The following is a 57,671-nucleotide window of genomic DNA, read 5'->3' on the forward strand; positions in this document are numbered from 1 at the left end:
TTTTTCATTGCCGACAGGCAAGTAAATCAATTCATCTCACTCCCTATAGAGGAAGGAGAATTCTTGATGTTTTTGTTAAAGACCTCTCTTTCGCTGTGAATCGAGGTGAAACATTCGCTCTTGTGGGGGCTTCCGGCAGCGGAAAGACCACAATCGCCAGTCTTCTGGCACGATTTTGGGATATATCCAAGGGAGAAATCACCATCAATGGTATGGACATCCGTCGGCTTCCCATGGACACCTTAATGGCACAAATCAGTATGGTCTTTCAGAAAGTCTATCTATTTGAAGACACGATTTATAATAACATTGCCATGGGCAGAAAAGATGCTGAGGCAGAAGAAATTTATGAGGCAGCTAAAAAAGCTTGCTGTTATGATTTCATCATGAATCTGCCTTATGGTTTTGATACTTATGTAGGGGCCGGTGGTGCAACACTCTCCGGTGGTGAGGCACAACGGATTTCCATTGCCAGATGTCTGTTAAAGGATGCTCCTATTGTTATATTGGATGAGGCTACTGCAAGCATTGATGCCGATAACGAAAGCCAGATTCAAGCTGCTTTAAGTAATCTATGCCAAAACAAAACCACAATCGTGATTGCTCACCGACTCAATACCATCCGGAATGCAGATCGTATTCTCCTTTTAGACAAGGGATACGTCAAGGAATCCGGAACCCACGAGGAACTGCTTCTGGAAGGTGGCCTTTATTCTAAGATGGTTGGTGCAGGAGGTGATGCTGCATGAGTAATACCTTCTATAAAATGCTCGGTCTTTTTTGCTTGATCTTAAGCATTTTCTTCCTTCTAGGCGCCCTCTTCCTTGGTCCTGCAGTTGTACCTGCCTTTGTTCCAATACTTTGTTGGGTTGTTGGACTTTTATTATTGATGGCTGGAATTTTCTTTTATCAGATTTTCAAGAAATAAATCATCGACTTAAAAATTTAGGGTGACAGGTATTTCCCTGTCACCCTACTATATATCTGCTTCTATTTAATCAATTTAGATATTTGTTTGAAGGTATCTCCCTTCGCTTCTCTAAGCAGCTCGAAAAGAATACTTTCTGTCGTTGTTAATACTGCCCCTTCCTTTTCCATTCTGCGGAATGCGGTTTCAGAGCTTTCCCATTTCCTTGAAGTAACACAGTCTGCTGCAATCATTACGTTATAACCTGCTGCTAAAAGATCAATTGCTGTCTGCTGTACACAAATATGGGTTTCCATTCCAAAAAGAATGACATTCTTTTTTTGCAAAGCATCTATTCGTTCAACCACCTCTTCGCTGTCATAGGCACTAAACGTTGTCTTATCACTTGGCTCATAATCACCCAGCGCCTCTGCTATTTCCGGAACGTAATCTCCCAAACCCTTGGGGTATTGACGAAGGGGAATAATCGGAACATCCAGCATCTTAAGACCTTGAATCAAACGAACCGACTCTTTGATTGTCTCTTCCTTGTATTCCATTACCGGAGCTAATCGTTCCTGCACATCAATTAATATTGCCATTGTATCCTCTTTTAAAAATCTCATCTTTATAAATCCTCCTTTAATGCCCACCAAAGGGCAGAATATATCTGTATTAATTATATCTCTTTGCAGAATATTTACAATAATATTTTTGTTTATCCCCATACATCATCTGATCCGCTTGTTTTATCGTACATTCCAAATCTGTACTTTCATCATTCAGAGCCATACCTAAAGACATCGAAAGTTCAAAAGCGTATTGCTCCTGATTTCTCTCTAAAAATGAACGTATATCCTGCACAATATCCTTACAGTGCTTCTCTGTTGTCTCTGGAACAACAACCATAAACTCATCTCCACCCATACGACACTGTATAGAATCTGGAGGGGAACCACATATGATGGCCTCTCCCATGATTCTTAGAAGCACATCTCCCATCTCATGCCCCAACTCATCATTTACCCTTTTCAGACCATTTACATCACCAATAATTATACCTATTGGAAATCGCCCTTTTGCCCTCATTTCCTCTATTCTCAAGTCACACGACCGACGATTTGTAAGTCCTGTCAAAGCATCCATACCAGATACCTTATCCAGCTCTTCCACTAATCTTCGGTTTGTTGTTTTATTCGTCACATAGACACAACATCCAATTGGGGATCCTTCCTTATCCAAAATGTCTCTGTGCCGCAAATTATAAACCTCTCCATCTATAAGAGAGTAATCCGTACCCTCATCTTCATTGTCACAGCACTCTATATGTGTGGCTTTTTGAACCAATTCCTTTTCAATTTCTCCAAAAGAGCTATGTGTCCCACATATATCCTGAGATTCAAGCCACTTTAATGCAGCACCATTCATCGTCACCACCTGCTGTTTGTTATCTAAGAAAAACATAATCCGGTCAATGCAGTTAAATGCATTCTTCTGTGAAAGAAGATAGGCTTCCAGTTCCTTATGCCGATTCATTGCCACATATAAAAATACTACCGTGATTGTTCTTCCTATTATCATAATATCCAACCGTGGTGCAAGTACTAATACCATCCCATTTGTTATAATATTTACTATAGCACCAATAAGAAGTAAAGCAGAAGGTACTCGATATCTCTGATCCATTTTTTGAAATTGAATTAAAGCAATTATAAATACACTGACAGGAAGAATGTTGCAGTAAAAAACGTGTGCTCCAAACCAAGGAACCTGTACCTCTTTTGTAAATGCCAAGAATGGCGTGAATGCTACAAAGGCGGTAACCAGAGGCGGAACTAAAAGAGCGTAGACAACCTGTTTCGACAAATAGCTTCCTAATCCAAAAAAGTGAATCCCATAACAAAAACAGCCCAAAGAACTTAGTGCAATAAACGGCAGCTTATAATCTTGTGCCCCACCAAAGAGCTCATATATCAGACACAACACCCAGCAAATCATCATTGCTGTCGTAAAAATAAACCATTTTTCTAACTTCCCTTTTTCCTTATTTTTTGCCGTTTTAATCACCGTAAAAAGCAAAGCAATTGTAATTCCAAGATAAATACAAGTCAGCATCAAATTATCCACGCCCTTCTACACTTCCTTTCCTTTTCATCGTATACATATTTGCATCCGCTTTATTAATACTAGAATATATGTTTTCTTCACAATCTGTTTTTGTCGCCGCTCCCAAGGCAATCGAAAGCCGGAAATCTGTATAAGACTTGCATCCAATTGCATGCTCGTATTCTCGAATGACTTCCTTCACTTGATTTGTATTACATTTCTTTAAAATCACCACAAACTCGTCTCCACCTGCCCTGGCAACAAAACCATCCTTTGGTGTGTGATTGCGAAAGATGGATGCCGCCTCCTTAATCAGTTCATCTCCCTTATCATGACCTAAACGGTCATTCACCTGTTTCAAGCCATTCACATCTCCAACAATCACTGAAATTGGAAGATTATCCAATCGATCTACCTCTCTCAAATATTGATTTAAGCCATAACGGTTTGGAATACCTGTTAATCCGTCAACTCCTGCCGAATCTCTTAAACGCTCAATCAATAATCGATTCTTTGTAACATCCGTAAATACCAAGTACCGTCCCTGCATTTTCTCATCTACAGCTCTCTCGTAGTAATCCATTCTATAGACCGTCGGATAATTATTATTCAGTATATATAAATCTTCACTGACCACGTTCCTATCCTCATCATACAGCGTCCGTACTTCTGCTTTTCTCGTCGTATTAATAAACTCCCAAAACTCTTCCAACTCAACAACCTTTTTCTCTATGCCAAAATGGGAAAGCAGTGCTTTAGCTGCCTTGTTTACAGAAACGATCTTATTCTCTTCATCTAAAACTAAAACCGGGTCAACAAAATAATTAAACGCACTATGCTTCCATTTTGACAAATAATCACCTCTTCCACTGCTGTAAATTGCAATGGAAAAAATAAAACAACACAGTACAATTGAAAAAATATTAAAATCAACTGCTCGGATTGTTGATTGTTTAAAACAGAAGAATTCCAAAATATATCCTGCCCCATAGAGAACTAAAACAAGTAACAGGATTCGTCCCATTCCACGATAGTTTGATGGCAGCTTCTTATTGGTCTTAATAACAAAAATAAATACCATGATAATAAGGATAAAAGAATGAGCAATTGACAGATAGTAACCAACACCATTATTTGCGGTTACAAGAGTGAGCTCTCCAACCTCGACCTGCACATGATTCCGGAATATATTATAGAAAAAATTACCAAAGGCAAACAGCATTAATAATGCTGGAATCGCACTTGCTATTACCTTGATTCTTTTGGATACTTTATTCTCATAATGAAAGCACCCAATTATCAAGAAAAATATAGTTGTTGAAACCGCAGTCAGGAATGCAAATTTAGCACTATATATATAGCAGATTAAAGCCTTGCTCGTGACAGAATATCTTACAATTTCCATTGCAATCCAACCAATCATTAAGAATGAAATCGAAATATAGTGATAATCAACGTATGTTTTTCTTTTTTTAACAATAGCCGGACTGACTAGAATAGCCAGCATAACTATATACGCCGAATATAATAGAACTATAAAACTGTTATTCATACAACCCCTCCAAACGATTCTGTCGTTAATATTATGTTATCACATCCTCTTAAAACTGTTTCATAAATATTTCGTAAAATAATATATATTATATTAAATATCCTAAACAAAAGTTTATAGGTAAGGCTCTTCTATTCTTGCCCATCAAAAAAGAGATATAGTCGCCTATATCTCTTTTTAAATGCTATATTTATATATTCCCCTGGTACTTTCTGGAAGAACCATAAGCCGAAATCCAGGTAAGAAGTGTAAGTCCCGAACAAACAATCATCAAAATCCATGCAATCGTATATGCCCCTGTTAAATCGTAAATCCCTGCTACAATAAGAGAGCCCAGTGATAATCCAATCTGAGATGCACTATTTGCAATTCCATAGGCTTCTCCATACTTCTCTTTTCCATAAATCGATCCCACAATAAGAGGTGGAGATACTGTTCCAATTGCATTTCCCAAACCGAAGGAGAATGCCATAATATACAGCACTGACGCATTGCTTCCCATTAGCATAAGTACAAATGCCAATGCAAAGGTCACACATCCAAAGACACTACTTGCTATCACACCGAATCGGTCATTAATCCAACCAAGAATAATCTTTCCGAAGATACCGATTAAAGAATACAACGAAATTATAGTTGCTTGTACTGCCGGTCCATGCATCTCTTCAATTGCTGGCGGAAACTGCCCTAATGCACCCGTATTAATGATTCCATTCAAAAACATTCCCATTAACATCAAAAAGAAAAATGTTTTCTTTTTGGATTCACTTACGCTAAGAGTAATACCTCCTGCACTTTCAGCCTCTTTGCTTGAAGCCGTCTCACTGACTTCTTCAGCACCATACGCTGTTAACCCCATGTCTTCCGGTTTTTTACGTAGAATAAACAAGGACGTCGGAAGTGGAACCAGCAAGACCAGAACCGCCATAATACGATATGTCCAACGCCAGCCATAGGAGCCTATCAGCCACGTAACTACTGGGCTAAATAAAAAGCCACCAAGTCCAATTCCTGCCATTGCTAAACTCATTGCCAGCCCACGTTTTTTTACAAACCAGTTTGTAATCATCATACTCACCGGTATTAAGGTAGAATTCAAATAGAAAAATCCAAGCACAACTGCGGATATATATAAATGATATACATTCTGTGCCAGAGAATAAGATGCATATGCTAAAGCAAATCCCACAATGCATATACTCTGAATCTTTTTCATGTTTCCCTTTGCCAAACGTTTTGCCACCATAGGTGACAAGAGAATTCCCAGTGCTTGCACGATTGTATTCACCAATGTGAAGGCACTTCTTGAGATTCCCATATCCGTTGTAATCGAAATCAAAAATTTATTCGATAAAGCCATAATTAATGGTACCATCGTACAGGTAATCAGGATACATCCAATTACGATAAACCAACCATAAAATATCTTCTTCTCTTTCATCTTCTCTTTTCCCCCGGTTCTATTGGTTATCAGCCAGCCATCTAAACGCACACTGTGCAAAGATAGCAGATCCGATTGGTAAACAGTCCTCATTAAATATTACATTTGAATTATGATTTGGATAATACAATTCATCTTCGTAAGGTCTTGCTCCTAATGCAATAAAGGTGCTAGGCACTAACTCAGAAACTCTTGCAAAATCATCCGATGCGGTAAACAGGTATTCCTCATCCTTCTTTAAATCAAGTCCCATCTCATCAATATATCCCATGCAGTTTGCTAACAGCTCTTTATCCACTGCGATAGACGGTACATCCGAAAAAACTTCGACTTTTGCCGTAGCTCCAAAGGCTTTCGCAATATGCTCCGTCATCTCATGTATTCTGCCAACTAAATAAGCTCGTAAATCACGATCATAGCAACGTAATGTTCCTTGCATAACTGCTTCCTCTGGAATGATATTAGATGTTGTTCCCGCAACAAACTGTCCAATCGTTAATACCGCAATCTTGCTTGGCTGTGTCTCTCTGGCAATCAACTGCTGTAATGCAGTATGTAAATGTGCTGCTGTTGCAATTGGATCAATTCCATTATGAGGTTGTGCACCGTGACATGCCTTTCCTGTCACGGTAATCTTAAATCCATCACAAGATGCTGTAACAAATCCTGACCGGTTCGTAATCGTACCTACAGGTATCTCTGACATTACATGCATGTCCATTGCTGCATCTACCTTCGGATTCTCCATCAATCCACCTTTAAGCATTGCTTCTGCACCACTAAATATTTCTTCTGCTGGCTGAAACATTAGCTTCACTCTTCCACATAATTCATCCTTTTTCTCCACTAACATTTTCGCTGCTGTCAAAAGCATTGCTGTATGTAAATCATGACCACATGTGTGTGAATTTTCCTCGGTTGAACGGAATGACAGATCTGCCAGCTCCTCCATTGGCAACCCATCCATATCTGCACGCAAAATCAATGTTTTTCCTGGTTTTTTCCCTTCGATTACTGCCGTCACCCCACTCTTGCAGATTTCTTTCGGTTCCAACCCCAATTCTTTTAGTTTCTCCATTACATACTTTGTTGTTCTGGGCAAATCAAGACCCAACTCTGGAATCTGATGTAACTCCCTCCTCATTTCAATTGTTTCAGATGACAGTTCTTTGGCTCTTACTGCAAACTCATTCATAAATAGTAATTCTCCTTTCCTACTCGTTGACATCGACTTAAAGACAATAAAAAGACTTATCTGTATTTTAAATATGTTACCACTATTTATTTGTGAAATCAATAGCAATTGAACACAATGTATATTTTTGTAGGTTTTTAACAGTTTTGTTTGTGCACTGTGACATTCTCTTCTTCTCATATTCTTTTTCTTAATCTTATGCTATAATAAGTCCAAAACCCGAAATTATGAGGTGATTTAGGTGAAAACAGAACTTGCAATAATCTCCACAGAGTATTTATACGACTTTTTCTCGGAGGTATTAAAGGATGTACAACTTGATATAGACTATACAATTTACACATATTCTGACTTTGACAATTTGGCTGAGGTCTACCGGTCAATACCCAAACGAATTAAGGGTGTCATCACCAGCGGTATCTTTCCTACCCGAATTCTTCAGGAATCATTTCCCAATACTCATCGTGTCATTGCAACCTTTGGAAATGATGATGCTGGAATTTACCGGTTGTTTCTACAATTGTTAAACCAAAACCGTGAGCTGGATATTAATCGGGTATATGCGGATGTAATCGACCTTGCTGGCCTGAATCTGGAGGAATATCTCTTTGGTGACGTCGGCTCACGAAATGCTGATCTGCTAAATAATACCATTCGAGGCATGTCTCTTAAGGATTTAATTGCAGCTGAAAAGAAGCATATGAACAAGCATCTGGAACTGTGGCAAAGAGGCCAGATTGACATTTCCGTCACTCGTTTTAGTAGTATTGCAGATACATTAACTGCACAAGGTTTGAATGTATATTTCCCATATCCAAGTAAAGAGTATATTCAAACGGTATGTTTCCAGACCATTCAGGAAATGCACATCAAAGAATTTCGTTCCAACCAGCCTGGAGCCATAATTGTTTCGTCCAAAGACTCTTTGTCTCCTGAACTACTTCGGCGAACTCTTCTGAGACTGAACACAGACTATCAGCTAAATGCCTCTATTCAACCAGCTCTACAGGGATTTGAGTTGTTAACAAATCGCAGTACTATTGAGAGTATTACAGAAACTTTTACCACTTGTCGAATTCAAAGCTTCTTTCAAAAACGGGATATCACACCTATTTATGTAGGATATGGCATTGGAACAGATCTCCATCAAACCCGTATCAACGCCATTGATGCGAATCGGGAGGCGAGGCAGCTTGCTGGTGGTGCCAGCAGCTTGATTAATGAACAAAGTGAATTGATTTCACCGCTGCACAAAGGGGAGGCTCTTGTGATTCCACGTCTCACAACTGAACCCATCAATCATGCAGCCCATTTGTCGGGACTCTCTAAGTTAACCATACAAAAGGTCATAACCGCCTTGGAGACCACAGCAGATAATCGAATTACTTCTCAGGAATTGGCTCGTCTGCTGTCCATTACCCAACGCAGCGCCAATCGCTATTTAAGTGCCTTACAACAGGGAGGATTTGCCACCGTAGTGGATCAAAACAAAGGAAATACAATGGGACGGCCTGAAAGAGTCTATTGCGTTACAATAAAATAAGAACGAAAATTGCATTATACAATTTTCGTTCTTATTTTATTATAGTATTACTCGCTTCTTTAAAGATATTCTTCTTCCCGGCTGGCTTTTATTCCACAGAATAATAGATCCAATGCATATTCATAGCTGCTCTCTACACTGGAAGGATACGTAAAACCATCATGGCTTTCCACGCTTGCAAACCCATGAGCCAGACTTCGAACCGTACGTATAATATGAGCTGCTTCAAGCTCACTCACCCCTAATTCTCCGGCCATATCACAGATTAAATCCATGACTCCCGAAAAAATCGCTTCACTTTGCTCCTCTGTACCCACATTCATCCACTGTATTATTTCATACAATCTGCCATGTTCTCGGGCAAAACGAATATAGTACCGCCCCATTTCCTTTAATGCCTCTACTCCATTTTGTCCCATTGATGCCTTCACCATACCATCCCGTACCTGTTCCATTACATAGCTGGATACCAGCTCTTTCAACTCTGACAAACTGCCAACATGGTTGTATAAGGAAGGGGATTTGATTCCCAGACGCTCACTGACCTCCTTTATTGTTAGTCTGTCAAAGCCCTTCTCATCCGTAAGCTCTGTTGCGGTTTTTACAATTGTTTCTATCTCTAAGCCTTTTCGTGACATGTGATTTCTCCTAATCATTTTTACTCAAACTAATTCGATTAGTATCGTAATACACATATTGCATCTTGTCAATATATACTTTACATGTCACCAAAATCTAATCCAAATGATAAACCTCTTCCATCCCAGACCAGAATTCTCCTTCATCCCGGTCTTCCAAAGGTTCCATTAATGGCTTTACCAAGTCCCACCAATCTTGAGTTATTGGATTTTCTGCCATCTTCTTCATATCACTCTGGAAATCTTCTCCTACATATTCATAGTAGGCGAACATATAATCCCCTCGTTGGTAAATTGAATAATTTGCAATATTACTTTCCTTAATTACCTCGTTTACCCCTGGCGTAGGGTTGGCATGGTATTCCTTATATTTTTGTAAGCCTTCTGGCTTAATCTTAATCATCTCACCTATACGTTTTATCATAGCAAATCTCCTAATAGATTTCTGTAGCTTCATCAAAGAGAGCCTTGATATTTGCCGGAGGTACATCTGGCATAATTGCTTCATGACTTGGGGAAATAATTAATCCAGTCGGAAAAATTGTCCGCAGCTCTTTCACCTTTGCTTTTACTTCCTCTGTCGTGCCATTCACCAAAAGGTCTTGGGTGTCTACTCCACCACAGAAAGATACTTGATCACCAAATTCAGCCTTCAATTCCTGAGGCTCCATTCCTGCTGCCAATGCCTGAATGGGATGAACAATATCTACTCCCGCCTCAATTAAATCCGGGATAACATCACGGATAGATCCACAAGAGTGATAAATTACCTTCAATCCATACTCATGAGCCTGAGCCACTAATTTTTTGGCTCCTGGGATAATAAACTGACGCACCATTTCTGGTGAGAGCATTAATCCTCTCTGGCTTCCCATATCATTCCCAATCAATACCGCATCCAATTCACCTTTCGTTGCCTCATAAAAAATCTTATTCGCCTTTAGGTAAAAGTCCATTACCTTTTCATCTACTGCTTCATAAATCTCTGGATTTGCAATCATGTTCATCAACGCTGTTTCCATTCCAAAAGCTGCACAAGTGTCTTGAAAATGTGCGGACCACATCATACCTAGACGCACCTTATCCTTTGGTGCATTTGCAACCAACTCCTTGCAGGCTTCCACATTATAGGCGTTTGCGAAACGCCAAAACCCGCGTTATTGCGGTGTTTTTCATTTTAAATAATAAAACAACTCCTCAACAGTTTATGGTAAAATTGAATTGTCCAAAAACAATCAACCATCCACCTGAAAGGAGTTGCTATAGTATTATGATACCACACAAACAGCTTTCTTTAGCAGATATTTTTACCGATTGCCAAAATAAATTTGATAACGATAAATATGAGTTCCTCGAACTTCTCGATCAAACCATTGACCTTGACGAAATTGTCCCGGTGTCTTTTGTTTCTCATTTTCACGCTGCTACCGGAAGACCTCGTAAGCATCAACTGTATCCTATGCTTAAGGCGCTTTTATTACAGCGTATCTTTTCCATCCCTACTGATTCCCTTTTAATTCTTTTCCTCAAATATTCTCAGGAGTTACGGGAATTCTGTGGGTTTGATGTTGTTCCTGATGCCTCTAAATTCACCCGCTTTAAACAGGACTTCCTTCCGGACTTACAATCTATGTTCGACCAAATGGTTGATCTGACCGAACCGATCTGCCAAACCATCAATCCTTCCCTTGCATCCATGACCATTTTTGATACTTCCGGCATTGAAGCCTGGGTGACTGAAAACAATCCCAAATATCTCAATCGTCTAATTAAACAGCTCAAGGTATTTAAACACTCTCATGGTCTGGATGATTCTTATGACCCCTATAAAGCCGCCTACGCTTCCATGTCTCCCCACGCTGCTACCAATCCTGCCATTCAGCAAATGTATATCAATGGCCATTTCTGTTACTCTTACAAGTTTGGCCTAGTGACAAATGGTCTTGGCATCGTTCGGGATATTACATTTTATAATCAGGATTTCTTAAAAGCTCATCCCAATATCGTGGTGCAAAAGAAATCGGATTCTCCAGACGAAGATAAGTCCCTCGCTGACTCAAAGGCACTCATTCCTGTCCTGACGGACTTTTTTAACAAGCATCCCCTGATTCATCCCAAAACCTTCCTTGGTGATTCGGCTTTTGATACCATCGAGATTTACCATAACCTTTTTCATACACTGCATTTCGAAAAGGCCTTTATTCCTTTGAATGGAAGACTTTCTCTTCCAAACTCGGACTGTCCTCTTAATGAATACGGGATTCCCTGCTGCCCCAAAGATCCAAAACTTCCAATGACGCGAGAAGGAAGTAAAACGCATCTGCGTTGTGGGTTACCTACCATGAAGTTTGTATGTCCGAAAATGAAGTGGAAGTGGAATAGCTCAACGAGAAAAAGCAAGCGGATCTGTGAATGTGAAGACCCTTGCACCTCCTCATCCTGCGGCAGAATGTTTTATGTCTATCCCAAAAAGAATCTCCGTGCTTATCCGGGAACTGCCCGGGGTACCGAGGAGTGGGATACTACTTATAAGATCCGGGTAAATGTTGAGAAATCCATCAATCACTTTAAAGACAGTTTCTGCGTAGCTGGCCGTAAAACTCAAAATGAGAAAACATCTCATGCTGATTTACTGCTTGCAGGTATCGCTCAGCTTGTAACAGTTATGGTGGCTGATAAAATCCATAAGCATCAATATATTCGAAGTCTGAAGCCATTGATTGCTTGAGCGAGGCAATTTCATACATTTTATAAGACGGGTGTTCACAGCCGTCTTAATGCTATGCTTGAAAATGATGCCTTTATCTAAAATCTAGATATATCACCACTTTTTTCTGTTGAAGTCAATTATTCACCTCGTTTCGCAATTACCTATTTCTGCAATCACTTATACTTCTTCCATGGTTATTATTCCCTTGCTTTCTTCAAGTATTTCCAGTATTTCGGAATGATAATCTTTCACCGGTAATAGAATATGCAGATTTACACTGACTACTTTTTTTAATGCTATTTCTTCTTTTTCCACTTTATTCTGAAAGCCTATATCATCATTTAGATCAATATATTCCAAAGAAATGATACTACAGTCATGGCTCGTTATCTCGCTTATAAAATGATTCAGATTTTTCGCTCCGTCAAAGGACACATCCAACTCCATCACACGGCTCTTGCGAACAAAATGATGCTCCACATCAATAAACTTTGTAAATATTACCAAAACCAAGACACAGGTAACAATACCACCAATGTAAAAGCCACCGCCAATTGCCAAACCAATGCAGGCACTTGCCCACAATCCTGCTGCCGTCGTCAATCCTCTCACGCGGTTTTGGCGATCTGTTAGAATTGTTCCTGCACCTAAAAAGCCAATCCCGCTAATCACTTGCGCACCCATTCTGGTGGGATCACCGGAACCATAAGCCATGATAAGCTGCTCATTCGTTACCATGACTAAGGCCGAGGCAACACAAACCAACGTATGCGTTCGTAATCCTGCTGGCCGGTGTCTCCGACCACGTTCCATACCAATTAGCGCCCCCAAAAGAGCAGCCAGTAAAATTCGGACAATCCCAGTCACTATCTGTTGATAGTCACTAATTCCAATCATTCCAATATATTCCAAAAATTCTCTCATTATGCCATACCTTTACTTCATCGTAAGAAGCCCTTCCATAATAATATGTACCCACGCAAGGGAACCCCGTCTATCTTTTATCACGGTCAATAAACTCCAGACTTATCACACAAATCAATGCATAGAATGCTGCAAATAAGGCCAGATATCCCCATCTCTTCCACACCAGCTCTCCTTTATAATCGTAAATCTTACGGTATGTATACTTATGTAAAAACGACTGCAATTGTTCATCCAGTGCATCATCAAAGGACTTTACAACCTTATCCGGCAACAGTTCTTTAGCCTCCTGGACCACCTCAATCTCATTGAGCATTTCCTTCTGAGAATCCAGCAGCTCTGAGGGCAGTTCATTCAGATTCGCCTCAATGCAGAGCACTCTTTGCCCCCACTTTGTAATCGTTAAATTCGAAATTTGCTTTGCAACTCCTGAAAGCGGGAAGATAGAGCCTGAAAATACAAGCATGATAATCAGCAAAAATGGCATCACCGTCATCGCAGCTGTCGTAGTTTTCACAATTGAAGATATTGCCAATCCCAGGACATCCGCCGAATACAACACAAGAAAAAAAGTAATACCCAAATCCACGTGGAAAGATCCGCTGATTAATCCTTCCTTGGGAAATTCAGTGAAAATAGAATAAATCAGCACCATTAAAATGGCCTGTATTACACAAAGTACTGCCTGACAGATTAAGTGTGCCGCCACGTAAGATGTGATGTGTAATCCTGTCCGATGTTCCCGTTTAATAATCTGACGTTCCCGGCAAATCAACTGTATTGAATTAAAGATTCCAATCCATGTGCAGGCTGAGACAATAGCAAAAAATGCAATACGCGTGGTTTCTTTAATCTGAAATAGTTTGTCTCCAAAAACTGCTGCCAATATTCCGGAAATAACTACTGCAAAAACAAGAGTTTTCCAATCTTTTTCATTGAAAAAAATGCGGACAAACTTCTCCACATATATTTTCGTCTGTCCAATCCTTCCCGTCCTCTCATTCATGCTCCTTTTCCTCCACTTGTCTGTACTTTTCGATATACATATCCGCAAATCCTTCTCCACCTTCATCTTCTCGATTAAGCTTGCGGATAATTTGTTCCAAAGAATCGGTCTCGAAGAACCGGTGTGCCTCTTCTATTGTTCCATAAAATGCCATACGACCAACATTATCTTTGCTTCCCTTCGCCAGCACAATCACCTTATCAAACAAATCTGCTGCACGATCCGGACTATGGGTAATAACCAGTACCATCTTCTGCTGATCTGATATCCCTCGCAAATCCTCCATCAACGAACGTGCCATCACTCCATCCAGACCGGAATCTGGCTCATCTAAGAAAAATAAGCTGGGATCTGCAATAAACTCCATCGCAATGCTCAAGCGTTTTCTCTGTCCTCCTGAAAGCTTTCCTGCCAGAGATGCCTTTTCTCTCTCCAAGCCAAACAATTCTAATACTTCCTCAATCCGTTTTTTCTTCTCCTCCTCCGAAGTCACTTTAGGAAGCTTCATCTCTGCCGCATTCTGCAGAATATCATATACCCGCTCCTCTAATCTCAGAAGATCCTGCTGAGGCACGAACCCAATGTCGTACTTCATCTTATTATAATTTTCATAAATATCAATATCACCTTCCATGATTCGGCCCTTTGCCTTCTCATATCCCGTGACCGCATTGATAAACGTGGTTTTACCAGTACCGGATCCTCCCAGAATCAATACCATCTCTCCCGGTAAAATTGACAAATCAATATTCTCCAGCAGAATCTGTCTGCGGAATAGATTCCATACGCTTCGCTCTTCAATGTGTATGACCAGACGGTTCTTGTCAGATTCCTCATGATTATAGCAGATACCTTCCGGCTGATATAGGAACAGCGTATTTCCAATACTGATTACATCCATCGGATAAAGCTGTTGTTTTTCTTCTACCTTCTGATGATTCACGTAAACGCCAAACTTCGTATTGTAATCCTGTACATACCAATTATTGTCCTCAAGCACGAGCATTGCATGCCTCTTTGGGAGCTCTGCTAATTCTTCTCTCACTTCTTCACTTCCCTCATCCATCACCTCATGCCGGCTAATGTACAGGCGATTTTTCCCTGTAAGGGACAGAGTTCTCCACTTGGTATTCTCTTTATAATGACAATAAAAAATAAACGTTACCCTTTCTTCACCTCTCATACCGATTACATCCTGATTATGTAATGGCAGGCTTACCTTCACCTCTTGGTCACCCTCACTCAACGCACTGCCATTGTAGTAAATATGATTAAGCTTACCAGCCGCCTCCAAAACGTAACCATTGTCCTCTTTTCTTATGGAAAATCCAATCTGATTCATCAGCTCTGAAGGAATTTCAATCACCTCACCCTGATTCCGATCCTCAGATTTTCTCCCCACTACATACCATTCTTTCTCCAGGCGGATTTTTTGCATTTCATGCTTCTGCACACAATATACAAGCATCTCACCATTATATGCTTTCTTCTTCTCTTCCATATATCTTGCCGCTCTCTTTCCATTACATGTTTAAAATGAGTGAAAATACCTTTTAATCATATCCTAACCTGCTCACATTTTCAACGTTTTACACAAATGAAGCGAAGAATATGAACAGTAAAAATCTCCCCTCTGCATTATACTTTTTCAGTATACCACAGGTGGGAGATTTATCAGACTCTCATATGCTTATTTTGCACATATCCACTTTATTTATCTTTTTTGTCTTCTGCGAATTACTACAACTCCTGCCAGCATTACTGCAGCTAATAATACAACGAAATAGAAGTATACCTGTGTATCATCTCCTGTTCTTGGAGTGCTGGAAGTTTTGCTCACACCTTTTGTATTGCTATTTGATGTATCTTTCGGTGTATCTTTTGTTGTGTCCTTTGGTGTGTCCTTCGGTGTATCTTTCGGCGTGTCCTTTGGTGTGTCCTTCGGTGCGTCTTCACCGGTGATTATTTCCGGCTTAAAGTTCTTCACTTTTCCATAATCAACTACTGCCTCTGCACTTGTAAGCTTATCGGTTAGTTCAAACGCAAACTTATTCTCTGCATCCTTTGGCAATTCATATCCTGCTGGAGCCTTCGTTTCCTTGAAGTAATAGCTTCCTGCTGGCAAACGCATAACTTGTAAGTTCCCCTCAGCATCTGTAACGAATGTCTTATCATCTGCTGTATCTCCTGTATAGACAAGATACGTTACTCCATTTAGCTCTTCCTCTTTAAATCCAGTCAGTTTTTTATCACCATTGCTTCCAACCTGATACAACTCGAACTCAGCATCTGCTAATTTCTTATTGCTATCTCCATCAACCTTTGTTAATTTCACACCTCTTGCTGTGTTGTTAATCACTTCGTACAGGGCTTTCGAGCTATCTACTGTAAAATCCAGCTCTTTTTCTTCTTGGTAATACCCTGTCGCAGTAGCAATCTCTTTAATTGTATATGTTGTTCCACTTTGCAATCCAGATAAAATAAGGCTGCCTTCGGGATTTGTACTGATAAAAGTATCTCCGCTGGCATTATCAAGGACATACTTATCTGTATTTGTATCGATTGTAAATTTAAGGGCTGTACTGCTGCCTTTTTCAAATACGTTAAACTTTACATCTGCAATGGCTGCATTTCCTAAGGTTACACTGGATGACGTCTCACCTTCTGCATATCCAGCGAGAGAATCTGCCTTGTATATCTCTACCTCCCCTTTCTTTGCATTGGCTTCAATAGTTGCACCCCATTTATTTGCAAATGTAGCTTCATCACTTTCACTAACCGTTCCACATGTAGCCGTAAATGAATTCCCTACTTCATCAGCATGATATGCATCCAGATTATCCATATCAATCGTTGTACGAATCGTAAGGTCAAACATGTAAATAAATGGCTTGTCTTGATAGTAGGCTATCGTATCGGTATAAATCTGTTGAAAGCTTTCCCATTGTGCTTTTGTGTACTTAGGTTCAGCGGTATCCTCTGAAGCTTTTATCATCTCATCAGAACCCGCGGTTGAATTTTCCGTCAGCACCTTTTTGCAATAATCCTTCTCATCTTGAAACCACTTAATTACTGTGGCCATATCTTCATCGCTATATATATCGGAATAACGTAATCCCGTACTTCCAGGTGCTCCAAAGTTTATAATCATACGTTCACGCTGCTTTGACGAGTCACTTGGATCTGTTTCCTTCACAACAGTATAGGTCTTTGCATTACTTTTTACATAAGCTTCTGCTGCTGCATTATTCCCATATGTAGAGGCATCTACGTACTCCATACCTAATGTTTGTGTCGATGGTTTCGTTGACTGTACGTCTCTGTTTGCACTAATACCCTTTTTGTCTGAATAGACAATAATCTTCGGTTCCACATCAGCCCCTGTAGGATTAGCATGCTCATCTGAACAAAGTAAAAGAGGGAAATTCATGCCAAACCATACACCTGCATCATTTTTATTTTCGTCAATCAAGAAAAAGCTTTGATTACTATCCACTGTTTCTTCAATGATTACATTACTATAATTTCCCCATCCATTTGATTGATATTCCTGCATATGGGTAAGAGCTAAGGGGTCAAATCTAATCACCCAATTTAAGCGATCATACTGTGGGGAATAGGCTCTTCCTTCCTTGGATGCTGAAATCGGGGTTTTGGGTGACATGCCAGGTCCAAAGGGTCCCTTTTCTTCACTTGAAGGAGGATCCTGCTTCGTGTATGTAGCAACAGCATTCCCGCCTGCATTAACGGTAATATTTTCATCTTTTGCCAGACCAGTAATATCTGCATATCCCGTCAATGTGCCCTTCACATCTTTTTTGTCTTTTACTCCCTCTGTAAAAGTAATAACATACTTTATCTTTGCGGTTCTTCCAGTACCTTCACCGGATACCTCTGAAACCAGCTTTCCTTTTGCTAAAAGTGTGTTTTTGTCTTTTGGATCCTGATAGAGATCTTTCTCACCACTCATGATACTCCACACTCCAGCAGCACTTCCTGTAAATTCACAAAGTTCAAACTCCAGCGTATCTCCCGGGTTGATTATAGGAGAAGCACTGGTTTGTTCAAATGATAAATTAAACTCTATTCTTGGAACACTTGTTACATTGCCTCCATCTACAGTTGATCCAGGCGTATCTTTATCGTAAATTGTCTGTGTTCCCGCCTTAATCACCAATGTCTTCAACTGAAATATCCCATTTACGCTCTTTGATTCTTCCGCATAATTTATACCTCTGGTCTCAGGCATTTGAAAATCTTCTTCTTCTGTTTCTTTCACTTCCTCTGTTTCCTCGTCTACTACTTCCACTGTTTCCGGATTTTCAACAGTCTGAGTATTGACGTCCTCAGCTTGTATGCTCATAGGTGTTGACATCGCCATAAAGGCAATAAGCATCCATGCCAGTGCTTTCCAAGGGGCACTTTTTTTCTTCATTCTTTTCTCTCCTTCTCTTTAACTAAATTTAATTTATTAAATTAGTTTATTATATCTCTTTTGTGTGCCTTTTTCCACACTTTTCGCATAATTTGTTCTTTTTAGACAATTTTGTAAATTTAGACCATCCCCGTAAAAAATATGGAGCACATGATAAAAGACCGTATTTTTTGTCTCTATACTAAATGTTGAGGTGGATGATTTATAAAAAATGCACTTATAACACAAAACTGCTAAAATGTTGTTGTCTAAACAAGCAATAAAGTAGCTTTGGTATAAGTGCATTCTAATTCTATTAGTAAATAATTAAATTTATTGCTTATGGCTTACGCTAATCCATGTCCCGAATAATCTCCCGTATGGGAAGAATGAAGGATGGAGATACGGAGAGTTCATCAACTCCCATTTCCACAAATCTCTCGGTAAGAGCGGTATCCGCTCCCAATTCTCCACAGATGCCGACCCATGCCCCACCTTTATGACCGTTTTCTATCGTTGTTTCGATCATCTTAAGAATGCCGGATGATGGGGGTCGTAAAACTCATCCAGCTTGGGGTTTTGCCTGTCAATTGCAAGGGTGTACTGTGTCAGATCATTGGTGCCGATACTAAAGAAATCCACTTCCTTTGCCAGTTCTTCGCTTACAATAACCGCAGCTGGTGTTTCAATCATAATACCAAGCTCCACATCCTCATGTGCAATTTCCTGGGCTTTTAATTCAGCTTTTACTTCTTCGAAAATCTCTTTTACCTTTCGTATCTCCTCAACCGATATAATCATCGGCACCATAATCGAGATATTCCCGAATGCACTGGCTCTTAAAATGGCACGGAGCTGGGTCTTAAAGATATCCGGTCTTGTCAGACAGATACGTACGGCACGATATCCAAGAGCAGGATTTTCTTCCTTCTCCAGTTCAAAGTAATCCACTTGCTTATCTGCTCCGATGTCAAGAGTACGGATAATAACCTTTTTCCCACCCATATTTTGAGCGACTGTCTTATATGCAGCAAATTGCTCATTCTCCGTTGGATAGTCTTTCGTTTCCAGATAAAGGAATTCGCTGCGGAAAAGCCCGATTCCCTCTGCATCATTTGCAAGGGCCCCTATCGTATCGGATACACTGCCGATATTTGCATAAAGATTAACTTTTTTTCCGGATTTTGTTATGGATTCTTTTCCTTTTAATGAAATTAAAAGTTCCTGCTTTTTCTTCTCTTCTTCCACAACCTCTCGTGCACTCTTAAGTGTTTCTTCATCAGGATCAATAATAATTTCACCCTTATACCCATCCACAATAATCCTTTGATTATTCCATTCTTTTTGAATGGGAACTCCAATTACAGCAGGGATGTTCATCGTTCTTGCCAAGATGGCTGTATGGGAGTTCGTAGATCCCAGTTCTGTTACAAATCCAAGAAGCTTCGTTTTATCCATTTGCACTGTTTCGCTGGGGGCTAAGTCCTTCGCAAGTAAAATACAAGGTTCTTTTGGCTCGCTGGCGCTGGTTTCTTTGTTGCTTAAGATTCGTATGACCCGTTCGGATATATCCTTTATGTCTGCCGATCGTTCCTTCATATACGCATCTTCCATACCGGCAAACATAGCAGCAAAGTTATCACCCGTTACACCTACGGCATATTCTGCATTTACTTCCTGACTTTTGATGATGTTTACAATAGAATCACAGAAATCATCATCTTCTAAAAGCATTTGGTGAACTTCGAAGATAGCCGCTCCTTCTTCACCCACTTCTTTTAATGCCTTCTGGTAAAGCTCTCCAAGCTGGAGAACTGCTTTTGCTTTTCCTTCTTCAAAGCGGGTAAGTTCTTTTTCAATATCCTGTATCTTCTCCCTCTTCACCTGAGAGTCTTCTTTCTCATAGAAGTAAGCTTTTCCGATTGCAATTTTTTTCAGTACCGACTTCCCCGTGTATCTCTCCATCACTTTTCACCTCATTCCTCTACAGGTTATCTTTAAAAAAGGTTTCCATTGCCTTTGCTGCCTCTTCCTCATCTTCTCCTTCAATCGTCACAGTAACTTCTGCGCCCTTTTTTACCGCCATTCCCATGAGCATCATCAGCTGTGTTGCCTGTACTTCTTTTTCCTCTTTTTTTACCATAATCTTGCTGCTAAACTTTTTTGCTTCTTTCACTAATAATCCTGCCGGTCTTGCATGAAGACCTAATTCGTCATTTATTACATATTCAAATGATTTCATTTCTTCCTCCCTTTAAACACTCTTTGAAATTTTCGATTGTCTCATATTGGCTACTCTGGTTCGCTGGCTTATACCAGATTCCACGAAGTCCTGATTCAATCGATCCCTTAACATCTCGTTCTAAATTGTCACCTATAAAAACACATTCACAGGGTTTACATCCCAACTTTTTCACACACAGTTCAAAAAATTTTTCACTCGGTTTCTCTATTCCTGCTTCTTCACTGGTCAGTATCATATCCATATCCTCTAATACGCCTAGCTTTTCCAGTTTTCGATACTGAATATATGCCGTCATGTCCGTTCCCACACCTACGAGGATGCCCTGACTTTTCAGCTCTTTAATAAAATCTAAGAGTCCCGGCTCCGGCTTCATATCCTCAATCAATGTATCCCAGTAAATTTGATACATGGTAAGAGCCATAGAAAAAGATGACCGGTTGAGAAGTTCCAATAAGCATTGAAATCTCAATAGCCGGTTGTGACTGGCTGCGTATTGGATTCCTGTTCGCTCCTCAACCATTTCCTGAGCTCTTTTTATCTTTTCATAAAAATCTCTTTCCGATAGTCCAATCTTCTCTTTGCAGTATCGACTTACCTTCTGAAGTGCAATTTCATTTCCACCATCATAATCGTACATCGTATTATCAATATCAAAAACTACTGCTTTTATCATGAGAATTACTCCTGTCCGTAATATGCATTTTCTCCGTGTTTTCTGTAATAATGCTTATCCAATAATTCTTTAGGTGCCTCTGTTGCTCTGGGATTAATCATCTCTGTACAGGCCGCCATTTTTGCTACTTCCTCTAAAACAACAGCATTGTGTACGGCTTCATAAGCATCCTTACCCCAGGTAAAAGGACCATGATTTTTACAAAGCACACAAGGCACTGCCTCTATATCACGGTTTTGAAAATGCTCCACAATGAGCCTTCCTGTATTTGCCTCATAATCCTCTAATTCTTCCTTCGTCAGATTCCTTACGCAAGGCACCTCTCCATAAATATAATCTGCATGTGTCGTTCCATAGCAAGGAATCCCCCGTCCGCTTTGTGCCCAGCTGCTCGCCCAGGAGGAATGGGTATGTACGATTCCTCCGATTTGCGGAAATGCTTTATAAAGCTCACAGTGTGTTGCTGTGTCGGAGGAAGGATTGTACCTTCCTTCAATCTTATTCATATTCAGATCCATAACAACCATGTCTTCCGGCTTTAGCTGATTATAGTCTACTCCACTTGGTTTTATGACAAAATAACCACTTTCTCGGTCCATGGCACTTACATTACCCCAGGTAAATGTAACCAGCCCATATTTGGGCAGTTCCATATTTGCCTCATATACCACCTGCTTTAATTCTTCTAACATTTTATTTCTCCTCGGTTAAGGTATACATTGCCACCTCATCAATCTCACGATTTGTTGCAATAATCTTATCCACACCGTCTAAAACGTAATGATATACATTCGCCGGTCCACATCCTTTATCAATAACTTCTACATGATAGGTTTCCTTTTCTCTATCATAGGCAAATGCTAATAACTCCTGTTCTCCTTCCCGGTTTCCGATTAGAAGAGTTGGTCTTTTACATACTTCACTGCCGTATATTGCATGGCTGAAAGGAAGTGGTTTTGTGTATTCATAATCTTTCTGGAATTGACCTTCCTGCTTTTTATAAATTCGTATTGTCTCTCCATGAAATGGTGCTATAACCGCCAGCTCCTTTTCTCCATCCTGATCCAGGTCAAGAAGCAGCGCATCACTACAGGGTTCATCCAGTATCTTCTCGGTGGACCAATTTTCTTCCTCTTTCACCGGAGGTGTAAATAGATAAACTCCATTTTCTGCCGATACAAGGGCAGACACTGTATCTTCTTCTATACGATAGTATCCATGGTTCTTTAGAAGATTATCCATTAATACCTGAAGCTCCAACTGATTTCCTTCATGAAATTCACTTAAGTCTTTGGGAAGCTTTGCTCCGTATACTTTCCCCGGCTTACTCCAATCTCCCTTAAAATCGTTTCCAGATTTTATCGTACATGCAATCAAATAATTCTCACCCTTTTGGGTTAGTATATCGAATCTGTGAACGTAAGGAAGATTTACCAATGTTTTCACTTCCCACTTCCCTTTTCCTCTCGGAGTAACGAGAACAATTTTTGCATCATCTGCATCGTTTGGGGAATAGAATTTCTGTGTTGCCAAAAACTCCCCATTTGAACCAGGTATCTGCACCATGCTCATGGTTCCTCCGGGTTTTTCCCAGACAACATCCTTCTGATTTCCTTTGGCATCAAAGAGCAGGCACTCATCTGTCTTTTCCGCCGCAACTAATATATTTTCTTCTCCTTCGTAAAACAAAGGAGCAATGGAGTAGCATTTCGTCAGATGAGCTAATACTTTTTTCTCTATTTTCATTACGCCACCTGCCTTTCCTTTACTTGCCGGTTTAAAATCTCACGCATCATTTGACTTGCATAAGATAAGTCATCTTTCCATGTCTCATTGCCTGTATACCAGAATTCCGTTACATACTTTCGAATTCCCAGTTCCCAGGCTTTTTTAATTCCCCTTTCGAAATCAACATGCCCTGTTCCAAAGGGTACTTCCCTAAATACTCCGGGAATCGTTTCCTTTAAATGCATGGCAGATAAATGACCTCTTCCAGTCTCCAGGTCTTCCTCTACACTGGTTTCGTAAGTATATGCAGCATTCGTAATATTTCCCAAATCCGGATAGACATTCAGATAGGAAGAATTAACCTGATTTACGTAATGCATTGCTTTTTCTACTGTATTCATAAATTCTGTTTCCATAGTTTCAAAGCCTAATACTACTCCGGCACCTGCTGCCATCTCTGCTGCTTTTTTTAGATTCCCGGCAAATCGTTCTTTCGTTTCTTTTGTAGATTCTTCATAATAAACATCATAACCTGCTAATTGAATAATCCGAATTCCTAAATCTTCCGCCAATCGGATTGCCTTTTCCATAATCTCCATTCCTCTGGCCGCAATCGAATCATCCATACTTCCGATTGGATATTTACGATGTCCGCTTAGGCACATGGTTCGTATCGGTAAGTCAATTCCATTTGTTATGCTTAATAAACCGGCTCTTTCTTCTTGTGTCATATCGAGCCGTTTCAGCTTTTCATCTGTTTCATCTATACTAATCTCAAGGAAATCAAAACCTGCTTGCTTCGTATACATGAGTTTTTCTCTCCACCCTAGGTTCGGTGGCATGGACTTCTCATAAAGTCCTAATGTATATGCTTTCATGCTTCCTCCAACCGGCAAAGCATATGAGTTTAAATCTACTTTTTAAAAATCACTTCTACGTACCTGATGGATGTGAACACCTTTCTCTCTTAATAACTCCAGCTCTTCAGGGTCTGCCTTTTCGTCTGTAATTAAATGTTGAACCATATCAATTCCACAACTTGTAAAACTGCTGTTTCTTCCAATCTTAGTGTGGTCAGCAAGAATATAAACTGCTTGCGTCGCATGGTCTATCATCAGTTGATTTACATTTACTTCATTTGCAATCTCCGTTGTCATACCTGTTAATGAGGATATCCCGGAGCATCCCACGAAAGCTTTTTTGGCAAAAATGTTCTGCAAATTTCGTACCGCAAAATCACCTACCATTGCTTCCTTTGGATACCGAAGCTCTCCCCCCGTTAAAATAATGCTGACACCATCACCTTTTTCATAGTTGATTGCTTTTCCGTTATTGGTGATAACCGTTACATTATCCTTCTCTACATAACGAATCATTTGCAATGCATTACGACTGGTATTGATAAATATGGTATCTTCATCTTCTACAAGGGTGGCTGCATATCTTGCTATCAGTTCCCGATATAAGCTTACTTCATCTTGAGCGTTATCCGCTTGGTCTGTTACGACCGCCCCTCCGTAAAAACGTTTTACCTGCTTATTTTCTTCCAGATACTGCAGATCTCTTCGAATCGTTATTACGGATACCCCTAATCTCTTTGCTAGTTGGTTTACGTTTGCTTCCGGGTTTTTATTTAATATTTCAACGATTTGGCTTCTTCTTCCATCCACGTATGCTTTCTCTCTCTTCATAATAATCCTCCAATTCAATTATATGATTGATTATATCGTTTTTTATGAATTTTGTCATTAAAAAAGAGTAAAAAAATAAGCATAAGTGATTTTATGATTATTTCACTCATAAATCAGGGGAATATGGGATTATTGGAAATCTCTTTCCAATAATCCATTCCCTTTCTTTGCTCTGCTCTTACTTGTTAATCAATGATTCCATGTTCTTTCATCTTATCTTCAATTTCTTTTGGCGACATAATGTTTCTAAGTCCAATAACAGTTGTTCCTCTGGCTGCTGCATCTTTAAACATATTGCAGAAATTTTGTGCACAGAATACTACATCATATTGAGATGCCGCACTTTTCCCTTCTGATAGTGCACAGTGATGAATCTTTCCTGGTTTTAGTCCCACTTTATCCAGCACTTTCTGCATCGTCATTTTCATCATTAAGCTTGACCCTGCCCCGTTTGCACAACATACTAAAATACTCATGTTTTCTTTTGCCATTTTGCTTTCTCCTTTCAGTTCCTTTACTTGCTTTTTGCTTGTTTCAACTCTTTATACGCTTCATAATCTTTTGTCATTAAGAAGTAACCCTTTTTATCCATACGATATTGAATCTGAGGTATTGCAAGAAGTGCAATTACCACAATTGCGATACCTGCATAACTCAAGAACTTCATAACCGCCGTCATTACAGGCCATACCACTGCCCAGTCCCACATTCCTAAGTATCCGCCGTAAGCTGCCATTCCTGCCCATCCGGCAATAATTGCCGATCCAAACACCTGACATATGCCGGATAAGAACGGTAATATAAGTGCCGCCTTAACACCACCTTTTTCATTTGCGAAAATCGCAATCGTAGCATTGTCAAAAAATACTGGAACGAACCCACATATAATAAGCACCGGACTCTTTAGTACGATTAAAACTGCTATCGCAATAATCTGTCCTACAAAACCTGCTAAGAATCCAATTGGAACCGCATTTGCAGAACCAAATCCGAATGCAACTGCACAATCTACTCCCGGAACAGAACCAGGTAGAAGTTTGTTTGCAATTCCCTGGAAGGATTCCGTAAGCTCTGTTACGAAGGTACGAACTCCTAATTGGAGGATTGCTAAGTATACTGCAAAGTATAAACAAGTCTGTATAACATAGAACACCATGCTTTGTCCCTCTGCCATGAACTCTTGTTGTACAAGGTAGTCTCTTCCTAATACACATAGGATGATTCCAAAGAAGATCAGCATAAGGATTGATGTACATACCATGTTTTCATTAAAGATTGACATAAATCCCGGTAGCTCAATATCATCAAGCTTTTTCACTTTTTTTCCGTTTTTCTTCTTCCCAAATAGCTTCTCAGCCAGCCATGTATTTAATGCAATACCAAACATCTGCTGATGGGCAAGACAGAATCCGCCACCGTCTGATAACTCCTGACAAGGTTTAATTGTAAGATTTGAACCAACTGCCCAGTAAAGACCAAGCACAAGTGCCATTACAACAATCAGACCTATATCATTTTTAATCAGAAACGGACAGGCAAACAGGATTAGCCAATAGGCCGTTGAAGCCTGCTGTACTTGCACATGTCCTGTGGTAAACAACGCTCTCATCTTCGTGATTTTACTGAAACGAACCAATAAGATATTTACGACAAAGGCAATCAAAAGGAGAATCATAGCATTTCCAAATCCCTTGCCAAACACTTCTTCTACTCCTGCTGTTACCGCATTTTGTCCAAAGTACGGGTCAATAACTGTTGCATCCATGTTAAAACGATCTTTTAGTCCTACAAGTACCGGTCTAAAGTTACTAACCAGTCCACCGGAACCAACCGTTAAAATCAAATATCCTACAATCGCTTTGATTACGCCTGCAAGTACATCATACCATGATTTCCCAAGTAAAATGTATCCAAGCATAACAATCAGACCAATCATAAAAGCGGGTTGCTGTAAAATGTTAGTTGCAAAATACGACCAAGCACGCATTAATATATCCATAATATTACCCTCATTCTTTCCTTTTTAATCCACGTATTTCTTCTGAATCTCCAGTAAGTCTTTCGGAGTTTTCGCTTCCTTTAGTTCATTAATAATATCTTCGTTGCTAAGCAGTTCTGCCAGACCTGCCATATTCTCCAAATGCTCTTCGGGGTTACAAGATGCCAGAGTAAAAAATAAAGTAGCATCTTTCTCTTCATCTTCCGGATCAAAGCTTACTGGTTCTTCCAGCTTCATAAAAGCAATGGCTGTCTTGTGTACTCCCTTTGCACATTCCTGGGAGTGAGGCATCGCTACATCCGGCATAATCACAATATAAGGACCATATTCCTCAATACAACGAATGATATCTTCTTTGTAATTTTCCTCTACGGTTCCGTCTTGTTCCAAGACCTCACAGCTCATGCGAACTGCCTCTTTCCAGTCACTTGCATTTTTTGCAAATTTATAATGATTTTTTTCAACAAATTTCTTTAGCATAGTATCCTCCCTTATTATAGACAAGAACGGAAAGGTATATTCTGAGGTGCTTCGAAGCAGTCTTCAAATCCTCTTCTGTGATGATACGCTTTTTTGTCTTTATCTGTTGGATATACATATTTCCCACCTACTTCCCAGAAAAATGGGTGGAATCTGTAATCTAATCGATCTTTTTTCATTTCATGGAGCACACGAATTTCGTTTACATCTGCCATAAAATTTGTCCATACATCATAATGAATCGGCACTACTACCTTACATCTTAAAGCCTCTGCCATTCGAAGTACATCACAAGATGTCATTTTATCTGCCATTCCTACCGGATTTTCACCGTAAGAGGCAAATGCCACATCCACATCATAATCTTTTCCATGCTTCGCAAAATAGATTGAATAGTGAGAATCTCCACTATGATATACATTTCCTCCCGGTGTTTTAATCAGGTAGTTTACTGCTTTATCGTCCATATCTGTGGGACAAACTCCGGTCAGTTCTTCTCTGTCTTCCCCCGTAGAATCTGTTGTAACCAGACAGGTTCTATCAAATGAATCCAGTGCAACAATCTCAATATCTTTGATTTTTATTGTATCACCCGGTCTTACTGTAATACAACGTTCTTCCGGTACCCCCCATTTTTTCCACAAGTCAACAGATTTCTCAGGACCGATAAAGGGTACAGGGATGGTTTCACCCTTTTCATTTACTGTCGTCATTTTGGATTGAATAACATGTGCCGCATACTCTGCGCTCATATGATCCTGATGATAATGAGTTGCTAAAACTGCATCTACTTGTTTGATTGCAAAAGGATCGATCACAAAAGGTACTGCTCTTAGGTTTGGCTGCATGTTTCTTCCACCACACATATTTGCCATCTGATGGCCTACAGCCATTTTACCGTTACCATGTGTACGCTTTCCATTGCCACACCAAAGATCAACTGTTATATTGCATCCGCCGGGAGTCTTGAACCAGATACCGGTACATCCAAGCCACCACATTGCTACTGTACCGGGCTTTACTTCCTCGGCTTCAATCTCTTCATTTAACCAGGTTCCCCACTCAGGAAAAGTACTCATTATCCAGCTTTCTCTGGTGGTTTCATCAATCTTGCTCATAAATTCCTCCTTCAAACGATTCGCTCATATAACTCGAGTTTATATGTTGTTTATGTTTCTTTAATCGAACTTTATCACTTTTTATGTTCTTTTACAAGCTTTTTATATGTTCGTTGTTTGTTTTTACGAGCGTTTTATTCTTTTTTACCTATTGCATAAATATCACCTCTTCTTTTTATGCAATTTGTATAATCCATCAAAAAAAGAGAGAAATACCACATCAAATTTTGATATGACATTTCTCTCTTTTATGATATTTTAAATTAATTCATTATTCTAAAACTTGCGACACGTATCAATATCAGCACCGGAATCAATAAATAAAATCCCGCCCCCACCATTCCAATAATCGCTCTGGCAAAAATCTTCATGTTTTTTCGTTTTATTATAATACTGCTGACTACAGCCGGTACTCCGCATAGAAATGCAAATATCAGAATATATACTGCTGCCACCGGACCAATTGAAGTAATTAGAATAATCGAAGCTGGAAACGCAATGATTGCGACCCACATAGAAGCCAATGCCAGTATACCTTCCAGACTTCGTTTGCTCTGCTCTTTATTTCCTACGATCCCCATTGCCAACAGTCCATGATATGCCAGTTCGCATAGTCCCCAGGGAATCGCAAAGAACAGTCCTCCCATTACCACAAACATAACGAAAAACGTGGAAATCGGATTATCTACAAAGCTTGTGACATTTACACCATTTGCATAATATCTTGTATTACTCGATGATGGCTCTAAAACCATTACAAATGCTACAATAGCTGAGAGCACCAAGTGTATAACACTTACAACCACCACCGCTTTTTCCGGTATCTTCTTTGTCTTTTCCCATGCAACCTGTACGATTGCCCGTACGAAAGCCATCGTCACAAATAGAAAAAATAAAACTCCCATTCTCATCACCTTCCTTTGTGCTTACTGTATCATGTACACAAAAAGGCGGGCAATAGGTGTAAACGGGATTTAACAAGTTAATCATACCCCCAGTTCTTTTTCCAGATCATATTCATCCTATATAACCTCATTTTACTTCAAATAGAACCTCTGCATTTCCACTGCCAAGCGCATCCGTCAGGGTATCCGTATCCAAAATCCGGCCTATTGGCACGTAACCTCCGTAACTATTTTGAAAGGTCGTGTAGAAAAGAACCAGACTGTTTCCGGACCAAATATAAATCTCACCTGCTTGAATCATATCTGGCCTTTCTGTTTGAGTCTTTGGTAAATCAAAGGGAATGGATGCAACCTTTTCCTGATGGGAAAAATCTTCCATATTGAGGGTAAAAGGCATTTCATTAATGAGTGCTTTCACAGAGTCGTTATCGTAAAACTCTGCCTGAAAAGCTACCTCATCTATAATAATTCGAATTTCTTTTTTGTCTTGATGGTCTTTGGACACCTCTTTGCTCTCCTCTGGAGTATCTTGCACTGTCTCTTTTCGTATTCCACATCCCATAAGACCCAGAACCATTATCAACAGAATAATTACTTGATACCTTCTTTTCATGACTTGATTGCCTTTGCAGGCACTCCACCCACTACTGTATCTGCCGGTATATTCTTTGTTACCACAGCTCCTGCCGCTACAATGGCATTCTTGCCAATCGTCACACCTGGAAGAATCGTCACATTTGCTCCAATCCATACATTATTTTCAATAATAATCGGCGCTGGATGCATGTCTCCTCTGTCTTCCGGTGCAAATCCATGATTTAAGGTCGCAAGCACCGCATTGTGTCCAATCAGAACATCATCGCCAATCGTAATTCCTCCCTGATCCTGAAACCTGCATCCGGAATTGATAAAAACCCTTTTTCCAATTGTAATGTTTTTCCCGCAGTCCGTATAAAAAGGTGGAAACATCGCAAAACTTGGATCAATTTGCTTTCCGGTCAGCTCTGTCATTAATACTATAATCTCCTCTGGTGTATGGTATGTATTGTTCAGTTTTGTTGTAAGTTTTATTGCAGTCTGACTTACCTTATGCATATATTGATGCACCTCTGATCCTGCCTTAACTACTTTCCCACTGTTTAATTCATTTAAATATTCCTGTAAGTCCATCTTATCTCTACCTTTCTTTAATTATAATCGTTCACCTTTACTTCTATTATAGAATCCTATATATTATATGTAAAATACCTATGTTTTATATGTATCCATGCCTAGGAGGTATATTATGGAGTTGCGAGTACTACGCTATTTTCTTACTGTGGCACAAGAGGAAAGCATTTCTGCTGCTGCCAAATATTTGCATATCACACAGCCCACTCTCTCCAGACAGTTACTCGAACTGGAGGAAGAACTTGGTGTCCAGCTGTTTATCCGTGGGAAAAGAAAAATCACATTAACGAATGAAGGACTTCTGTTCCGGAAACGGGCAGAGGAAATTACAGAACTCGTTCGCAAGACCAGAGACGAGGTTACCTCTTCTAATGAAATTATAAGTGGTGACATTTACATTGGTGGCGGAGAGACTTTTTGCCTTCGTCCGATTGCAAAAATTATAAAGGATATGCAACAGGAATATCCCGGAATACGGGTTCATCTTTTTAGCGGAAATGCTGAAGATGTTACCGAAAGATTAGATAAAGGTTTGTTAGATTTTGGTGTATTGATTCAACCTACTAATGTCTCAAAATACCAGTCACTACGTTTACCCGGAAAGGATACCTGGGGCGTTTTGATGCAAAAGGACCATCCCCTTGCCATCAAGGATACTATTGCACCAAAGGATTTATGGGATGTCCCTCTAATCAGCTCCCGGCAGCATTTTGTAAGTGGAGATATCGAAAAATGGATTAAAAAAGACTACGAGAAATTAAATCTCGTAGCCACGTATAATCTTGTTTACAACGCCTCTCTTATGGTAGAGGAAGGGGTTGGTGTTGCATTGTGTCTTGATAATCTTGTAAATACCTCTGGAGACAGCAGCCTCTGCTTTAAGCCTTTGATGCCAAGGCTCGAAGCTTCACTTGATATTGTTTGGAAGAAATATCAGGTATTTTCAAAGGCTTCTGCACTTTTCCTTGAAAGGCTGCAGGATAAGTTATTCTAATGCAAAGCAGGTAAATGTACCCTTCGCACGTTTCTTTCCCGACTCATCAAAGATATCTACTTCAGAAACACTAATTGTTTTTCCACTTTTTAAAACCTTTGCCTCTGCGTACATCTTACCGGTTCCAATCATCGGAGCAAAATAGTTCATATCAGCAGAAACAGTAGTATTTCTTTTTCCGTTTGAAGCAATTGCCGAGGTAGCAATGGTATTTGCAAGCCTACCTCTTTATTTTATATACCTTGGTTTCAAAAGCCGTCAGTTTTATCTTACCTATTTCTGCCTTCTTTGTATACATATTATAAAGCTCTGATTTAATATAAATCTCTTGTTCTGCATTGTCAAAGTTTAAGACAAATATATATTTTATTCCGTTTTTTTCTCTCACTCCCAGTTCACACATCTGTGGCAATTCAATGATATCTTTATACGGCGTACTTATATCTAATTTATCTAAAAAGACTTCCGTCGTTTCTCTGGAAAATGTTCCGCCAAAGTAATACGTTTTTCCTTTTCCATATTCTTTTTCAATCAGTCCTGATTTACCTTTATAATAATTATTAACATACGTCCCCAGACTCCTGGATTCTTCTATCGGTTCAAGAATGTCATTAAATACTGATGCCTTCACTTGTGTTCCTTTCCAGTCCACATAGGACTCCTCATCTCCCGGACCCACAAAGGTATAATCCACGACATCTGTTCCAGTCATATTCCTGAGTAGTCCCGGAGCTTTTTCCATAACACATTGTCCAGTGATGTCTTTGTATCCGCTTCTGCATCCTACAACCAATTTCCCTCCTTCATAAACGTAATCCTTTAGTAACTGAGCTCTATCTTCTGTTATAATTGTTGGATGGGGATAAAACAACACCGGGTATTTTTTAAGCTGTTCTAAGTCCGTATTTTTATTAAGATAAACATAATCCATCGGTGTATGCGTCAACTGTGCTCCTTGGAAGATACCTTTCTGACTTACTTTTTCTATTCGTTTATGCCACTCATCCAATTGGGCGTCCCAAATATTGTCATAGTCCTTTATTACCCCAAAAGATGCTTTATACTCGGCTCCGGCTAGTTCTTTTATGGACTCAAATATCTTTGAAACTTCATTTACTTCCTGTAATCTGCGGTTATCCCGATTTGAATAATCTAAAATACCGTGCCAATATATTTCCGTTCCTTTTGTACAGGTTCTCCATCGGAAATAGCTGATAAAATCCGCGCCATGAGCAATGCTTTGCATGGTCCATAGTGTTAACTGCCCAGGTTTTGGTGCCGGCGCTTCCATTCTTGAGTTCCATCCGTTTGCACCGGACTGCTGTTCCATAATTCCAAATATTGGTGAAATCGAGCGCACTTCTGAAAGATTTCTGCTCCACTTGCGGTCATTCAAGTTTCTCGAACTTTTAGGATCTTCTTCCATTGCAAAAGCAAAATTGGGATATGAATCATACATATATACATCCAATGACTCTTTTGTCATTCTATGGTTATCCAAGTTTCCGAACATACCATTTGTTGTAACAAATATATTTTCTCCTATATTCTTTCTTAATATGTTACTTTGCATTTTTGCAAATCTACATGCACTGTCTGAGATAAAACGAGTATAATCCAATACCTGATGAGGATTCGTAGAGTCACTTACGACTTTTCTCGGTACAAATATCTCTTCCCAATCAGAATAGGTCTGATTCCAAAAAACCGTTCCCCATGCCTGATTCAATGCGTCTAATGATTCATATTTATCCTTCAGAAAACTTCGAAATGCCTTTGTATCACTTTCAGAGTAAAATTCATTCAATTCACAGTTCAACTCATTATCAATCTGCCATCCTATAATACATTCATGATTCCCGTAGCGTGCAGACATTTTTTCTACAATCCGGCTACTCAATTCCTGATATATCTTTGAATTGTAATTGTAATGTCTTCTACATCCATGGCGATATAAGACACCTTCTTTGGTACTGTTTAAAACTTCCGGATACTTTTCAGTAAGCCAAACCGGAGGGGTCGCTGTTGGTGTTCCCATAATCACCTTCATATTCACTTCTTTTGCAACTTCTAAAAAACTGTCAAAGAAGTCGAAATTAAAATTTCCTTCCTTAGGCTCAAATATTGTCCATGCAAACTCTGCAATCCGAACTACCTCAATCCCATTTTCCTGCATTCTTAAAAGGTCTTCTTTCCACAAGCTTTTATCCCAGTGTTCGGGATAATAACATACTCCCATCGTTATTTTATCTATATTCATTTATGTTCTCCTACTTTCTCTAATTTATCCATCGGAATCGAAAAACAGATTCTGGAACCTTTTCCCACTTCACTACTGATGCGCAGCGTTCCTTCTTCTCCATAATACAGTTTTAATCTCCTGTATACGTTCTTAATTCCAATACATTTTTTTGATGTTTCATGCTCACATGCATAGTAAATATTACTGATAGTTTCCTGGTTCATTCCAATTCCATCATCTACAACTCTGAAAAATAGCTGTCCTTCATGAATAAAAATCTGAACCATTAATAATCCCTTTTCTACTTTAGGCTCCAACCCGTGAATGATTGAGTTTTCTACTAACGGTTGCAAAATAAAGTTGGGAATCAGATAATCTTTAACACCCTGATCCACCTCATACTCAACTTGAATCTTGTCTCCAAAACGATATTCCTGAATGAAAACATAATTTCTCACACTCTTTAATTCTTCACCGATCGTAATCATACTCTTTTGTTTCAAATTTGATCTTAATAAATCGCCTAACGCCATCGCAACTTCTGAAATTTCAATATGATTCTGCGTTCTTGCCATCCAACTTATCGTATCTAAGGTATTGTAAAGAAAATGTGGATTGATCTGCATCTTAAGGAATTCTATTTCCGCCTCCTTTTTTGCAAGTTCAAGCATATATGCCTTTTCAATTAACGTTTCGATATTCTGTGCCATACTATTGTAAGTATTTCCGAGTTGGCCGATTTCATCGTCCGCGATTACTTCAACTCTTGAAGAAAAGTCCCCTTTTCCTATCTGTTTCATACTCTCTTTCAACTGCTCTAAAGGTTTAATTGATTTCTTAATTAAGCTTATTACGATTAATACTGCAATTCCCGATGCAAAAATCACAATCACACACGCAAAAATTCCTAATTTTAGCATATCCTTGTTGATTTCATTTACCGGAACAGAAACTACTAATCGCCAACCGTTTTCTAACTCCTGATCGGTATAAACATAAGACTCTACATCATCAATAACTATCTTTTCATCTTCCGGTTTTCCGGGCAGATATTTTCCGAGGCTATCTTTATTATTACTCGATACGATCATCTGTTCTTTATCAACAACGTAAACTCCACTTGTATATGTCCCGGAAATATTCTGTATGATCTCGCCAAAATAAGCTTCCTTTATAATAATATTGATATAGCCGATTGGTTTCTGTGATTTGAGTCCAAAAATACCCCTTGCGATACAAATATTGTGTTCACTGTCATCCGTAATCTTCCAAAGTGTACTGCCTTTAGCCTCATATATCTCATCTTCACTAAACATTTGCTTTACTTCCCGATTTGCTGTAGTATCAATAGAAAATTCCAGTCCAGATGTTGAAAAAATGCTCATTGAAATAACATCTTTATTAAATAATGACTGTGTTCCCATCTCATTAATCATCTGCTTTCGTATTTCGATAAGCTCATACTCAGGTACTTTCTCCTGATTCACCCGAATCAATAAATTTTGTACAACCGTATTTTTTAATAGTTCAAAGGTAATGTTATCCGCCTTTCGAATGTTCTCCTCCATATTTGTAGATGTCTGTTTTGTTAAATCCCCAATAAACTGTGCAGATTTGGATTCATAAAAGTCTGTAAAATTCCATATAGAAGCAATCAAAAATGCAGTACTTGCCAAAATAAGAACTGATGTAAATGCCAATATCAATTTTTTTCTCAAAGTCATAGAACGTTTCACATTTCTTCCTCATCTTTTATATGGCGCTTTACGGTAATAAACTCCAACATATCTGTAATTGTATCGTATCTTTTGACATTATCTTTTTTCCGATACTCACTCGGTGTACAGTCGAAGATTTTTTTGAATGCCTGACTAAAGTATCTTTGATTACTAAAACCTGTTTTCTCACAAATATCCTGAACCTTTTCTTTTCCGTCCTCTAGCATTTTAGCCGCTCTCATCAGGCGAATCCCTGTGAGGATATCCATAAAGGAGTATCCTGTTTCTTTTTTTATGAGTCTTGACATATAGATGGCTGAAAAATGATATTTATCTGCCAGTGAATTCAAGGTAATATTATTGGGATATTCTTTTATAATTGTTGTTAAGATATCCATCATTTGAGGGCTAACATCGTAAAAGCTGTGCAGTATTTTATCTGTTGTATCGTATCCTGCGATTTTCGTTTCATACTGAATCAAAATCTTGTTTTTTTCAACTTTATTTTTTATACTCTCAACTGCTCGCTGAGTCACACTCAAAAGTGCTTGTGGTTGAACCGGTTTAAGTAAGTACTCAAAAACCTGATGTCTAATTGCTTCTTTTGCATACTCAAATTCTCCGAATCCAGTCAGTAAAATAATTATCGTATCCCGTCCCGACGCGCGTAAATACGCTGACAGCTCCAGACCATCAAGCCCTGGCATACGAATATCACTTACTACAATATCTATCTTTTCTCTTGCCAATATCTCTTTCGCTTCCAGACCGTTTTGTGCACTCACTACTTCCTCAATTCCAACACTTTCCCAGTCTAAAGATAACAGCCCTTCCCGAATCACTTTTTCATCATCTACAATTAATAATTTCACAAGACACTCCTTTGCAAACTAGCTAGCCTTTGACAGCTCCTGCAACCATTCCTTCCATAATATTCTTATGAAGGACAATATATATAATTACACTTGGTATTACTGTTAACACAACTGCCGCAATCATGGAAACATAATCCGTGGAATACATTCCTTTAAAGGAATTTAGTCCCACTGGCAAAGTCATTTTTGTGGCATCTGTTAGGAATATCTGAGGCATAAGCAGATCATTCCAAACCCCAATAAAAACAACCACTGCAACCGTTACAACAGAAGGTTTTGAAATTGGCATAATGATTCGAAAAAAGATTCGAAAAATACTGCATCCATCCATAACTGCTGCTTCCTCAATGTCTCTGGGAATCGTTTGAAAAAATCCTGTAAGAATAAAAATTGCCATAGGAAATCCAAACGCAATATGAGGAATAATAACGGATAAATGGGTATTTAGTATTCCGATTCTGTTAAAAATTGAAAAGAGTGGAATTATCGTTGCATAAACTGGAATCATCATGCCTAAAAGAAATACATTTAGCATCACTTTTGAGTATTTCCATTCCATTCTTGAAATTGCATAGGATGCCATGCTGCTTAATACTACTGTTACCAATACCGCTGATACTGCTATTATAACGGAATTAATAAAATATGTTCCAATATTTCCCTCTGTAATCGCTACAATATAATTTTTAATATCAAAGGATTTTGGGAGACCCCATGGATTTTCAAATAGCTGGTCATTTGTTTTAAATGAATTCAATACCAGCCATATAAGGGGATAAATACAAGTAATAGCAAATATTACCAGTATAATAAATTTTATAATGAAACCTGTTTTCTCTCTTGTTGATGTACGCATTTTACTCCTCCTAATACTCGATTGGTTCTGATTTAAAGATACGGTTTGACAGCCATACTGCACATACGCAAAGGAGTAAAAGAATCACGCCTATTGCAGCAGAATACCCGTATTTCAGTGTGCGAAATCCCTGATAATACATGTAGGTCGACATAAGCTCCGTGCTGTGGTTTGGACCTCCGCCTGTCATAACTGCTACTAAATCATAATATTTTAATGAACCTGTAATAATCAAAACTGCATCGATTTTTAGGATGTGCTTAATCAGGGGAAATGTAATGGATCTAAATTGTACCCACTTGCTCGCTCCATCTATTTTAGCCGCTTCGTATAAGGAATCCGGTATATTCTTCATTGCCGCTAGTTGTATGACCATATGATATCCTACAAACTGCCACATCACAACAATAATAATACAAAAGAGTGCAATCTCTTTATTGGATAACCACACTTGTTGTAAATCTCCTAATCCAATAACTTCCAATATGCGGTTGAGCAAACCAAACTCTGAATTGTATACAAAAGTCCAAATCATACCTACTGCTACACCACAGATTACACTAGGTAAAAAGAATACCGTCTGAAAGAAATGGCTGCCTTTGATCTTCTGAAACAGTATATTCCCCAGAAAAAGCGCAACTGGAAGATGGGCAATTAGAGATCCAATTACCATAAATACGTTATTTTTCAACGCCTTTAAAAAAGTCCCGTCTTTAAATAAATTAACGTAATTCTGAAATCCCACAAATTTTCCCGGACTCATTAAATCCGTCTGAAACAAACTAATATAAAAGTTGTATGCAATTGGTACTAACGCAAATATAAAATAAATGATAAATGCAGGCAGTACAAATAATGCAATGTTTTTCTTATTTCCAAATATTTTATTCAATACTCTACTCCTTTTTAAACTTCGTTATAAAATTACTCCCCGGCCGATTAAAGCCGAGGAATAATATTATCTGTCTGCATTATTTTCTGCAAAACTTTCCAAATCATCAAACGCTGTTTGAACATCATCTCCGCCAAAGATTGCCAAGCTCTGGTTATTAAACTCAACACCTTCACCTGCTCCGAATACTCTATCCCACCAAGGAGTCATTCCCTTGGCATTTTTTGATACTTCCATCACATCAATTACGAGTGGTTTTAACTTACTTTCATCAAATTCCATTTTGATGGAAGGCAGTCTACCCTGATCATAAACTAATTTCTCCTGCGCAGGAACTGATGTGTAGTATTTTAAGAAGGCTATTGCTGCTTCCTTATTTTTACATGTTTCCGCAATTGCATAGCTGCTATCAACTGAACCTACTATAATGCCATCATTTTCAGGATTCTTTGCAGGCATATTAAATACACCAATATCACTTGAAACAGGTGTTGTCTCTTCATTGATAAATGTTGATACTTCCCATGCACCCATGTAATACATTGCCGCTTTTCCCTGTTGGAAAAGTGCTTTTGCTTCATCTTCGCTCATTCCCAGCATTCCATCTTGGAAATACCCCTTGTCTATCATATTCTGTACTTCTTTTCCTGCTTCAATATGAGCTTCATCATTCCACTTTTTACTGCCGTCTACGATACCATTATACAAATCCATTCCACCAATTCCATCGGCAAGCTGTTGCACAAATTCTGCCGGAACCCATGCAGTAGTAGCCGCAAGTGTCATTGGTGTTACGTCGTTATTCTTCAGCGTTTCACAAACCTCTAAAAATTCTTCGTACGTTTCTGGAACTTCCACGCCATTGTCTTCAAAAATCTGTTTATTATAATACATAGTCGCAAGTGTTGACTGTGTTGGAATAGCGTAAACCTTTCCGTCATATGTAAGAGGATCTAATGTACCTTCAATAAAGCTGTCTTTCCATTCTGTATCTCCGTCAAGCTCACCGGTGAGCTCATAGACTTTTCCACCGTCTACAAAGGGTTTTAAGTAATCCAATTCCCATGTAAAGAAAATATCCGGCACTGAATTCGAAGCCATTAACGTTGTTAATTTTGTTTTGAATTGTTCTCTTTCATAAAATTCATACTTTACCTCGACGCCAAACTCATTATCCTTTGAGAAATCATCCGCTATCTCCTGATAGGTTTCTCGATACGTATCTGATGCCGTACCGGGACACATAACCGTCAATACCTCTTTTCCGTCACTACCTGATTCTGCTTTTGCATCATCACCTTTTTGTCCACATCCAACTAACATGGATCCTACCATTGCACCTACTAAAAGGATACTGGCAATTTTTCTTCTTTTCATTCTTACTTCCTCCTGATTTCCGATGTATCTGCTACACCGTTCTTCTATTTCTGATTATAGTATATCGGAAGGATAGTAATCTACATAGTAGGTTCCATAACCAAAAATGTTCGATTTTTTGCAAGCATAAAGAAAGGGCTGAAGAGAAATGACTTTCATCACTTCAGTCCAGCCCTTTTTTCACTTTTTACTTCTCTGATACATCAATCCACTCTTTGCATCCACATACCTCATATAAATCCGATGGTCTTATTCCAATTGCACTGTTTAACGTTCCTCCCGATGTATATACATAATCATTCATATACGGCTTTAGAGAAATATCCAGAAAAATTTTTGCTTTCTTATACGTAATTGCAATCGGAGAAACGGCTCCCGGAACATATCCTGTAAATTCCATTAAGTCCTCTTCATCCAAACGAAATGTATCTACTCTGAACTTTTTCTTATACTTTTCCCGGTTCAATCTGGTCTCTCCTGACAAAACAATGACTGCTATACCAATGGGCAGCTTAAAGGCAAGAGTTTTTGCGATATGACCCATGTCAATGCCCATAAGTTCTGCTGCGTGTACCGAATCAATGAAGTCACAGGGATACTCCTTTACTTCATACTGAACATTCTTATTATCCAATGCTTTTATCACCCGTTTTGCTGCCATATGCTACACTTTCCTCCTGCTTTTTAATAAATCGTTATTAATAACGATAGAACTTAAGACACATAGGATTCCCAGTATATGAAAAAATCCAACGGATTCTCCAAAAAGTAAAAATCCAAAAATGTTCGCCAGAACCAGCTCTATCGAAGTAATAATTGAAACTTTACTGCTTTCTTTGATTTTCCCTAATCCATTATAGTAAATCAGATAACCGATTGTCGTAGGAATTAAAGCATACAAAAAGCCGATTCCCATAATTTCTTTGTTAAAAGAGGACGCCGTCAAATTCCAGGGTTTTGTGATGAATGCTACCGTAATGGTAGCAAATAAAAAATTATAGGTAGCAACTGCAAAAGGGGACCCCTCATCTGTTGCAAGGCGTCCAAATACAGGTTGCAGACCGAAGCAGAATCCAGTACCGATTCCCGCAAGTATTCCGGTGAAGGCAAGGTTCGTACTACTTAGGTTCCCTCCCGTTGCCGTTAGAATACATCCGAAAATATTAATAAACAGAGCAACCATCTTCCGTTTGTTTAGCTTTTCTTTAAAAAGCAAAACGGAAGCTATACAGGTGAAAACCGGAGCTGTATATAAAAGAACAGAGGCTATAGACATTCCATTCTTACTAACAGACGTACTAAAGAGAATATTATAAATCCCCTGACAGATAGTCCCTAAAAGAATACAGGAAATCAATGTTTTTCGGCTGATTTTAAATCCCTTTGGACCTTCTTTAATCAGGGTCACAATTGCAAGCAAAAGAGTCGCCAAAGAAACTCTGACGAAGCTGGTAACAGCTGCAGTAGAGCCATAGCTTTCCATAAGTTTGACAAATATTCCAAGAGTACCCCAGATGGATCCAGTGATAAATACATTTAAGTAACCAATATTTTCTTTCTTCATAGTATTAGAATACTGTAAAATCATTGGTTTCACAATTATTTTCTTTCATTCCAAGTCTTAAATTGTTTCTTGAAAAAGAAAACGGATATTGAAATACTAAGAATCTCCGCAATAGGAACCGCCAGCCAGATTCCGTTTACTTCCCAAACGTAAGGTAAAAACAAAATACCCAGAGCAATGAAAACGAAGGTTCTCATCAGAGATAAAAACGCTGAAACCTTTCCATTTGACAGTGCTGTAAATAGAGAAGAAGCAAATATGTTGACTCCCTTAAAAAGAAGGGAGATTCCATATAAGCGGAAGCCATGAACTGCAAGCATGTAAACATCCGATCCCTCCGGAACAAATACACGAACCATTTGCCCTGTAAAAATCATTACAACAAAAAAACCAATTATAGAACTTGCAATCAGAAAAGCCATACTAATACGAAATAACCGCTTTAGCATTGGCACATTATTTTCCCCGTAATTAAAACTGATAATTGGCGCAATCCCCGAAGAATATCCCAGATAAATAGCTGTAAGTATGAATTCCTCATAAAGAACGACCGTAATCGCTGCGATTCCGTCTTCTCCCAGATAACGGGCCATCATAATATTAAAAAGTAATGTGATAATAGCCCCTGCAAGATTTGTCACCATTTCAGAAGATCCGTTTGTAAAGGTTTCAAATAAAACTCTCTTGTTGCGTACCGGTTTTACAAAGTGGAGAACCTTTTTTTGAGAAACAGAAAACCAAATCAGACCTGTGATTGCCGGTATCGTATACCCGATTCCCGTTGCCCATGCTACTCCTGCGACTCCCATATGAAACTTTGCAATAAACAAATAATCCAATACAATATTAGCCAATCCTCCAAGGATTGTTACTGCAAGTCCCAAATCTGGCTTACCTGCTGCCACAAAGAAACTTTGAAATACCATCTGAAGAACTGCAAAGACTGTAAAACCCAGAAGTACTGTGATGTATTCCACACAGAGCTGATACGTGGCATCATTTGCCCCAAGGAAGAGTAAAATTGGTTTCAAAAACAAAAGCCCGGCTACTGTAATCATAATACCAATCAGTACACCAACCATTACAATTCTTGTAAAATCCTGACACGCTTCTTTATGCTTTTTCTCACCCATTTTTCGTGCCACAACAGCACTGCCGCCAGTCCCTAACATGACCCCTACTGCAATTACGATGCTTACAATAGGAAATACAATATTAACTGCTGCAAGTGCTGTTGTTCCAATCAACCATGTCACAAACATTCCATCTACAATCATATAGAGAGATGTAAACACCATCATTATAATCGTTGGCAGTGAAAATTTGAGCAATGATAGAAAGCCATAATTTCTCCCTAATCTATTTTCCATTTCAAGACACTCCTTTAATTCTTATACTCAACGAAACATAATATCCTATATTGCTTCAATGAGTCAAGGAATTTCTACTGAAGTCCCATCATTCTGGAAACGGTCTTCATCGACAAACGGTAGATTATCATTTGATAGAGTGCAATCATGACGGCAATACCAATGAATAAAGGAATCTGCCTTACTTCACCTGTTGTTATGATTCGGTCATTCATATAGAAAATCAAAAACTGAAACAAGGTCATAATCGTAATCCCCACAATTGTAGGTAGCACATAGACTTTTCGAATCATCTTCCCTAAAAGTTTCTTCAGATATTGATTGTCTGCACCTAATTTCCGAATGTCCATAAACACCTGCTGGTTTGTAATGCCTACGCTCTGACTTCTCGTATAGGAAATGATTCCCACTGCTGCCAGACAGATAACCGCTACATAAAGAAAAAGAAGGTAAAATATTGCAAACCGCAGTGCAAGATTCCCCTGCATAAGAGATATGAGAACCGGCTCGTATTTCCAGTCTACATCCATTGCTGAATTGTCCGGATTATAGACAGCCTTATAGTCTTCCGGATTATCACCTTTTCTTTTGATGGAATTAAAATCATAAATTCCCATTACATCCATCTCTTCTGACATACGAAGTGCAAACTCTTTGTATAGTTTTGTGCCAAATGCGATTTCGTCATCACTTTTTCCTTCTGTATTAAAGAGTACCTGACATACTATTTTATTCGGGGTAAGTCCTGTTCTCAGCCTCTCATAATCCTGGTCATTTATCACGTATCTTGCATCTGAATCAAACCCATATCCCGTTGTTAAAACACGGCTCTTTGCAATTCCCTTATAGGACATCGGAAGATAATCCTCCTCTGATGAGCAGTAGAGATAATCCATATTGTCAAAGCGGTTATAAAGATTTTCGGTTGCATCAGGTGTATGAATCAGGTAATAGCTTCCCTCTTCCACTACTAACTTTTCCCCTGTTAATGCTTCATAAGAACCTGCGCTGATGCATTCATATTCTATAAAATCCTTATAATATTCTTCTATCAGGTTATTGTCCTCATCAAAGTCTTCCCGCTCTGTTCCGCTTCCGGTTACTTTAATCAGTTCCCCTTCCCTGTAGTCTGTTATCGTAACATTATTTTCTTTTGCAAGCTTTTTTGCATCCTCCTGTGATATCTCGTCCGCATCCATCAGATAGTGGTAAGAATACTCTGCCTCATACTTATTTAATGTATCTCCTGCACCCAATAGATTAACCGGCGTATAGAACACTGCAAATAATCCGGCTGCTAAAAGAAGTGTGATGACCATCATATTCTTTACAATAGATGCACCCTGAAATTTCAACATTCCATAGGAAATCAGATTGTTGTAATACTTCTGGGGACCCCTCCCTCTTCGATGACATGCAACGGAATAAACCATAATATGATACAGACCGATTAACACAAGTGCATAGAATAAATTCGTCCATCCTCCAAGACTATGATGAAATACATTCATAGATATACTTGGGATAATCATCCCTCCTAAAACACCAACCAAAATTGACACAAATCCAATTATCAGGTATCTGGGCGTTACCATCTTTTTCAAAGGTTCCTGCTTTCTCTGTTCATTTATAATATCCATGATATTACTGCGACGCATAAAACGTTTTGCTAAAAGCATTATTGCGTACAAACAAAGGGTTACAGATTCTTGCTTATATTTTTGTTTTCTTTGCTACAAATTCCATGATTTATGCAGGAGATGTGATAAATATCTTCGGATCTCTTCTGGCATTTTTCATTTACGTGATGTGCTTTTTTTCGGATTCTCTTTTAAAGAAGCTCTCTGTAGTCATTGTCCTTCACCCGGCTATTATATCCACCAACTTTCTTTTTTATGACTTCGGATTAAGCATCTACTTGGCTCATCAGGATATGTCTGTGCTGAATCAAAATATTATGCGTGCTTTTTTCCTTCTCCTTCAGTGTTTACTTTGGTTTATTATTTTTAAATTATCCGGCAAATGGAACTGGGAAATCCAGAATCTCACTCCTAAGATGTGGTTAATCATTGATCTTCTCAGTCTTTCTTCTTTTGTAGGAATTCTGACAATACTTTCGATTACTCCTGTCCGAAAAAGCTATCTTTCATACCCCGGGGTTCTGGCCTGTCTTTTAACCAGTGTTGGAAGTCTCTATCTGACTGCCTATATTTCAAAATCCATAAAGGCAGAAGAGGAAAAGAAAAACCTGATGTATCAGCAATCCTATTACCTGGAGCTGGAACAAAATCAAAGGAGCATCCGGAAGCTTCGTCATGATATGAACAATCATCTAAACGTAATTGGTTCTTTTATCAGGGACAGAAATCTTGAGGATGCATCTGCCTATTTTTCCCAGTTATCTGACACTCTTGAAGGGGTAAACCAAGGCAATAAAGTTTTTTGTAACAACAGTATTTTAAATGCTCTTCTAAATGCCAAATATGCTCTTGCCCTGGAAAAGGAAATTGATACCTTTGTCAACATCTCCATCGACGGACTGATTGGAATTGATGACATAAGTCTTTGTTCTCTTTTTGCCAACACCTTAGACAATGCCATTGAAGCAAATCAGCAGATTGAAGACAGAAAAAAGCGGACCCTCTCTTTAAAGGCCGCTATGATAAAGGGAATTTCAGTTTTCAATTATCCAATGCAAAAGCAAATGACATATTAACGAAGAATAACCGTTTTCTTACCACAAAAAAAGATAAGACGTCTCATGGAATTGGTCTTGAAAATATAAAAGAGATTGTGAATAAATACAATGGAAATTTAGATATTACACACACGGAGACTGATTTTACCATTACTATTTTTATCGGAAATCTTTAGCATAATTAATATAAATTTTCCTTATACTTACCATCAATTACGTCTTTAATATATTGACCATATTGGTTCTTTTTGAGTACTTCATATTCTTTTAGCAGTTCATCCTTATCAATCCAACCGTTTAAATATGCAATCTCTTCAATACATGCAATCTTTCTGTGCTGATGTTCTTCTATCGTTTTCACAAAGTTAGTAGCTTCTGCCAGACTTTCATGGGTTCCGGTATCAAGCCATGTAAATCCCTGTCCAAGGAGTTCTACATTTAAATCTCCTTCTTCCAGAAAAATCCGGTTAATATCCGTGATTTCCAGTTCGCCTCTTGGTCCGGGTTTTAGATTCTTCGCATATTCAACCACCCGGTTATCATAAAAGTATAGTCCCGTTACACAGTAATTACTCTTAGGTTTCTCCGGCTTTTCTTCGATTGAAATTGCTTTTCCGTGATTGTCAAACTCTACAATTCCGAAACGCTCCGGATCATCCACATAGTAACCAAATACAGTTGCTTTTTTTAATTCTTCTGCATTCTTACATGCTTGTGCAAGACGTTTCTTTAGGCCATGTCCTGCGAAAATATTATCTCCTAAAACCATTGCTACCGAATCTGTACCAATAAAATCTGCACCTATGACGAATGCCTGTGCCAGACCATCCGGACTTGGCTGCACTGCGTATTCAAGCTGGATGCCAAACTGATGTCCGTCTCCCAGAAGTTCTTCAAACCTTGGCAAGTCCTGAGGTGTTGAAATAATCAAAATCTCACGAATACCTGCATTCATCAGAACAGATAAGGGATAATAAATCATTGGTTTATCGTATATCGGTAATAATTGCTTGGACGTTACCATGGTAAGGGGATACAAACGTGTCCCACTTCCTCCTGCCAAAATAATACCTTTCATTTTCGTAATCCTTCTACGTCTTTAACTTCAGAGGATTATACTACTTGATTGGGTTTTATTCAAGGCAAGGTGAAATTCGTTTAAAGTAGAATCTTTTTGTTGCATAGTCTCCAAAGAGATTCGGATCAATATAAAACCCAAGATTCATCAATTCATCTCCTGCTGCCGTCATCTCCTCTGATTCATATATCCACTCCTCTTTTAAGCCAGACAGTTGGAGATGAACGAGAGGATAGGATGCCTCTGCAAGAACACGATAATAAAACACCATGGCTTCACTTTGATCTTCTGCTACAAACATCCATGCCACATCGTTTTCTTCAAAAGGACTTCTAAGGCGGATAAATCGGCCAAACTGCATTAATCTCCTGTGCTCTTTGTAAAAAGCAACTTGTTCTTTTATTTCTTTCTTCTCTTCTTCCTTTAACTGGGTGATGTCCAATTCATATCCGAACACTCCTGCCATCGCTGCATTTCCCCGAATGTCCATACTGGTATTGCGCCCAGTCTGATGGTTCGGAACTGCTGAAACGTGTGCTCCCATGGAAGAAATCGGATAAATCATGCTGGTTCCGTACTGAATCTTCAGGCGCGCAATCGCATCTGTATTATCACTGGTCCAGGTCTGAGGCATATAATAAAGCATACCTGCATCAAAGCGGCCGCCACCACCGGAGCAGCTCTCAAACAGTATGTTGGGGAATTCTTCAACTAAGTTTTCTAAAAACTCATAAAGTCCCAGAATATATCGGTGAAATACCTCACCTTGCTGATCCGAAGGAAGAATTGCAGAGTAGACATCCGTCATGTTTCGATTAAGATCCCACTTTATATAATCAATCTCGACTTCATTTAGTAGCTCTTTCATCTGTCGATAGATATTCTCCCGCACATCTTTTCTGGAGAAGTCAAGGACATACTGACTTCTGCTAGGTGAGCGTTCTCTTCCCGGAACGGACAATGCCCAATCCGGATGTTGACGAAATAGATTGCTATCCTCTGAAATCATCTCCGGTTCATACCAGATTCCAAATTTCATTCCCCTGCTATGTACCTGATTAGCCAGCTGACTCAATCCATTTTTAATCTTTCCCCGGTTTTCGAACCAATCGCCCAGAGAAGAGTCATCATTTTCCCGCTTTCCAAACCATCCGTCATCCAGGACAAACATCTCAATCCCTAAGTCTTTCGCTTCATCAATAATATTCAAAAGCTTCTCTTCGTCAAAGTCAAAATAAGTAGCTTCCCAGTTGTTGATAAGGGTCGGACGTTCTTTCCCTTTGAAATCACCCCGAATCAGATGATAATTAAAAAAGTCATGAGTGACCGCTGATAACTTGTTTAATCCGGAGGAGCTGTAGCTTAATACGACTTCCGGTGTTTGGAACATTTCATTTGGATTTAACTGCCAGTCAAAGTTAAAGGAATTAATCCCCATTATAATCCTTGTTTGTTTATAAGGATCTTTTTGTATCACCATTTCATGGTTTCCACTGTAAATCAGACAAAAGCTAAAGGCTTCCCCTTGAAACTCTGTAGTTTGTGGCTGGGCTAGTATCAGACACGGGTTTTGCTGATGGCTACTGGATCCACGCTTACTATCCAATACCTTTGTGCCATACTCTATTTTTTCTCGGACGATTTGACACTCTCTTCCCCACGTTCCATTCAAATGAAGGAGGTCTAAATCTTGATTTGGAAAATCAATAGACTGGCTGGCAAGTTTTTTAATCTTTGTCTTCGTCTCGCCATTGTTTATGATTCTGGCCGATTTCGTAAGCGCAGCGTATTCCTGGAAAATCGTATAAGACAGTTCCAGCAACAGACCTTTTTCTTTGTCCTCTAATTGAATCACAAGTGTCTCAGCTTCTTCCTCGTTTCCATACGTAGCAGGCAAACCGAAAAGTTTTTCCTTTCCTTTTTGGATTCTGTGACTCTTATAACGAAAATCCGTAATTGTACTTCCATCACCATGCTTTAGGTTATATGCCGATTCTCTGAAATCACCAAATCCATTTCCCGGATACTCCATCATTAATGTATCCAGAGAAAACAATCGGTCTTTCGCATTTGGCAGATTAGGTGAAAAGGAGCGATCCATGCGGGGATATTTGAAATTTCCGCTATAATCATTTACTTTTTTTCCAAAATATAAATGAGCAAGATACCCCCCTTCTTCTATCTCCATTATATAACTGATGTATTTATTACTAATGTGAAAAACTTGCGTTTCCGGTTTAAACAGAATCATAAAATCTTTTCTCCCTTTTATTTTTTATATATTCCATATCGCCTTAGGGCAGAATATTTCCTGCAGCCACGTATAGTTCATACCAGTCTTCTCTTGACATCTGGATTTCGGTAGCCTTACAAATATCTGTAAACCGCTTCTGTGTCATTGTTCCCGAAATCACCTGCATATTTGCCGGATGTCTTAAAAGCCATGCAACTGCAATTGTTGTGTTTGTTACATCATATTTTTGAGCCATCTCATCTATCTTCTGATTCAATACAGGGAATTTATCACTTCCAAGGAATGGACCTTCAATAGAACCATACTGGAATGGTGACCATGCTTGTATGGTCATGTCGTGCAGGCGGGAATAATCTAAGATACTGCCATCTCTACAGATTGCCCGATCCGTTAACATGTTCATTTCTACCCCGTTGCTAATCATTCCGGAATGCGCAAGACTCACCTGTAACTGGTTTGCTACAAGCGGTTGTCTTACGAACTTCTTTAATAACTCGATTTGCATCGGATTTTGATTCGATACTCCAAAATACTTTACTTTTCCTGATTCGTACAACTCATCAAAGGCTTCCGCTACCTCTTCCGGTTCTACTAAGGCATCCGGTCTGTGAAGAAGAAGCACATCGAGATACTCTGTGTTTAGTCTTTTTAATGATCCTTCTACTGACTTTAGGATGTGTTTTTTCGAGAAGTCATGCATCACACCAGGTACAATTCCACATTTTGACTGCAGGATTAAGTCTTCTCTTTTAATATCCGTAAGTGCCAATGCTTTTTGAAATGTACTTTCACATTCCCCTGCATCATAAATATCTGCATGATCAAAGTAATTCACCTGATTTTCTACTGCTAATTCAATTAGCTTTGCTGCTTCATTTACCTCAATACTATTGATTCTCATGCATCCTACTGTAATTGCAGATACCTGCATTCCTGTTTTTCCCAACTCAACAAATTTCATTTTTCTCTTTCCTCCTAAATGTTCTTTTCATACAATACAGCTCTCGCTTCATAAGGCTTTAAAATACCCTTTTTGTGTGTCTTGTAATTTGATATTAATCGTTTTCCGCCTGCTCTCTCCTCAAATAAGCCGCATTTCGTTTCATGCTCGGTAAAATTACATACCACAATCAGTTCCTGATCACCGGATACGCGTTTATATGCATAGATATCCTTACGGGATTCTAATAAGGGTTCAAATACACCATGCACAATAATCGGATGTTTTTTACGAAGAGCAATCAACTCCTTGTAGTAATAAAAGATACTGTCTTTTTCTTTCAGTGCATCTTTGGCATTAATCCCAAGGTAGTTCGGATTTACGGAAATCCAAGGGGTTCCTGTGGTAAATCCGGCATGTTTGGTCTTATCCCATTGCATTGGTGTTCTGGCATTATCCCTACCGATGGTTTTAATGCAATTCATCATGTCTTCTTCGGTAATCAGACCGTTCTCTATGTATTCTCTATATGCGTTTATAGTCTCAATATCTTTGTAGTCTTCGATGTGATCGAAGTATGCATTCGTCATTCCCAGCTCTTCTCCTTGATAGATATAAGGAGTACCCTTCATCATGTGAATACAGGTTGCAAGCATTTTAGCAGAAACCACACGGTACATAGGACTGTCATTCCCGTATCTTGAGACTGCCCTTGGGCGATCATGATTGTCAAGATAAAGACTATTCCATGCCTTACCCTCCAGCTCAAGCTGCCACTTATTTAGGCAAGAGCGTAACTCCGGTAGAGGGATTGGCTTATCGGTCCATTTCCCGATAATCTTCTCTCCGATTTCCTCTACGTGCTCAAACTGGAACACCATGTTGAGTTCATTCGTATCTTCTCCTGCATACTTTTTCGCCTCTTCTATAGTTGTTCCAATTGCTTCACCGACTGTCATAATGTCATACTTCGATAAGACCTTCTCATTCATTTCCTTTAGAAACTCATGTACTCTTGGTCCGTTGCAGACGAAGGGCTGATGATCACCATAAAGTCCGTTTAATTCTCCGTCCGGGAAGTTTTGATCCTTTGATATCATGCTGATGACATCCATTCGAAAGCCATCAATTCCTTTGTCCAACCACCAAGTCATCATCTCATAAATTTCATTTCGCAACGCTTCATTTTCCCAGTTTAAATCTGGCTGTTTTGGTGAGAAACAGTGAAGATAATACTGATCCATCTTTTCATCATACGACCATGCAGGTCCGCCGAAATTCGATCCCCAATTATTTGGTTCTTTTCCATCCTTTGCATCTTTCCATATATAATACTCCGGGTGTTCCTTAAACCATTTATGTTCATCTGATGTGTGATTTACCACCAAATCCATAACGATTTTTATATCTCTTTTATGGGCTTCTAAAAGCATGCGGTCAAACTCTTCCATCGTTCCGTATTCTTTGTAAATCTTTTGGTAATCTGATATATCATAACCGTTATCATCCTGTGGTGATTCATATACGGGAGAAAGCCAGATGACGTCGATTCCAAGTTCTTTTAAATAATCTAAGTGCTCTGTAATTCCCACAATATCTCCGATACCGTCTCCATTACTGTCTGCAAAACTTTTAGGATAGATTTGATAGACCACGCTTTCTTTCCACCATTGTTTCATCTAAAATTCCTCCTTTGGCATTTCAATTTCACTGGCACGGATAAAATCCGGTAATTGTTCCAGCTTCGAAACCGAGACAATGGGAAATACTTGAAAAGGTTGATTTAAAAGCCATGCAATGGAAAGACTAAACACGGATTCATTCTTCTCTTTTGAAAGTTCCTTTAGTTTCTTGAAGTTTTCATCATTTATCTCATTATCGTAAGCATCTCTTAATTTTTCTGTCATGGCTATTCCTTTATCCCGCTTTTGGAAATATCCGTTTCCACTGGAAGAATAGGGAATGATCGGCATCTTACTTTCCTTGTGCCACTGGTAGTAATCTTCATTCATAAGTACCAGACTTTTATCACTATTTAAATTACTCCCCGGATTTACTTTTGCCATGCTCCATTGATTGGACACTGCCGAGAATCCTTGTATCCCTTTTTCTTTTGCATATGCTTTTGCTTCCTTCATTCTTTCAAGGGAATAATTAGACGCTCCATAATAACGGATTTTTCCTTTTGACTTCAAATCTTCCATAATATCTATAATTTCGCCAATCGGTTTATTTTCGTCATCACGATGAAGCCAGTAAAAGTCGATATGGTCTAATCCAAGGGATGTCAGGCTTTCTTCCAAATCTTCCAGAATGCCTTTCTTATTTACTCTGGAAATACCAGGGGCATTAAAATCGTAATGTCCGCCTTTTGTTGCAATCACAACTTTATGGTAGGCATTTCTTTCTTTCAGCCATTTCCCAATGTATTGTTCACTGCAATTTGACAGCCCCGGCACCCATTTGCAATATACGTTTGCTGTATCAATAAAGTTTCCTCCTGCCAAGACAAAGGCGTCCAAAACAGCAAAGCTCTCCTCTTCTGAAAGTTTTTCTCCAAAGTTTCCGGTGCCATAGCAAACATTGCTTAGTTCTAAATCTGTGTTTTGCAGTATAACTCTTTTCATCTTCCGCTCCTCATCCAAACCAACATTTCACCATCACTTCGGTTATTCCACAAAAAGTAGGGAACCGCAGTGAGCTTTACCTCTTCTTCTCCTTCTTGATAAAGGGCGTATAATTCCCTTTCATCTCCCGGTTTTTTTCGATATCCTTTCGTCTGAATAACAACAACATCCTGCCAGTCCTTAGAAGGAATCTCTTCTGGTTTTGCCTTTGTATCAATCGTCAGCTGATTTAAGTACTTCCCGTTATCATATTCCTCAAGACAGTATACAATTGGTCCTCTCGTAATCGCTATACGTCCGGCATTGTAGTGAACTTTTTGATTCGCCTCCATAAGTCTTGGTGTCATATCCAATTGAAGCTTTACTTTTCTTCCTTTCGACCAATCCCCTTTTACGATAACGTACCCAGACTCATTCTTTGGTGTTGAAACTTCCTCACCATCCAATTCGAGGGTATATGTAGAGCTCCAGGAAGGAATACGGAATGCAACAGAAGCTTCTTTCTCCTTCGTTGACTTGATATCAAAATGAATGGTATCACCCCATGGATAGCTGGTTTCCTGGTGAATTTCCAATTCATTCCCTGAGAGTTCTATTTTTCCCTTACCTCCAATATAGAGATGTACGAAAACACTATCTTCATTTGCCGTATAAATATACTGCCACAACCCTCCGATGGTTCTTGCAATGTTCGGAGGACAGCATGCACAGGAAAACCATTTCTGGCGTGTTGGTTTGACATGATTTCTCTCTGTATTTCCAGAACAGGTTTCCGGCACGACTTCCAGAGGATTCACATAGAAGAATCGGTTCCCTTCATAATTCATTCCTCCAAGAATCGTATTATAGAGCGCGCGTTCCATCGTATCGCCATAGGTATTATCCACTTCTGTTTTCAGCATTTTTTGTGCAAAGAATAATAATCCAATGGAAGCACAGGTCTCTGCATAGTTTGTATCGTTTGGCAGATCATAGTCGGTTGTGAAGGCTTCCCCTGAATGGGTAGAGCCGACTCCGCCTGTAATATACATTTGCCTTGTCACAATGTTGTTCCAGATTTTCCTGCATGCACAAAACAATTCCTGGTCTTTTGTACGCGCCGCAAGATCTGCCATAGCAGTATACATATAGAGTCCTCTTACCGCATGGCCCACCGGCTCTTCCTGCTCTCTTACCGGTAGATGAAACTGATTATAGTACGTATATGGGAATTGGTTATACCACCGGTTTGGGTACTCTACCTCACAGTTTGTCCACTGACAGATTCGATTCCTCTTTTCAAATTCCTCTTCGAAAAACTGATTCGTTCCTCTCGTATCTATAAAGTATTTTGAAAGCTCTAAGTATCTCTTTTCACCGGAGACATCATAAAGCTTTAATAAGGCAATTTCAATTTCCTGGTGTCCCGGGTATCCGTGAAGCTTTTTTTCTTCCGGACCAAACACATCACAGATGTGATCTGCCAGTCTTAATGCAATCTTATATACTTTTTCTTTCCCGGTTGCTAAATAATACGAGATTGCGCCTTCAATAAAATGGCCTGCACAATATAATTCATGGCATTCCAATACATTTGTCCACTTTTTCTCTGGAGCCTCGATACTAAAGTATGTATTTAAATATCCATCTGGTTCCTGGGCTCTTTCGATAATTGCAATCGCTTCGTCTGCCTTAGCCTCAAGATCTTCGTCTCTTTTCAGCATTAAAATATTTCCCACAGCTTCCAGCCATTTTGCCACATCGCTGTCTTGGAAAACTTCTCCGTAGAAGTTTCCATCCATATCTTTTGCCGCTATCCTAAAGTTATCAATCCCGTGACTCGGTTCGGAATCCGGTATACGATCGTTTAAAATTTCCCACTGATAAGGGATTACCGTCTCTCGCACCAACTTGGTATAATAATTCCAAAAATGATCATCTATATCCCATTCCTGCTTCTTAAGTAATCGATATTGTTTCATGCTACCTCTCCTTGCTATTTCCAAACACTTTTAGTATAATGACACAAAATGAAAGCGAGGAACCCAAATGAGTTTTTTTAATATCGACGGACCACTTTTTAGTTTTCTCAATAAAATGGCCGATCTGGTCATACTGAATATCCTGTTTCTAATCTGTTGTCTTCCCATTGTAACCATCGGGGCATCCACCACAGCCTTATATTATGTTTCACTAAGAATGGTTCGAAACCACGAAGGTTATATTGCCCGTAACTTCTGGAAATCCTTTAAAGAGAACTTTCGCCAGGCAACGTTCATCTGGATTCCCGCACTGCTTATGATTATCGTTTTAGTATTAGATATCCGGATTTTTAATCCTTCTGACTCCAATACTTCCTTAAATCCACTGCTAATCGGAGCCTATACTTTGTTAATACTATTGATTTTTGGTCTTTCCTTTGTTTTCCCTGTTTTATCACGTTTTTCAAATACGATAAAACAGACCGTTAAAAATACTCTTCTTATGGCCATTGGAAATCTGCCTTTTGCCTTGTGCATTCTTTTAATCTGGGCTCTTCCGGTTGTATTAACACTCGTTCTTCCCCTTCGCTATGGATTCGTATACATCCTCTGGCTTCTTTTTGGATTTGCATTCTTAGCATATATTAGTTCTTTTCTGTTCGAATATAAGATTTTCAAAAAATATCTGCCTAAAGATCAACCGTAACTTCTTCTGTTTCCGGTGTGATTACAATGTCTTCTGATTTATTTATATTTTTCAATACATATTTTATGCCTTTTGTCAGAGTATTACTGGTAATTGTGATTCTGTTTCCGCTCTTAACCGCCTCAGTTTTCAGAACCACATTTCCCTTTACATCTGTGACTTCGCACATAGCTTTTCTGTCTTCAACAAGATTATAAATCTGTATCTCCACTCCCTCTGCAAAGTCATAGTCTGTCTTATCTTCTACAGCACCTATTGGAAGCAGGGTATTTTCCCGTACATAAAGAGGCAATGAGAAATAATCATATTGATCTCTATACCATTTCCCACCTGCTCTTTCCTCCCCGGTCAGTAAATGAGTCCAGTTCCCTTCCGGCAGGTAATAATCTACTTCTTTCGTTTCTGAAAATACCGGGGCTACTAAAATACTGTCTCCTAACATATATTGCATATCCAGATATCTGGTTGCCATATCCTCTTCAAATTCCATAACCATAGAGCGCATTACAGGAATTCCCTTGTGATTAGATTCAACTGCTGCCCGATAAATATAAGGCATTAGCTTTGCCTTTAGTATTGTGAATCTGCGACATACCTCACTGGCTTCATCATCAAACAGCCAGGGAACGCGGTAACTCTTAGATCCGTGAAGACGGCTATGAGTAGACAATAAACCAAACTGCATCCATCTCTTATACAGATCCGGCGTTGCCGTTAATTCAAACCCTCCGATATCATGACTCCAGTAGGAAAATCCTGACATGGTAAAGGAAAGTCCACCTCTTAGGCTTTCTGCCATAGAAATGTAGGTTGCCGAACAATCTCCTCCCCAATGTACTGGGAATTGCTGTCCTCCAACCGTAGCACTTCGTGCAAAAAGCACCGCTTCACCTTCTCCCTTTTCTTCCAGAAGAACCTCAAAAACACATCGGTTATAGAGATTTGTGTAATAATTATGCATACTCTTTGGATCCGCACCGTTATAATAAGTCACATCAATTGGAATCCTCTCACCAAAGTCCGTCTTAAAGCAGTCCACTCCCATATGAATCAATGCTCGAAGCTTATTTTGGTACCATAAAACTGCTTTGGGGTTCGTAAAGTCAACTAGCCCCATTCCCGGTTGCCAGTTATCCAGTTGCTTCACTCCCATTTTGTCCCTGCGCATCAGTAAATATCCATTTTCTTTACATTCTCTAAAGGCATTAGTTCCTTGGGCTATGTATGGATTTATCCAGACACAAATCTTTAATCCTCTTTCTTTATAGCGCTTTAGCATACCTTCTACATCCGGGAACACTCTGTCATCCCATTCAAAATCACACCAGTGCAAATCCTTCATCCAAAAGCAGTCAAAATGAAATACACTCAGAGGAATGTTCCGGTCTTCCATTCCCTGAATGAATGAACTCGTCGTCTCTTCATCATAGTTTGTTGTAAAAGAAGTCGAGAGCCAAAGACCAAAGGACCATGCAGGAGGCAGGGCTGGCTTTCCGGTAAAATCTGTATACGTTTCAATCACGTCTTTCATTGAAGGACCATAAATCACATGATACCTTATCTCTTCCCCGGGAACTGAAATTCCTACATTTTCAACCTTTTCACTTCCCACTTCGTAAGATACATTATCACTGTGATCAACATAGACGCCATAATGATTGCTTGTCACATAAAAGGGGATATTTTTATAAGCCATCTGGGAAGCTGTCCCCCCGTCTTCATTCCAGATATCTACAACTTGCCCGTTCTTTACAAAAGGTGTAAACCGTTCTCCAAGACCGTATACACACTCTCCCGGGCTTAAAGAAAGCTCCGTTACCATATACGGAGTATATTCTCCGTTCATATAATTATCTTCCGGAAATTTCGTCATTACTGTACGGTCATACTGCATGTATCCTAAATTCCGAAATCCACATCCTGTCAGATGACGTCCGTCTCCTTCAAAAGAAAATGCAAAATCCTCCCGATTTATCCGAACTTTCATTTTTCCTACAGTCATTACTGCTTCTTCATCACTTATCTCTACATGGACATTTTGAGGCTCCTCAAATAGTTCAAATCTGGGTTCTCTTTTTTCATATCCTTCGAAATGGTAACTCCTGACACTGATTACATTCTCTCTGTTCGCAGTAAATTCTGTTGTAATTGTAGATACATCAAGTGCCCCTGCCCGATCGGTTATTTTACGTACAGGAGCTACCATACGCATGCCGCCGGGTATCTTTTCAATACTATATGCCTGACTCGCATAAATTGCGTTGGCACGTTCATTACGCTCCCAATAACCCTCTGTAAACTTCATAATTTTAATGCCTCCTTCAATGAAAATTTCTTTTTTAAAAGGGCTGCAAATCACAGCCCTTTTATATTAATTGATTATTCGGTTGTTGAACCGTCAATCTCAACCCATTTCGTTTCGATTGTTGAAATCGTATCTTCTTTTGAAGCGCTTCCTTCAACGTATGCCTGCATAGCCTCTCCAAATGCTGTGTGGAAACTGTCTGTTGAATAGATTACTCCAAGTGCTCCGCTTCCTTTTTCTGCAACCAATTCATTTCCTTGTTTGATTACTTCAAAGTCAGACTCTGCTGTTGTCTCTACCGGAGGAACAACTCCTGCTACATCTGTAAACCAGGAAATTCCATAGTCAGATGTATACCACCAGTTGATGAAGTCAAGAACTGCATCTTTGTTCTTAGAATCTTTATTGATTCTAAGAGCCTGGTCAGCACCAGTTATAACTTTTGCATCTTCCGGGTCATCTGATACCGGGTATCCTGTAAATCCAATTTTAAGATCTGGATTAATTTTTAATACGTCAGCTTCTACCCATGCGCCTTGTCCTGCCATAATTGCTGCTTTACCTGAACCAAATGCTGCAACCTCTGCACTTAAATCAGCTTCTAATGGTTTAGCATCTCCATTTTCTTTTACAAGGTCAACAAAATCAAAGAAGTTGTCTTTCATTAATGGATAGTTGTTTAATGAATCTTCTCCACTTTCCATCGCTGCAACAAAAGACTGATAATCTTCTACTGCTGCTCCTGCATAATGTTGAAAGAGATGTTTAA

Annotated in this window: 49 protein-coding genes and 3 pseudogenes (1 of these 52 running past the window's edge); 7 read left to right on the forward strand and 45 right to left on the reverse strand. The window is 39.2% G+C overall.

All coding sequences use genetic code 11. The features are described from left to right. Nucleotides 1-749: ABC transporter ATP-binding protein (locus NHH15_RS11085; RefSeq protein WP_262066742.1), on the forward strand; the 749-nt coding region annotated here is incomplete at its 5' end. Next, entirely contained in the window at nucleotides 746-928 is a 183-nt protein-coding gene (locus NHH15_RS11090; protein ID WP_262066743.1) for a hypothetical protein, read from the forward strand. The genes NHH15_RS11085 and NHH15_RS11090, both read left to right, overlap by 4 nt. 62 nt (nucleotides 929-990) lie before the next feature. Here NHH15_RS11090 and NHH15_RS11095 read toward each other — a convergent pair whose 3' ends face one another. The 5 genes from NHH15_RS11095 to NHH15_RS11115 form a co-directional block, all read right to left on the reverse strand. Continuing rightward, the gene (locus NHH15_RS11095; protein ID WP_262066744.1) at nucleotides 991-1,533 is read right to left on the reverse strand and encodes a hydrolase; all 543 of its coding nucleotides are present in this window, start codon (nucleotides 1,531-1,533) and stop codon (nucleotides 991-993) included. 49 nt (nucleotides 1,534-1,582) lie between these two features. Further along, a complete protein-coding gene (locus NHH15_RS11100) occupies nucleotides 1,583-3,034 on the reverse strand; it encodes a histidine kinase N-terminal 7TM domain-containing diguanylate cyclase (protein ID WP_262066745.1) in 1,452 nt (483 codons plus the stop codon). Further along, nucleotides 3,027-4,565, reverse strand: coding sequence for a histidine kinase N-terminal 7TM domain-containing diguanylate cyclase (locus NHH15_RS11105; protein WP_262066746.1), 1,539 nt, complete (start codon nucleotides 4,563-4,565; stop codon nucleotides 3,027-3,029). The genes NHH15_RS11100 and NHH15_RS11105 overlap by 8 nt, the downstream gene beginning before the upstream one ends. Before the next feature lie 190 nt (nucleotides 4,566-4,755). Further along, nucleotides 4,756-6,006, reverse strand: a complete 1,251-nt coding sequence (locus NHH15_RS11110; protein WP_262066747.1) for an MFS transporter — start codon at nucleotides 6,004-6,006, stop codon at nucleotides 4,756-4,758. A gap of 19 nt (nucleotides 6,007-6,025) precedes the next feature. After that, nucleotides 6,026-7,201 carry a M20 metallopeptidase family protein gene (locus NHH15_RS11115; RefSeq protein ID WP_262066748.1) on the reverse strand — a complete coding sequence of 392 codons (1,176 nt, stop codon included), beginning with the start codon at nucleotides 7,199-7,201 and terminating at the stop codon, nucleotides 6,026-6,028. A gap of 241 nt (nucleotides 7,202-7,442) precedes the next feature. Between NHH15_RS11115 and NHH15_RS11120 the strand changes: the two genes are divergently transcribed. After that, nucleotides 7,443-8,744: a helix-turn-helix domain-containing protein gene (locus tag NHH15_RS11120; protein ID WP_262066749.1), complete on the forward strand. Its 1,302-nt coding sequence runs from the start codon at nucleotides 7,443-7,445 to the stop codon at nucleotides 8,742-8,744. Between the two features lie 59 nt (nucleotides 8,745-8,803). Here NHH15_RS11120 and NHH15_RS11125 read toward each other — a convergent pair whose 3' ends face one another. From NHH15_RS11125 to NHH15_RS11135, 3 genes are all read right to left on the reverse strand, one after another. Further along, complete coding sequence (locus tag NHH15_RS11125) at nucleotides 8,804-9,382, reverse strand: TetR/AcrR family transcriptional regulator (RefSeq protein WP_262066750.1); 579 nt, start codon at nucleotides 9,380-9,382, stop codon at nucleotides 8,804-8,806. 97 nt (nucleotides 9,383-9,479) lie between these two features. Further along, nucleotides 9,480-9,806, reverse strand: a complete 327-nt coding sequence (locus NHH15_RS11130) for an L-rhamnose mutarotase (protein ID WP_262066751.1) — start codon at nucleotides 9,804-9,806, stop codon at nucleotides 9,480-9,482. A gap of 10 nt (nucleotides 9,807-9,816) precedes the next feature. Further along, on the reverse strand, nucleotides 9,817-10,506 hold the full coding sequence (locus tag NHH15_RS11135; protein ID WP_262066752.1) for a uroporphyrinogen decarboxylase family protein: 690 nt from the start codon (nucleotides 10,504-10,506) through the stop codon (nucleotides 9,817-9,819). Between the two features lie 146 nt (nucleotides 10,507-10,652). Here NHH15_RS11135 and NHH15_RS11140 point away from each other — a divergent pair. Then, nucleotides 10,653-12,042: pseudogene (locus NHH15_RS11140) on the forward strand (transposase). Between the two features lie 227 nt (nucleotides 12,043-12,269). Here NHH15_RS11140 and NHH15_RS11145 read toward each other — a convergent pair. The 18 genes and pseudogenes from NHH15_RS11145 to NHH15_RS11230 form a co-directional block, all read right to left on the reverse strand. Then, a complete protein-coding gene (locus NHH15_RS11145; protein ID WP_262066753.1) occupies nucleotides 12,270-13,004 on the reverse strand; it encodes an MgtC/SapB family protein in 735 nt (244 codons plus the stop codon). A gap of 82 nt (nucleotides 13,005-13,086) precedes the next feature. Beyond that, a complete protein-coding gene (locus NHH15_RS11150) occupies nucleotides 13,087-14,022 on the reverse strand; it encodes an ABC transporter permease (protein WP_262066754.1) in 936 nt (311 codons plus the stop codon). After that, nucleotides 14,015-15,523 carry an FHA domain-containing protein gene (locus NHH15_RS11155; RefSeq protein WP_262066755.1) on the reverse strand — a complete coding sequence of 503 codons (1,509 nt, stop codon included), beginning with the start codon at nucleotides 15,521-15,523 and terminating at the stop codon, nucleotides 14,015-14,017. Before NHH15_RS11155 ends, NHH15_RS11150 begins: the two co-directional genes overlap by 8 nt. A 213-nt stretch (nucleotides 15,524-15,736) precedes the next feature. After that, nucleotides 15,737-18,457, reverse strand: a complete 2,721-nt coding sequence (locus tag NHH15_RS11160) for an MSCRAMM family protein (protein WP_262066756.1) — start codon at nucleotides 18,455-18,457, stop codon at nucleotides 15,737-15,739. Nucleotides 18,458-18,788: 331 nt separating this feature from the next. Beyond that, nucleotides 18,789-20,401 (reverse strand): annotated as a pseudogene (gene ptsP, locus NHH15_RS11165) (phosphoenolpyruvate--protein phosphotransferase). 19 nt (nucleotides 20,402-20,420) lie between these two features. Then, the gene (locus NHH15_RS11170) at nucleotides 20,421-20,678 is read right to left on the reverse strand and encodes an HPr family phosphocarrier protein (protein ID WP_262066757.1); all 258 of its coding nucleotides are present in this window, start codon (nucleotides 20,676-20,678) and stop codon (nucleotides 20,421-20,423) included. Beyond that, nucleotides 20,665-21,354, reverse strand: coding sequence for an HAD family hydrolase (locus NHH15_RS11175; RefSeq protein WP_262066758.1), 690 nt, complete (start codon nucleotides 21,352-21,354; stop codon nucleotides 20,665-20,667). The genes NHH15_RS11170 and NHH15_RS11175 overlap by 14 nt, the downstream gene beginning before the upstream one ends. Nucleotides 21,355-21,359: 5 nt before the next feature. Next, entirely contained in the window at nucleotides 21,360-22,046 is a 687-nt protein-coding gene (locus tag NHH15_RS11180) for an L-ribulose-5-phosphate 4-epimerase (protein WP_262066759.1), read from the reverse strand. Nucleotide 22,047: 1 nt separating this feature from the next. Next, entirely contained in the window at nucleotides 22,048-23,100 is a 1,053-nt protein-coding gene (locus tag NHH15_RS11185; RefSeq protein WP_262066760.1) for a hypothetical protein, read from the reverse strand. Next, nucleotides 23,100-23,960, reverse strand: coding sequence for an L-ribulose-5-phosphate 3-epimerase (locus NHH15_RS11190; RefSeq protein ID WP_262066761.1), 861 nt, complete (start codon nucleotides 23,958-23,960; stop codon nucleotides 23,100-23,102). Before NHH15_RS11190 ends, NHH15_RS11185 begins: the two co-directional genes overlap by 1 nt. A 42-nt stretch (nucleotides 23,961-24,002) precedes the next feature. Further along, a complete protein-coding gene (locus NHH15_RS11195; RefSeq protein ID WP_262066762.1) occupies nucleotides 24,003-24,773 on the reverse strand; it encodes a DeoR/GlpR family DNA-binding transcription regulator in 771 nt (256 codons plus the stop codon). 185 nt (nucleotides 24,774-24,958) lie between these two features. Then, nucleotides 24,959-25,264, reverse strand: a complete 306-nt coding sequence (locus NHH15_RS11200; protein ID WP_262066763.1) for a PTS sugar transporter subunit IIB — start codon at nucleotides 25,262-25,264, stop codon at nucleotides 24,959-24,961. Between the two features lie 23 nt (nucleotides 25,265-25,287). Next, nucleotides 25,288-26,772, reverse strand: a complete 1,485-nt coding sequence (locus NHH15_RS11205) for a PTS ascorbate transporter subunit IIC (RefSeq protein ID WP_262066764.1) — start codon at nucleotides 26,770-26,772, stop codon at nucleotides 25,288-25,290. A gap of 24 nt (nucleotides 26,773-26,796) precedes the next feature. After that, the gene (locus NHH15_RS11210) at nucleotides 26,797-27,252 is read right to left on the reverse strand and encodes a PTS sugar transporter subunit IIA (RefSeq protein ID WP_262066765.1); all 456 of its coding nucleotides are present in this window, start codon (nucleotides 27,250-27,252) and stop codon (nucleotides 26,797-26,799) included. 14 nt (nucleotides 27,253-27,266) lie between these two features. Next, nucleotides 27,267-28,370 (reverse strand): L-ascorbate 6-phosphate lactonase, encoded by a 1,104-nt coding sequence (ulaG, locus tag NHH15_RS11215; protein ID WP_262066766.1) that lies wholly within the window; start codon nucleotides 28,368-28,370, stop codon nucleotides 27,267-27,269. 263 nt (nucleotides 28,371-28,633) lie between these two features. After that, the gene (locus NHH15_RS11220) at nucleotides 28,634-29,275 is read right to left on the reverse strand and encodes a hypothetical protein (RefSeq protein ID WP_262066767.1); all 642 of its coding nucleotides are present in this window, start codon (nucleotides 29,273-29,275) and stop codon (nucleotides 28,634-28,636) included. Nucleotides 29,276-29,402: 127 nt separating this feature from the next. Beyond that, nucleotides 29,403-29,888 carry a cyclophilin-like fold protein gene (locus tag NHH15_RS11225; RefSeq protein WP_262066768.1) on the reverse strand — a complete coding sequence of 162 codons (486 nt, stop codon included), beginning with the start codon at nucleotides 29,886-29,888 and terminating at the stop codon, nucleotides 29,403-29,405. Further along, nucleotides 29,885-30,445 (reverse strand): DapH/DapD/GlmU-related protein, encoded by a 561-nt coding sequence (locus NHH15_RS11230; RefSeq protein ID WP_262066769.1) that lies wholly within the window; start codon nucleotides 30,443-30,445, stop codon nucleotides 29,885-29,887. The genes NHH15_RS11225 and NHH15_RS11230 overlap by 4 nt, the downstream gene beginning before the upstream one ends. 115 nt (nucleotides 30,446-30,560) lie before the next feature. Between NHH15_RS11230 and NHH15_RS11235 the strand changes: the two genes are divergently transcribed. Next, nucleotides 30,561-31,439 (forward strand): LysR family transcriptional regulator, encoded by an 879-nt coding sequence (locus tag NHH15_RS11235; protein ID WP_262066770.1) that lies wholly within the window; start codon nucleotides 30,561-30,563, stop codon nucleotides 31,437-31,439. On the opposite strand, the gene NHH15_RS11240 is transcribed toward NHH15_RS11235, so the two are convergent. The 11 genes from NHH15_RS11240 to NHH15_RS11290 all read right to left on the reverse strand — a co-directional run bounded on the left by NHH15_RS11240 (nucleotide 31,431) and on the right by NHH15_RS11290 (nucleotide 43,937). Then, the gene (locus NHH15_RS11240; RefSeq protein WP_262066815.1) at nucleotides 31,431-31,646 is read right to left on the reverse strand and encodes a PaaI family thioesterase; all 216 of its coding nucleotides are present in this window, start codon (nucleotides 31,644-31,646) and stop codon (nucleotides 31,431-31,433) included. The two genes, NHH15_RS11235 and NHH15_RS11240, sit on opposite strands and share 9 nt — an antisense overlap. A 13-nt stretch (nucleotides 31,647-31,659) precedes the next feature. Next, entirely contained in the window at nucleotides 31,660-33,699 is a 2,040-nt protein-coding gene (locus NHH15_RS11245; protein WP_262066771.1) for a beta-galactosidase, read from the reverse strand. Next, nucleotides 33,696-35,417 carry a cache domain-containing sensor histidine kinase gene (locus tag NHH15_RS15640; protein WP_262066772.1) on the reverse strand — a complete coding sequence of 574 codons (1,722 nt, stop codon included), beginning with the start codon at nucleotides 35,415-35,417 and terminating at the stop codon, nucleotides 33,696-33,698. The genes NHH15_RS11245 and NHH15_RS15640 overlap by 4 nt, the downstream gene beginning before the upstream one ends. After that, nucleotides 35,414-36,271 (reverse strand): response regulator transcription factor, encoded by an 858-nt coding sequence (locus NHH15_RS15645; RefSeq protein ID WP_262066773.1) that lies wholly within the window; start codon nucleotides 36,269-36,271, stop codon nucleotides 35,414-35,416. Before NHH15_RS15645 ends, NHH15_RS15640 begins: the two co-directional genes overlap by 4 nt. 22 nt (nucleotides 36,272-36,293) lie before the next feature. Beyond that, nucleotides 36,294-37,130 carry a carbohydrate ABC transporter permease gene (locus NHH15_RS11260; protein WP_262066774.1) on the reverse strand — a complete coding sequence of 279 codons (837 nt, stop codon included), beginning with the start codon at nucleotides 37,128-37,130 and terminating at the stop codon, nucleotides 36,294-36,296. 10 nt (nucleotides 37,131-37,140) lie between these two features. Next, entirely contained in the window at nucleotides 37,141-38,022 is an 882-nt protein-coding gene (locus NHH15_RS11265) for a carbohydrate ABC transporter permease (protein ID WP_262066775.1), read from the reverse strand. 66 nt (nucleotides 38,023-38,088) lie between these two features. After that, nucleotides 38,089-39,399: an ABC transporter substrate-binding protein gene (locus NHH15_RS11270; RefSeq protein ID WP_262066776.1), complete on the reverse strand. Its 1,311-nt coding sequence runs from the start codon at nucleotides 39,397-39,399 to the stop codon at nucleotides 38,089-38,091. A gap of 187 nt (nucleotides 39,400-39,586) precedes the next feature. Next, nucleotides 39,587-40,060, reverse strand: coding sequence for an aminoacyl-tRNA deacylase (locus tag NHH15_RS11275; protein ID WP_262066777.1), 474 nt, complete (start codon nucleotides 40,058-40,060; stop codon nucleotides 39,587-39,589). Between the two features lie 3 nt (nucleotides 40,061-40,063). Then, nucleotides 40,064-40,987 carry a DMT family transporter gene (locus tag NHH15_RS11280; RefSeq protein ID WP_262066816.1) on the reverse strand — a complete coding sequence of 308 codons (924 nt, stop codon included), beginning with the start codon at nucleotides 40,985-40,987 and terminating at the stop codon, nucleotides 40,064-40,066. Nucleotides 40,988-40,998: 11 nt separating this feature from the next. Beyond that, nucleotides 40,999-42,333 (reverse strand): MATE family efflux transporter, encoded by a 1,335-nt coding sequence (locus tag NHH15_RS11285; protein ID WP_262066778.1) that lies wholly within the window; start codon nucleotides 42,331-42,333, stop codon nucleotides 40,999-41,001. A gap of 74 nt (nucleotides 42,334-42,407) precedes the next feature. After that, a complete protein-coding gene (locus NHH15_RS11290; RefSeq protein WP_262066779.1) occupies nucleotides 42,408-43,937 on the reverse strand; it encodes a hypothetical protein in 1,530 nt (509 codons plus the stop codon). 716 nt (nucleotides 43,938-44,653) lie between these two features. On the opposite strand from NHH15_RS11290, the pseudogene NHH15_RS15945 reads away from it, so the two are divergent. Further along, a pseudogene (locus NHH15_RS15945) lies at nucleotides 44,654-45,207 on the forward strand (ATP-binding protein). 5 nt (nucleotides 45,208-45,212) lie between these two features. On the opposite strand, the gene rfbA reads toward NHH15_RS15945, so the two are convergent. Genes rfbA through NHH15_RS11325 form a run of 6 tightly spaced genes read right to left on the reverse strand, consistent with a single transcriptional unit; the run spans nucleotide 45,213 to nucleotide 53,891 of the window. After that, nucleotides 45,213-46,109, reverse strand: coding sequence for a glucose-1-phosphate thymidylyltransferase RfbA (gene rfbA, locus NHH15_RS11300; RefSeq protein WP_262066781.1), 897 nt, complete (start codon nucleotides 46,107-46,109; stop codon nucleotides 45,213-45,215). Nucleotides 46,110-46,164: 55 nt separating this feature from the next. Next, complete coding sequence (locus tag NHH15_RS11305; RefSeq protein WP_262066782.1) at nucleotides 46,165-48,360, reverse strand: alpha-galactosidase; 2,196 nt, start codon at nucleotides 48,358-48,360, stop codon at nucleotides 46,165-46,167. Between the two features lie 43 nt (nucleotides 48,361-48,403). Further along, nucleotides 48,404-49,324 carry an aldo/keto reductase gene (locus tag NHH15_RS11310; RefSeq protein WP_262066783.1) on the reverse strand — a complete coding sequence of 307 codons (921 nt, stop codon included), beginning with the start codon at nucleotides 49,322-49,324 and terminating at the stop codon, nucleotides 48,404-48,406. A 14-nt stretch (nucleotides 49,325-49,338) separates the two neighbouring features. Then, complete coding sequence (locus NHH15_RS11315; protein ID WP_262066784.1) at nucleotides 49,339-50,982, reverse strand: glycoside hydrolase family 13 protein; 1,644 nt, start codon at nucleotides 50,980-50,982, stop codon at nucleotides 49,339-49,341. Next, nucleotides 50,983-51,930: an aldo/keto reductase gene (locus NHH15_RS11320; RefSeq protein ID WP_262066785.1), complete on the reverse strand. Its 948-nt coding sequence runs from the start codon at nucleotides 51,928-51,930 to the stop codon at nucleotides 50,983-50,985. It lies immediately after the preceding gene. Further along, complete coding sequence (locus NHH15_RS11325) at nucleotides 51,927-53,891, reverse strand: glycoside hydrolase family 127 protein (protein ID WP_262066786.1); 1,965 nt, start codon at nucleotides 53,889-53,891, stop codon at nucleotides 51,927-51,929. Before NHH15_RS11325 ends, NHH15_RS11320 begins: the two co-directional genes overlap by 4 nt. Nucleotides 53,892-53,958: 67 nt before the next feature. Between NHH15_RS11325 and NHH15_RS11330 the strand changes: the two genes are divergently transcribed. Further along, nucleotides 53,959-54,597, forward strand: coding sequence for a YesL family protein (locus tag NHH15_RS11330; protein WP_262066787.1), 639 nt, complete (start codon nucleotides 53,959-53,961; stop codon nucleotides 54,595-54,597). On the opposite strand, the gene yicI is transcribed toward NHH15_RS11330, so the two are convergent. Together yicI and NHH15_RS11340 are read right to left on the reverse strand one after the other, a co-directional pair. Next, the gene (gene yicI, locus NHH15_RS11335) at nucleotides 54,581-56,902 is read right to left on the reverse strand and encodes an alpha-xylosidase (protein WP_262066788.1); all 2,322 of its coding nucleotides are present in this window, start codon (nucleotides 56,900-56,902) and stop codon (nucleotides 54,581-54,583) included. The two genes, NHH15_RS11330 and yicI, sit on opposite strands and share 17 nt — an antisense overlap. A gap of 74 nt (nucleotides 56,903-56,976) precedes the next feature. After that, nucleotides 56,977-57,671, reverse strand: the 3' portion of a protein-coding gene (locus tag NHH15_RS11340) for an ABC transporter substrate-binding protein (RefSeq protein ID WP_262066789.1). The gene runs 592 nt beyond the window's last position; the window shows 695 of its 1,287 coding nt (coding positions 593-1,287); the start codon falls outside the window, past its right edge; it ends in the stop codon at nucleotides 56,977-56,979.

Origin of the sequence: Aequitasia blattaphilus (assembly GCF_024721305.1) — a bacterium.
In the GTDB taxonomy this organism is placed as follows: Bacteria; Bacillota; Clostridia; order Lachnospirales; family Lachnospiraceae; genus Aequitasia; species Aequitasia blattaphila.

Excerpts from the sequence above, each read along its gene's own strand:
- NHH15_RS11090 (WP_262066743.1), top strand. The coding sequence starts at position 746 with ATGAGTAATACCTTCTATAAAATGCTCGGTCTTTTTTGCTTGATCTTA.
- NHH15_RS11095 (WP_262066744.1), bottom strand. The coding sequence starts at position 1,533 with ATGAGATTTTTAAAAGAGGATACAATGGCAATATTAATTGATGTGCAG.
- NHH15_RS11105 (WP_262066746.1), bottom strand. The coding sequence starts at position 4,565 with ATGAATAACAGTTTTATAGTTCTATTATATTCGGCGTATATAGTTATG.
- NHH15_RS11110 (WP_262066747.1), bottom strand. The coding sequence starts at position 6,006 with ATGAAAGAGAAGAAGATATTTTATGGTTGGTTTATCGTAATTGGATGT.
- NHH15_RS11115 (WP_262066748.1), bottom strand. The coding sequence starts at position 7,201 with ATGAATGAGTTTGCAGTAAGAGCCAAAGAACTGTCATCTGAAACAATT.
- NHH15_RS11125 (WP_262066750.1), bottom strand. The coding sequence starts at position 9,382 with ATGTCACGAAAAGGCTTAGAGATAGAAACAATTGTAAAAACCGCAACA.
- NHH15_RS11130 (WP_262066751.1), bottom strand. The coding sequence starts at position 9,806 with ATGATAAAACGTATAGGTGAGATGATTAAGATTAAGCCAGAAGGCTTA.
- NHH15_RS11150 (WP_262066754.1), bottom strand. The coding sequence starts at position 14,022 with ATGAATGAGAGGACGGGAAGGATTGGACAGACGAAAATATATGTGGAG.
- NHH15_RS11155 (WP_262066755.1), bottom strand. The coding sequence starts at position 15,523 with ATGGAAGAGAAGAAGAAAGCATATAATGGTGAGATGCTTGTATATTGT.
- NHH15_RS11160 (WP_262066756.1), bottom strand. The coding sequence starts at position 18,457 with ATGAAGAAAAAAAGTGCCCCTTGGAAAGCACTGGCATGGATGCTTATT.
- NHH15_RS11170 (WP_262066757.1), bottom strand. The coding sequence starts at position 20,678 with ATGAAATCATTTGAATATGTAATAAATGACGAATTAGGTCTTCATGCA.
- NHH15_RS11175 (WP_262066758.1), bottom strand. The coding sequence starts at position 21,354 with ATGATAAAAGCAGTAGTTTTTGATATTGATAATACGATGTACGATTAT.
- NHH15_RS11180 (WP_262066759.1), bottom strand. The coding sequence starts at position 22,046 with ATGTTAGAAGAATTAAAGCAGGTGGTATATGAGGCAAATATGGAACTG.
- NHH15_RS11185 (WP_262066760.1), bottom strand. The coding sequence starts at position 23,100 with ATGAAAATAGAGAAAAAAGTATTAGCTCATCTGACGAAATGCTACTCC.
- NHH15_RS11190 (WP_262066761.1), bottom strand. The coding sequence starts at position 23,960 with ATGAAAGCATATACATTAGGACTTTATGAGAAGTCCATGCCACCGAAC.
- NHH15_RS11195 (WP_262066762.1), bottom strand. The coding sequence starts at position 24,773 with ATGAAGAGAGAGAAAGCATACGTGGATGGAAGAAGAAGCCAAATCGTT.
- NHH15_RS11200 (WP_262066763.1), bottom strand. The coding sequence starts at position 25,264 with ATGGCAAAAGAAAACATGAGTATTTTAGTATGTTGTGCAAACGGGGCA.
- NHH15_RS11205 (WP_262066764.1), bottom strand. The coding sequence starts at position 26,772 with ATGGATATATTAATGCGTGCTTGGTCGTATTTTGCAACTAACATTTTA.
- NHH15_RS11210 (WP_262066765.1), bottom strand. The coding sequence starts at position 27,252 with ATGCTAAAGAAATTTGTTGAAAAAAATCATTATAAATTTGCAAAAAAT.
- ulaG (WP_262066766.1), bottom strand. The coding sequence starts at position 28,370 with ATGAGCAAGATTGATGAAACCACCAGAGAAAGCTGGATAATGAGTACT.
- NHH15_RS11220 (WP_262066767.1), bottom strand. The coding sequence starts at position 29,275 with ATGGGAGTTTTATTTTTTCTATTTGTGACGATGGCTTTCGTACGGGCA.
- NHH15_RS11225 (WP_262066768.1), bottom strand. The coding sequence starts at position 29,888 with ATGAAAAGAAGGTATCAAGTAATTATTCTGTTGATAATGGTTCTGGGT.
- NHH15_RS11230 (WP_262066769.1), bottom strand. The coding sequence starts at position 30,445 with ATGGACTTACAGGAATATTTAAATGAATTAAACAGTGGGAAAGTAGTT.
- NHH15_RS11235 (WP_262066770.1), top strand. The coding sequence starts at position 30,561 with ATGGAGTTGCGAGTACTACGCTATTTTCTTACTGTGGCACAAGAGGAA.
- NHH15_RS11245 (WP_262066771.1), bottom strand. The coding sequence starts at position 33,699 with ATGAATATAGATAAAATAACGATGGGAGTATGTTATTATCCCGAACAC.
- NHH15_RS11260 (WP_262066774.1), bottom strand. The coding sequence starts at position 37,130 with ATGCGTACATCAACAAGAGAGAAAACAGGTTTCATTATAAAATTTATT.
- NHH15_RS11270 (WP_262066776.1), bottom strand. The coding sequence starts at position 39,399 with ATGAAAAGAAGAAAAATTGCCAGTATCCTTTTAGTAGGTGCAATGGTA.
- NHH15_RS11275 (WP_262066777.1), bottom strand. The coding sequence starts at position 40,060 with ATGGCAGCAAAACGGGTGATAAAAGCATTGGATAATAAGAATGTTCAG.
- NHH15_RS11280 (WP_262066816.1), bottom strand. The coding sequence starts at position 40,987 with ATGATTTTACAGTATTCTAATACTATGAAGAAAGAAAATATTGGTTAC.
- NHH15_RS11285 (WP_262066778.1), bottom strand. The coding sequence starts at position 42,333 with ATGGAAAATAGATTAGGGAGAAATTATGGCTTTCTATCATTGCTCAAA.
- rfbA (WP_262066781.1), bottom strand. The coding sequence starts at position 46,109 with ATGAAAGGTATTATTTTGGCAGGAGGAAGTGGGACACGTTTGTATCCC.
- NHH15_RS11305 (WP_262066782.1), bottom strand. The coding sequence starts at position 48,360 with ATGATTCTGTTTAAACCGGAAACGCAAGTTTTTCACATTAGTAATAAA.
- NHH15_RS11310 (WP_262066783.1), bottom strand. The coding sequence starts at position 49,324 with ATGAAATTTGTTGAGTTGGGAAAAACAGGAATGCAGGTATCTGCAATT.
- NHH15_RS11315 (WP_262066784.1), bottom strand. The coding sequence starts at position 50,982 with ATGAAACAATGGTGGAAAGAAAGCGTGGTCTATCAAATCTATCCTAAA.
- NHH15_RS11320 (WP_262066785.1), bottom strand. The coding sequence starts at position 51,930 with ATGAAAAGAGTTATACTGCAAAACACAGATTTAGAACTAAGCAATGTT.
- NHH15_RS11325 (WP_262066786.1), bottom strand. The coding sequence starts at position 53,891 with ATGAAACAATATCGATTACTTAAGAAGCAGGAATGGGATATAGATGAT.
- NHH15_RS11330 (WP_262066787.1), top strand. The coding sequence starts at position 53,959 with ATGAGTTTTTTTAATATCGACGGACCACTTTTTAGTTTTCTCAATAAA.
- yicI (WP_262066788.1), bottom strand. The coding sequence starts at position 56,902 with ATGAAGTTTACAGAGGGTTATTGGGAGCGTAATGAACGTGCCAACGCA.